Below are 57,671 nucleotides of genomic sequence, written 5' to 3'. Positions count from 1 at the left end.
AAAAAGATGAGATTATCCAACTTCCTATAGCACACGCTGATGGCAACTATTTTATAGATGATGATGGCTTAAAAAAACTCTATGACAAAGAACTGATACTTCTAAAATACTGCGATGAACATGGCAATGAAACAGCACCAAACGGCTCACGCGATGCTATAGCAGGAATTTGTGATGAAAAAAAGAAAATCTTTGGTCTTATGCCGCATCCAGAAAGAGCGGTAGAAGAGATTTTAGGCTATGTTGATGGCATTAGGATGCTTAAAGGGCTAATTTGAGAAAAGCCCTTTTTGCCATTGCCGCGCTTTTTGTTGCTGCATTTGCCACAGATCCTCTGCTAGAGCTTAGACCTCAAAGCAACGATGAGATTATAAATAGCTCCAAATCGCCCAATATAAATGAGCTAATAAACATAACTCCAAGCGATGAAGAGAATTTAAACATCGATGAGTCTAAAATTTATCAAGAGCCAGAGAAAACTAAACTACTTCTCTCACTTTCAAATATCCCAAGAACTCTCTATCTAAATGAGATTTTTAATGTAGTATTAAGTGGCAATATACAGCAAGATATCGACGCTACTCCACTGCTTACTATCAACAAAAACAGCTCACTTATATGGCTAAACAAAGATAATTTTAGCTGGCAAAAAGATGGCAATGTCTATAAAACAACACTTTGGTTTGAGGGATTAGACGAGAGTGCAAAGATAGAGAGCATTAAAATGGAGCTAATAAAAAATGGCGAGCTTTTTCAAGATGCCACCATTAGCTTCAATATGCCAACCTTTAAAAAACTTGATGGTCCCAAAAACTACTCTCATAGTGTTGCAAATAGACTCTGGGTAAAGAGTCATAAGGTTTCTAGGTTTGATGAAAACTCCAACCTCTTAACCGTTGAAATTGGCTCGCTAAATACCAACCTTTCAACCTTTTTTATAGATGATAAACGCATTATAAAACAGGGCGTTGAGTCAATTAGAGGCGGCATAGGAAAAGAGAGCGGATATTATTTTGCAGTCATTCCAAAAGAGATGGATGAGTTTAGCTTTTCCTACTTCAACCAGATAACAACCAAATTTGAGCAGATAAATTTAAAGATAAATTTAGAACTAGAAACTCTAAGCACTCAAAGCGGACTAAACCCAAAAGAGAACTCATTTGTCTTTTATAAATTTATCACTATCTTAACTATCATTGGTATTTTTATCGTTATGGCGATAATTGCAAGAAACACAACGCCACTTATCTTTGCCGTGCTTTTAGCTATCTACCTACTCTACTCTCAAACAAATTATGAAAAAATAGTTGTTTTAAAAGATAGTCAGATTAGAATACTGCCACTTGAAAACTCAACCATTTTTTACCTTACACCAAAAGATGAAAAGGGAGAAATTTTGGCTAAAAATGGGGATTATATCAAGATTTTACTAGACAACAATATAATTGGCTGGATAAAAAAAGAGAGAGCTAAAGAGTAAATTTAAAGACTCTTTTGCGTGTGTTCAAGAGATAAATTTATCTAAATTTCAGCCGTTTGTTTTGTTGGATATAAAGATAGTTGATAGTAACACTATCAATATTTGACAAATATTAATCACTTTGTGCTATACTCTGCTAATTAAATTTAGGAGAATGATATGGAACAAAAAGAAAAAAACAAAATAGAAAATTTTGAGTTTCAAACAGAGGTCAATGAACTTTTGTCACTGATGATTCACTCGCTCTACTCAAACAAGGAAATTTTTTTAAGAGAACTTATCTCAAATGCCTCCGATGCGCTTGATAAGTTGCACTATCTAACGCTTACTGATGAGAGATATAAAAAGCTCACCTACACGCCACGTATCGATATCTCTACCGACAAAGAGGCAAAAACACTAACCATAAGTGATAATGGTATTGGCATGAGCAAAGATGAACTCATCTCAAATTTAGGAACCATTGCAAAAAGTGGCACAAAAAACTTCATAAAAGAGTTAAGTGGTGATGCCAAAAAGGACTCCAATCTCATCGGTCAGTTTGGAGTTGGCTTTTATGCAGCCTTTATGGTAGCTAGCAAAATCAATGTCACTAGCAAAAAGCCTTTGGAAAAAGAGGCATATGAGTGGAGCAGTGACACTACAAACTTTACTATCAAAGAGTGCAAAAAAGAGAGCTTTGGAACAACTATAACACTATTTTTAAAAGATGATGAGTTTTTGGACCAATACAACATAGAGTCAATTATAAAAAAATACTCAAATCACATCCCCTATCCAATCTTTATGGATAAAAGCAACTATATCCCACCAAAAGAGGGAGAGAAAGATGGAAAAACAGAGATAGTAAATAGCCAAATCAACAAAGCCTCAGCCCTTTGGAGAATGCCAAAACAAAATTTAAAAGAGCAGGATTATTTTGACTTTTATAAACAAATTAGTCACGATAGCAACGATCCACTTTTATACATTCACACCAAAGCAGAGGGAATGGTCGAGTATCAAACACTATTTTTCATACCAAGTGTTGAGCCTTTTGACCTCTTTCGTGCCGACTATCAAAGTGGTGTGAAGCTCTATGTAAAAAGAGTCTTTATAACCGATGATGAAAAAGAGCTTTTGCCATCTTACCTTAGATTTGTAAGAGGGATAATTGATGTTGAAGACTTGCCCTTAAATGTAAGTCGTGAGCTACTTCAAGATAACGCCATCATGCGAACTGTAAAAGAGCAAAGCATCAAAAAAATCCTAAGCGAGCTTAAAAAAACTCAAGAAAGCGATATGGATAAGTTTAAGAAATTTTACACTCTCTTTGGCAAGGTCCTAAAAGAGGGACTTTATGGTTTTAGTCCAAACAAAGACGATATCCTAAAACTCTGCCTCTTTAAGTCGAGTTTAAAAGATGAGCCAATCACCCTAGATGAGTATAAGAAAAATATGCAAAAAGAGCAAAAAGAGATCTATTATATCGCAGGAAAGAATGCAAAGATATTGAAAAACTCGCCACTACTGGAGCAGTTTAATCAAAAAAATATTGAAGTTTTGCTCTACGATGATGAGATAGATAGTATCGTTATGCCGATGGTTATGAACTATGATGGCACACCTTTTAAAGCAGTAAAAGAGGTTGAGTTAGAAGAGGAGAAAAAGGAGTATAGCAGTGATGAAAAGGCGCTACTTGCCAAACTAAATGAGAGTTTAAAAGAGAGCGTAAAAGAGGTGCGATATACCACCAAACTAGACTCATCGCCTGCATGCCTTATTTTTGACAAAAATGATCCAGACTTTGCGACACAACAACTTCTAAAGCAAATGGGGCAAGATATTGGCTCAATCAAGCCTATTTTAGAGCTAAATCCAAACCACGAAATAGTAAAAAAGCTCCAAAAAGATGAGCTAGGACTATCCAAAAATGCAAATATCTTGTTAAATATCTGCAAAATTCAAGAGGGCATTGAGCTAGAAGATCCAACTACTCTTGCAAAAGAGTTAAGCGATCTACTTTTAAAATCTCTTTAATAAAGTTTAGGGGCAAAAGCTCCTAAACTCTTAAATTTCAACTTTAAATTTTTAATCTATCTTTTAAATTTCAATTCTTAATCTTAAATTTCAATTCTTAATCTTAAATTTCAATTCTTAATCTTAAATTTCAATTCTTAATCTTAAATTTCAACTTTAAATTTCAACTTTAAATTTCACTCTTAAATTTTAACTTTCAGTTTTCAACTCTAAATTTCAAATTTCACTTTTAAATTTATACCAAAGGTTTTATAAAATTTTCACTTCTAAAAAGCTTGCATTTTTTATCATAAAGCTCAAAAAGTAGCTCTTCACTCATCTCTTGCGGCTTAGTGACAAACAAAACTCTTCCCTCTTTTAGTCCGATTATCTCATCGCCAAACCACAAAGCGTGATTTGGATCATGTGTGCAAACTATGACCGTCTTTGTCTTTGATATCTCTTTTACAATCTTATAAAACAATATTTGATTTTTAAAATCAAGCGCTGAAGTTGGCTCATCCAATATCATTATAGGGGCGTTTTGAACTATTGCTCTTGCTATAAAAACTAGCTGTCTCTGTCCGCCACTTAAATTCATCGCTATCTTATCCTTTAGATGAATTATCCCAACTCTCTCAAGCGCGTTGCAAGCAAGCTCTATATCCTCTTTTTTGTGAAAAAGCCCGCCTCTTAACTCAAGCGCTCTTCCCATAAGAACGATCTCTAAAACCGTAAAAGAGAAAGTTGGATTGCTCTGCTGAGCAACATAAGAGATCTGCCTTGCCATCCATGCGTGAGTTTTGTCTGTAATATCTTCTCTGTTTATCTCAATAGTGCCGCCATTTGGCTTAAGAAAGTTCATAATACATTTAAAAAGAGTGCTTTTTCCACTTCCATTTGCGCCAAGCAGGCAGTAGAGTTGGTTGTTTTTGCAACTAAAACTAACCGAATTTAAGACACTTTTTTTGCCATATGAAAAAGAGAGCTCTTTTACATCTATCATCTTAATAGCTCCTCTTTTTTATCTCTAATAAGCCATATCAAAAATGGTGCTCCAAGTATCGAAGTGATGATACCTACTGGAATTTCAGTTGGGGTTAGAGTTCGTGCGATAGTGTCACAAACTACCAGATAAATGGCACCCAAAAGCCCACTTAGTGGCAAAACCCATCTATTGTCTGCTCCTATTAAAAGCCTTGTAGCATGAGGCATCATAAGTCCAATCCAAGCAATAATCCCTACATTTGCAACAGACAAAGCTGTAATAAGCGTAGCTAAAGCTATAAAAAAGAGCTTGTTTATCTCAGGATTTATCCCCAAAGTCTTTGCCTCAATATCTCCAAGAGAGAGCAAATTTAGGCGATAACTAAAGATAAAAAGTAGGCAAAAGACTATAAAAAGGACTCCAAAAAGTATGGCAACATCTTTTAAATTTGAGTAGTAAAGTCCGCCCATTATCCAAAAAGTTATCTCTCTAAGTCCAGTATCATCGCTTACATACTTCAAAATCGAAACCAAAGCTGAAAAGATAGAGCCAATTATAACTCCACTCAAAATCAAAGCAACAACCGGCGTCCCATCTCTGCCTTTGGCTAAAAAATAGGCCAAAAATACTGCAAAGATAGAGAAAGCAAAGGCAAAAAGTCCCATAAACTTAAGAGCAAATATAATTGCAAATGAGGCGCCAAAAGCAGCGCCAGAAGAGGCTCCCAAGATAAATGGCTCAACTAGTGGATTTCTAAAACAGCCTTGATAGACAGCGCCAGAAAGTGCAAGAGCAAAACCAACTAAGATAGCCATCAAAATTCTAGGGAGTCTTATGTCATAAACTATGACCTTATCCATCTTTTTATACTCGCCCAAATTTAGACCAAAAATCTCATTGGATAAGACATTTTTTATGGTAGTTGCCGATATCTCATAGTTACCAGCAACTAGCCCATAAAGTATCGCAAAGACCAGCAAAGCAACGACAATAGAGAGTATTAAAAACCTTTTTGTCATTAAAAATCTGTCTCAACAGCCCAGTCAAGTATCTGATGGCTTCTTAGAGCAACTGCTGTTTCATCATCTACGCCATAGACATCTTTGTAAAATTTAAGTGCAAACTCATGGACTTTGATATCACTAAAAAGCTTTGGATAGGCAGCTTTTGCGATGATTAGCATATCTAGCGGATACTCAACTCTTCTAGAGCAATTCATCGGCGACCAAGGCATTGCATAGACTCTTTTCTCTTTTACAGCTTTTAGTTCGCTAAGCAAGGTAAAATCAGGTGACTCATAAAGCTCTCTTGGTGGATGATAGCCATTTGAGGTTGGAAGAATGATAACATCAGGATCAAGTGCATAAATTTGCTCTGCATTTAACATAACATTTGTGCCATTGTGCGTAAAGGCGTTTTTGGCATTGGCTATCTTCTCTATGATATAGGACTCTGGCGTATCTATGCCATTTACAAGCCCTACTCCACCCTTTTTTCTAACAGATGGTGAAAGTCCGATATAGAGCATAGTTGCCCTCTCTTTGATATCTTTTGTTCTTGCTTTGATGAGCTCTTCTGTGCTATGCAAATAGTCATAAAGTCGCAAAGCACGCTCTTTTTGCCCAAATATATCGCCAATAACTGCTATCTCATCTCTCATAGTTGAGAGATCTGATCTTTTATAATATGATGGCGAGTAGATAACAGCCAAATTTAGCCCTAAATTTTCTATAGTTTTTATCGCCTGCTCCGTATTTGCCGCATTGCCACCTCTTATGGTACAATCGCCTACTCTAAGAATGACTAAGTCAGGATTGTTTTTGGCAAGCTCTTCATAGTTTATGATATTGCCTTGAGGCGAGTTTATACATGGAAGCTCATCTAACCAAGGGTGAAGATACTTCATAGTATTCCAACCGCTAAGAGTGTATTTTTCGCCACTTACTGTTTCAAAGTTGTATTTATAGTCTCTTTTCATACTCCAAGAGCCGATAACTTTAACTTTGTCAATAACTCCAAGGTGTGTCATCACCCCTTCAACAAAGCCATCATCTATAGTTGCAACACTTTTTAATGGCTCTTTTATCTCAACCTTAACGCCTCTCATATCGACTATCTCAAAGCCAAATAGTATAGTTGCGCTAAAAAATAGAGCTAACAAAATTTTTTTCATCTCAATCCTTTAAATTTATGTAGAGCTTATTGTATAAAATGTTTGCTTAAAAGTTGTAGAAAAATATTATCTCAAAGGATAAATGCTTTAAGTGGGTCAAATTTGGCTATATCTTAGGAATTGCCTCGATGAGAGTTTTTGTAAATTCATGCTGTGGATTTTCAAATATCTCTTCTGTAGTTCCCCTCTCAACTATCTTTCCAAGTTGCATAACCAAAATTCTATCACTTATGTGTCTAACTACGCCAAGATCATGGCTAATAAAAAGATATGTCAGCCCAAACTCCTCTTGCAAATCCAACAAAAGGTTTAAAACTTGCGCTTGAATACTTACATCAAGTGCGCTTACTGGCTCATCACAAATTATAACTTCAGGCTTTAAAATAAGAGCTCTTGCAATACCTATACGCTGCCTTTGACCGCCACTAAACTGATGTGGATAGCGCTCATACCACTCCTGTTTTAAACCCACTTTTTGCATAATGGCCAAAACCTCTTCTTTGATCTCTTTTTTGTTTAAATTTGAGTTTAGCTCCAAAGGCTCGGCTATGATTTTACCCACTTTCCAACGTGGATTTAGACTTGAGTAGGGATCTTGAAAGATGATCTGAACGCTTTTTCTAAACTCTTTTAGCTCTGAGCCTCTAAATTTGGTTCTATCTTTTTGCTTAAACAATATCTTGCCATCAGTTGGATTGTCTATACCAATAAGAAGCTTTGCAGTGGTGCTTTTGCCACAACCACTCTCACCAACTATACTTAAAATCTCGCCCTTTTTTAGCTCAAAACTAATGTCATCAACCGCCTTAATTGGGGCTTTTTTAAAAAATCCATCTTTAACAATAAAATATCTCTTAAGGTTTTCTATCTCAAATAAATTCATCTTATCTCTTTTTTAAAGCTCAAATAATCTACATTTTCATCAACAAAATCAAGTCGTTGCTTTGGCTTTTTTGCCTCTGGAATAGCGCCAATTAGGGCTTTTGTGTAGGGATGTCTAGGGTCATATAAAACATCTTTTGCACTTCCAGTCTCAACTACAACGCCTTTATACATAACAGCAATATTATCAGCAATGCCGCTAACTACGCCAAGATCGTGAGTTATCAACAAAATTGACATATTATGCTCATTTTGTAGCTCTTTCATAAGCCTAATAACCTCTGCTTGTATAGTTACATCAAGCGCTGTTGTTGGCTCATCGGCAATGAGTAGCTTTGGCTTGCAAACCATCGCTTGAGCGATCATAACTCTTTGTCTTTGTCCACCACTTAGCTTAAATGGATACTCTTTTGCCCTTTGCTCAGGATTTTTAATCTTGACCATCTCAAGACTCTCAATTATCTTTTTTTTATGCTCTTTTTTGCTTAAATGTGGCTCATGTATCTTTAATACTTCGCCTATTTGATAGCCGATAGTTAAGCTTGGATTAAGACTAGTCATTGGCTCTTGAAAAATCATAGAAATTTGCGATCCTACTATCTTTTTTAACTCCTTTTTACTTAGAGTCAAAAGATCTCTATCATTAAAATAAATTTCACCACTATTTATAATAGCATTTTCGTCCAAAAGTCCCATTATAGAAAGGCTAGTGACACTTTTGCCACTTCCACTCTCGCCAACAATACAAAGAGTTTTATTCTCCTCTAAAGTAAAATCAATAGCTTTTACTGCGTCAATTAAGCCATAATCACTTCTAAAAGAGACACTTAAATTTCTAACATCTAAAAGCACTATCTACTCCTTAACTTCGGATCTAGGGCATCGGTTAGTGCATCTCCGATGAGATTAAAGCCTAGCACTGTCAAAAAGATAGCAAGTCCAGGATAGAGTATCATCCAGTAGGCTGTGGTGATGTATTGAAGCGAATTTGAAAGCATTGAGCCCCACTCTGCCAATGGCGGTTGTGCTCCAAGTCCCAAAAAGCTAAGCCCAGCGGCCTCCAAAACTGCACTTGCAAAACCCATTGTTGATTGGACTATTATTGGGCTTAAGCAGTTTGGAAGTATGATAAAAAGCATAAGTCTAAGGTCGCTACTTCCATTTATCCTAGAGGCTGTAACATACTCTTTTTCTTTTTCTGCCATGACACTTGCTCTAATAACTCTAGCATAAGTTGGAATTCCAACAATTCCTATGGCAATCATCGCATTATAGAGGCTAGGTCCCAAAATGGCAACTATAACAATAGCTAGCAAAATAGCTGGAATTGCTAGCATAATATCAACAATTCTCATCACCACCAAATCAACTTTGCCACCATAATAGCCAGAACTAAGACCTAAAATAAGTCCAAAAAAGAGTGAGATAACTACAGAGATGACGCCAATTAAGATAGAAACTCTAGTTCCATAGACAATTCTACTAAAAAGATCCCTTCCAAAATCATCCGTCCCAAGGATATGCTTAAAACTTCCATTTTCTCCATAAAATGGCTCAATTAAACGTTGTGAAAGATCTTGCACATATGGATCATAAGGGGCTAAAAATGGTGCAAAGATAGCTGAGATAATAAGACCAAGTGCTATAAAAAGTCCAAAAAGTGCAAAGTAATTTTTCTTAAATTGTAATACCAACTGACCAAACATTAGCTAAGCCTTATTTTTGGATTGATAACTGCATAGAGCAGATCTGTGAGTAAATTTATAACTACAAAAAGAGTTGCTATAATAAGCGTTGCTGACTGAATGATAGGAAAATCTCTTTGATAGACTGCATTTACAAGCCACTTTCCAACACCTGGCCAAGAAAATGTTGTCTCAGTCAAAATCGCACCAGCAAACAAAGAGCCAAACATAAGTCCGATAATGGTGACAATTGGTATCATAGCGTTTTTTAAAGCATGTATCATTATAACTCTAAAGTTACTACACCCCTTTGCCTTAGCAGTTTTTATGTAGTCTTCTTTTAACACATCGCTCATGCTAGAGCGGCTCATTCTTGCAATGATTGCCATAGGGATAGTTCCAAGTGCAATAGCTGGAAGTATGAGATGTTTAAGCGCATCAACAAATGCCTCTTTATCGCCTGCCAAAAGTGTATCTATAAGATAAAATCCAGTTACTTGATCTACATAAAACTCATATCCAAGTCGTCCCGAAACAGGAAGCCAACCAAGTTTAATACTAAAAAAGTAGATAAGCATCAGACCAAGCCAAAAAACAGGCATAGAAACTCCCGCCAAAGCTACAAACATAGAGCTATAATCAAACAGACTATATCGCTTCACAGCCGATATTATGCCCGCGCCAATTCCTATGATGATAGCAAAAAACATAGCAACCAAACTAAGCTCAACTGTAGCAATAAAGCGCTCTTTAAACTCAGCCAAAACTGGCTCTTTGGTTTTTATGGAGTTGCCAAAATCGCCTTTTGATATGTTTTTGATGTAGGTTGCATATTGCTCATATAGAGGTTTATCAAGTCCTAAATGTGCTCTTAACTCCTTAACACTCTTTTCTGTAGCATGTTCACCAAGGAGAGCGAGTGCTGGATCGCCCGGTATTAGGTGAATCATAGAAAAAACTAGCACCGTAATACCAAAAAGCGATGGCACCGCCCACAAAATTCTTTTTAAAATGTATTTAAACATTATTTGTCTAACCAAACCTTATGAAATCTCTTTTTACCAACAGGGTCGATTTTGAAGCCATTTACAAATTTTTGCATAGGCTGAATTAGAACTGAGTTGGCCAAAGTAACCCACGGAACTTCATTTGCAAAGATAACTTGAGCCTCTTTGTAAAGTTCATCTCTCTTGTTATGATCGCTTGTCTCTTTTGCCTCGGTTATAAGTCTATTAAACTCATCATTATCCCAATAAGCATAGTTTTGTGCAGGCGCTCTAAGAGCGGCTTTGCTTAGTAAAACATATAAGAAGTTATCTGGATCGCCATTGTCTCCTGTCCAACCCATAAGGCACATATCATGCTCTAAATTTTTTATCTTTTCTAGATATGTTGTCCAGTCATAGCTAACTATTGTTGCATTGATACCAACTTTAGCAAGATCTGCTTGCATAGCCTCTGCAACCTTTCTTCCATCTGGCATATATGGTCTAGGAACTGGCATAGCATAGAGTGTTACATTAAAGCCATTTTCATATCCTGCCTCTTTTAGTAGCTCTTTTGCTCTGTTTGGATCATAGTCATATGTTTTTAAATTTGGATTGTATCCCCACATGCTAGGTGGCAATGGAGCATTTGTAACTTTACCAAAGCCCTCATAAACAGCATCAACTATAGCTTTTTTGTTTATAGCATAGTTGATAGCTTGTCTAACTCTAAGATCTTGAAACTCTTTTTTCTTATTGTTTAGCGCAAGATAGCCAACATTCATTCCTTCTTGCTCTACTAGCTTGATGTTTGGATTTTCTTTTAATTCTTTTACCTCTGCTGGATTTGGAAAGTCCATAATATGAATTTGTCCTGTTTTTAGCTCAGCAGCCCTAACTGAGTTGTTTGGTATAACTCTCATGATAAGTCTATCTACATAAGGTCTGCCATTCCAATACTCTTTGTTGGCAGTAAATATCATCCTATCATCTTTAATCCACTTTTGAAAGATAAATGGTCCAGTTCCTACAGGATAGCGGTTTATGTTGTCGGCTTTGTTATTTTTCAAAAGCTCATCTGCATAATCTTTTGAAAGTATTGAGGCAAAGTCCATAGCGATATTGGCTAAAAATGGAGCCTCTTTTTTCTTAAGGGTAAATTTAACTGTATATTTGTCAATCTTTACAACATCTTTTATGATGTTATCCATATCCATAGCTAGCCAATACTCAAACGCACCGCCAACTTTGTTGTAAGGATTGCTCTTGTCATACTGTCTTTTTATAGAAAAAACTACATCATCTGCTGTAAATTCTACCTTTTTCTTAAAATAGCTAGTTGGTGCAAAATATACGCCCTCACGTAGATAAAATGTATATTCAAGACCATCATCACTTATATCCCAACTCTTTGCTAAAGCAGGTTCAATCTCTGTTGAGCCATATTTAAACTGAACTAAGTTGTCATAAACTTGTGTTGAGCCATACAAACTCTCGCCATCAGTTGCGTGAGATGGATCAAGAGTTGAGCTATCGCCGCCTCTTCCAAAGACCAGTGTTCCGCCATATTTTGGCTCACTGGCTTCAAGACCAAGGCTTAAAACCAAAGCAAAAAATGCCAAAGCGACTTTTTTCATAAAACCTCCTTAAAATTTGATTGACTATTTTATCTAAAAGGATAAAAAACAATCCTTAATTTAGCACTTTCAAGCACAATAGTTAAATTTATCTCTCTATTTTATTTAAAATATCATCAACTATCTCTTTAGCGCCACCCAAATTTATACTCCCTTTAAGCCCACTACTCATCTTTTCAAGCGGAAGCTCTTTGATAGTTTTTAAGATGAGTTCTTTGGTAACATCTTGCTGTTCTATCACCTCTCCAAGCCCTTGCTCTTTTAGAAATTTAGCGTTGAAGTATTGATGATTGTTAGCAGCCAATGGATATGGTATAAAAATAGTTGGCAACAAAGCAGCACAAAGCTCCCAAACAGTGCTAGCTCCTGCTCTTGATATGGCGATATCTGCCTTTTGCAACTCATCTTTGATGTTCTTACTAAAAGCAAAAAGATTGACCTTTATGCCAAGTTTTTTATACTCATTTACCATCTCCTCATATTGTGCCTTGCCACACTGATGAGTTATAGAGATACCCATATTGGTCAAATTTGGCGCAAGTTGCAACGCCAAAGAGTTTATAAAAGAGGCCCCCTGAGATCCGCCTAAAAAGATGATATTTTTTAACTTGGTTCTTACTCTAGCTATCTTAAAAAAGGACTCTTGCACAGGATAGTTAAATGTAGCCTTGCCATAAGAGCTATAAAAGCCATCTGAGATATTTTTTAGAAGTCTGTTTAATCTTCCAACTACAAAGTTTTGCTCATGGACAAAGAGCTTGGCTCTAGCAAATTTAGCAGCAAAAGAGGCAGGTGCAGCACTATATCCACCCACACTTATGACGCAATCTACTCTTTCTTTTTTCAAAATCCTAAAGGCGCTAAAGGATAGTTTTATGATATTTAAGAGAGAAAAAACTTTGCCAAGCCCTTTTTTGTCCATTACTCCGCTACTTTCCAAAAAGTAACTTTTCACAAAAAGAGGGCTGTTTGCAAACCACTCTCTATCTTGCCCCTTAGTAGAGCCAATAAACAGACACTCAATATCTCTATTGTCTAGCTCACTTGCTAAGGATTTGGCGACCATTAGATGACCGCCAGTTCCACCACCTGTAATTGCTATTTTAAGTTTTTTCATGGTTCACTCTTTTTTTGTTTTGACATAGATAATATTAGCCCCACTGCGAAGCAAGATGCCAAGATATGAGTTCCGCCATAGCTCAAAAATGGCACTGCGATACCTTTTATCGGTATTATAGATGTTACTCCAAAACCATTCATCAAAAATGAAAACAAAAACATAAGTCCAATCCCCGCGCTAAATAGATAATAGACCCTATTTTTCTCTTTTAACATATCTGCGATAGAAAAAATTTGATACAAAAACAGAAAGAAAATAAACAAAACAGCGCCTATCCCAACAATGCCAATCTCCTCTATCATTCCAGATAAAACAAAGTCCGTATGAACCTCAGATAAAAATCCAAGCTTAAACATTCCCTCGCCAAGTCCTTGACCAAAAAAGCCGCCGTTATTTATGGCGTTGATTGAGTGACCTACTTGATAGGGCGCTTCAACATCATCAACTCTAAGCTTGTCAGCTACATTTGATGGAAAAAATGAGAGAATTACATCTTGACTTCCACTCCACCAAGACTCAACTCTTCTTATGCGGTGCGGACTTGTGACGATAAAGCCACCTAAAATAGTCGATGCAAAAAGCATGCCCAAAACTATAAATTTAAATGTAGTGCCAGCAAGTAACAGCATAAGCATAAAGACAATGACTAAAATCATCACCTGCCCTATGTCATTTTGTAACATTGCAACAATAAAAGAAGCAAAAAACAAAAGCAATAGATATGGCACCAATGTCTTAAACTCATCGCTCATAGTTGGCTTTTGATAGGTTATCTTGCGTGTAAAGCTCCATGCAAAAAAATAGATAAAACCTATTTTAAAAAACTCAACTGGCGATAGCGAAAATCCAGATATTCTTATCCATCTATAGGCGCCATTTACCTTTGTTACCATAGATTGTGGCATAAATGGCATAGTTACTATAAGTAGCGCTGTAATTATCAAAGCAGTAAAACAGATCCTAGAGATCCACTTTTGATTGCCCACAAAAGAGAGTAACCAAGCAAAAAAGAGTCCTCCAGCTCCAGCAATGAGTTGTTTTTTAAAAAAGTAAATTGAGCTATATCCATACTTTAGAGTTTCAAATATCGGAAGAGAGAGTGTAAAAACAATACCTATAGCAATAAGAGTGCTCATAAGAAAAAAGAGTCTTTTATTCATAGGGCGCTATCTAAATTTAGCCTGTTAAATTTATCCCAATATGGGTAAATTTGACCCATAAGTGGTGACAATTTGCCAATCACAAAATCTCCCTTTGTCCTTTGGCATTAATCTCTGACAAAACGCCCATCTCTTCTAACTGCTCCATGATGCTAGCAGCCCTATTGTAGCCAATTTTGAGTCTTCGTTGAAGATAGCTTATGGAGGTTTTATTTTCACTTAGCACAATGTTTTTTGCCTCTTCATAAAGCTCATCAAGCTCTGAGACATCACTACTTTCGCCATCTTTTGTCTCTTTTTGCGACTCCAAAAAGAGCTCATCATAGCAAGCGCCACCTTGAGCCTTAATAAACTCAACTATCTTAATAATCTCTTCCTCGCTTACAAAAGGCGCATGAAGCCTAACTGACTCATAGCCAGGAAGCTTTAAAAGCATATCGCCCCTACCCAAAAGTCCATCTGCACCCATCTCATCTAAAATAACCTTAGAATCAATCTTTTGGCTCACTCTAAAACTTATTCTAGATGGTAAATTTGCCTTTACAAAGCCAGTTACAACATCAACACTTGGACGTTGTGTTGCAACTATGAGATGAATCCCGCTAGCTCTTGCCATCTGTGCCAAACGCCCGATATAAAACTCAACATCCTTGCCACTTGTCATCATCAAATCAGCAAGCTCATCAATGATAACTACGATATAGGGCAATTTTTCAGCATCAGAGCCAAATTTAGCTATCTTTTCATTGTAATTTTCAATGTTTTTTGTCTTTGTTTTTGACATCAACTTATATCTTCGCTCCATCTCCAAAACCAAATTTGAAAGAGCACCAATCGCCTTTTTTGGCTCAGTTATAACAGGTGTTAAGAGATGGGGGATTTCATTATACATACTAAACTCAAGCATCTTTGGATCTATCATAAGAAGCCTTAGACTTTTTGGAGAGTTTCTATAAAGCAAGCTTAGAAGCATTGCATTTATCCCAACGCTCTTTCCACTTCCAGTAGTTCCTGCTATCAAGAGATGTGGAAGAGTTTTTAGATCTGTTACAAAAGGCTGCCCAACTATATCTTTGCCAAGAGCAACAGTTAGCGAACTTTTGGCTGACTTGAAAATATCACTATCTAAAATCTCTTTTAGATAGATAGTCTCTATCTGCTTATTTGGAATCTCAATACCAACAGCATTTTTTCCAGGAATTGGCGCTTGTATGCGAATAATCTTTGCCTTTAGCGCCATTGCAAGATCATCTTCAAGAGTTAAGATTTTTGATATTTTTATATGTGCGGCGGGTCTAAACTCAAAGGTAGTAACAACTGGGCCACTATAGGTCCTAACAACATCGCCATCTATTTTAAAGCGTTTCAACTTCTCAAGAAGATCGTAAATTTTTTTATCAATCTCCTTTTCATCAACTGCAATGGTCTGTTTTGGCGGATCTTTTAGAAATTTAAGCGGTGGAAGTTCAAAATCTTTTGGCTTTTCAACAGCCCCTTTTTCCAATGTATCTAAAATCTTTTTATTTTGCTCAACCTCTTTTAAATGTTGCACGCCGCCAAGTTTTAGAGGCTCTTTTGTTACAACTTCTACCTTTTTTTCATCTTTTGACTCACTTTTTGGCTCGCTATTGGTTGTTACAAATTTAGCACTTCCATCCTCTTTGTTAATAATAAGCTCTTCCTTTTCGCCATTTAGTGGTTTTATAGTTTTTATAACGCTCTCATCTGGCATATTTTCATTTTTTTGCTCCACAACTAAACTATCAGCTTTACTATCTTTTTTTTGTAAGAGTCTAAATTTCATAAATTTCAAAGAGCTGTTTTGGTCATAAAAAAGAACAAATGAAAGAGTTAGTAACATAAGCATAAAAACTATTATGCCAACTCTTCCTATAAAGTCCAAAAGTCCTAAAACTATCAACTCTCCAATGACACCTTTGCCGCCAACAAAGGCTTGAAGTATCAAAAGTGTGAAAAATAGTATCAATCCACCAAACAGAAGCTCCAAAGCTCTTAAGTTAAATTTGGTGATTTTTTTGTAGATAAAATAGAGTATAAAAACGGATAAAAAAGGATAGATATAGGCAATACTTCCAAAGAGCTTTAGGTTGTATCTGCCTATCGTTTTGCCAATTAGCCCCACCATATCGTAGTTTAGTGAGATAGTAGATATACCTAAAAATATAAAAAGTGCCGATATTATTATAAAAATAAATAGTCTAAAAATCATCAATCCTTTAACAAAAGTACAACTATAGTAAAAATAAAAGATAAATAGACCTAAATTTAGGTCTATTTTGACAATCTATGATTTTGCCGCGCTTCCAAGATCCCACATAGGCATAAAAATACCAAGAGCTAGAAGTATAACCATCGCTGCCATAACTACAAGAAGGATAGGCTCAACATAGGTTGAGATGTTGTCAATAATCTCATCAAATTTAAGCTTAAAATAGTTACTAACATTGGCAAGCATAGTCTCCAAACTACCACTTTGCTCGCCAGCACTAATCATCTGTATAAGCATGCTTTCATAATAACCAGTATTTCTTAGGGCATCGGTTAAGCTTACACCTTGCTCAACTGATGGCTTAACAGTTGAGAGTTTAAATTTCATATCTGTATTATCAACCATCAAAATTGCAGTATCTAGCGCATCGGCTATTGGAACTCCAGCTTTTACTAGCTCAGTAAAAATAAGGTTAAATCTAGCCATTGTAGATAAAAATGTAATTTTTCCAAGCAAATAGACCTTTAGAATATATTTATCCCAAAGTTTTTTAAACTCATCGCTCCTTTTATAGGCATTGATAAGTGCAAATATTGAAGCTACAAAAATCGCAAGCACCCAAATTCCATAGTTGCTAAGGACATACTCTATATTTAGAAGTATCCTTGTTGGAAGTGGCAAATTTGCACCAAGCTCTTCAAATATCTCCCTAAACTGCGGAACAACAAAGAGCATAAGTATCAAAAATGCGATAGCCAAAACAATCAATATAGTAATAGGATATCTCATCGCCTTTTTAAATTTCTGTTTATTCTCCCAAACCTCTTCAAGCATTTGAGAGAGCTTTGAAAGTGACTCTGCCATGTTACCTGTATTTTCACCCAAATTTATCATAGCTATCGTTATATCGCCAAGCTGTTCTTTAAATTTCTCAGTAGATTCAGTCAAGCTAAGACCAGAGTTCAAATCATCATTTAAGACAGAAAAAATATGCTTTAGCACCTTATCTTCGGAGGTATTTGCAACCTCTTTTATACTATCGTGTATAGAGATACCCGCATTTACCATAACAGAAAGCTGTCTTACAGAGGCAACCAAATTTGGTGTTTTAACCTTTCCACCAACTCCAAGAAGCCTTGTAACCTTTATAGAAAGGTCAGCAAATTGCTCATTTAGCGTAACTGGTTTTGTCTCTGCAATCTTGCTAAAAGAGCCTCGTCTTGAGAGATTTCTACCACCATAACGGCTCCTTGTTCCAAGCTGAACTCTCTGCCTTTGTTTATCTTTACCTTTTACATCAAATTCTATTTTTTTCATTCTCTTGCCACCCTATAGATCTCTTCTACACTAGTTGAGCCTTTTGCCGCTCTAATGATTCCATCATGAAACATATCAATAAAGCCCTCTTCGTATGCAACTTTTTTCATATCATCCTTTGACGCACCAGTTGCTATTAGACTTTGTAGTTTATCAGATACTGTAAGTATCTCACTTATCATTTCACGTCCCGAATAGCCAGTACCCGCACACTTCTCACATCCAACTGCTCGGTAAAAAGTGTAGTTTTGTGGAAGATATTGCTTGATGTGTGACATCATATTGTCAGGCAAAACAGTTCTAACCTTGCAGTGAGGACACAATCTTCTTATAAGTCTTTGCGCCTCTATAGCGATAACTGCGCCACTTATAAGGTAGTTTTCTATACCCATATCAGCCATTCTTGGAATTGCGCTAATGGCATCGTTTGTGTGAAGTGTTGAGAAAACTAAGTGTCCAGTAAGTGCTGCTTGTATTGCTATACGAAGTGTCTCTTGATCTCTAATCTCACCAATCATTATAACATCAGGATCTTGTCTAAGTATAGATCTAAGAGCTGCTGCAAAGGTAAGTCCCGCTTTTTCATTGACGTGAACTTGCTGAATCATATTGAGCTGATACTCAACCGGGTCTTCAACAGTGATGATTTTAGTCTCAATGCTCTTCATATCATTAAGTGCTGCATAAAGTGTTGTAGTCTTACCTGAACCAGTAGGTCCTGTAACTAGAATAATTCCATATGGAGCTTTCATAGCCGCTTGAAAACGCTTAAAACTATCAGGGTGCATACCAAGTTTTTCAAGACTAATCAAAACTTTAGATTTATCCAAAATTCTTAGAACTATTGACTCACCTGTCAATATAGGCAAAGTTGAGATACGAAAGTCATACTCTTTATCTACAACTTTTAGTGAAAATCTACCATCTTGAGGTTTTCTTCTTTCGGATATATCCATGTTTGAAAGAAGTTTTAGTCTTGAAACAAGTGGTGGATAGATATCTCTATCAAATAAAAATAGCTCAGTTAGCATACCATCAATTCTTGTTCTAACTATACAGCTATTCTCTGTTGGCTCAATATGAATATCGCTACCTCTTGAGATGACTGACTGATGGACAATAACTTCAATAAGCTTTAAAATACCTGAGCTCTCTGTCTGTTCTCCAGCAGTTCCTGCATTGCTTAACTCATTTCTAATCTCTGAAACAATACCCTTGATGCTGTCCTTTAGCTCAAGCTTATCAAGATATTTATCTATCTGCTCAGGCTCAGACATAACAACTTTAAGAAGCTTTCTGTTAAACATATGTTGGATTTTATCCTGTGCATCAAGGTCAAAAGGATTTTTAAAAGCTACATAGATAGAGATATCATCGCTCTTTACTGGAAATGCCTCTAATCTTCTTAATTGACTAGCTGATAGTTTTTCGGAAAGTCTATAATCAACAGAGATACTATCAAGATCCATATAGGTCATGTTGTTGGCTTTGGCATAGGCTGCTAAAAAAGTTCTTTTATCTAAATAGAACTTATCGCTAATCTCTTGCAATGTTAGTTGTCTTCTTCTGTATTTTTGGAAAAACAGCTCGGCAAACTGCTCTTGTGATATATAGTTATCACCAATCAAAACTTCAGGAAGAGTAAGCCCAATCTCCATCTTTTCGGTAATCTCAGCTATTGAGTTTATATCAAGCTTACCGCTACTTACCAACTCATGTATAATCTGCTTATCCAAATCAGTCATATTTCCCCCTACCAATAGACCTTAGTTGAAACTAGCCTATCATTGTCATAAATTTCTAATTTTAATTTTTTGATACCGCTGTCATCTTCTATAAATAGCTCACATCTTAGATCGTCATTTAAGATAAAGTGATATCTGTTCTCTTTAAGCTCATACTCTTTTGCAACAAATTTATCAAAAATATAAGAGAGTATATACTCTATTTTTGGAGTTTGTATATAGCTTATATCATAATTGTCGATTATAGCAAAATAGAGCAATTTTTTTTGATATAAAATCGTTGCATAGATTGCAGCATTTTCTCTTGATGCCCTATCTTCATAGAGCATTGTTATTGGAATGATTAGTTCATTGATTTTGTCGAGTTTTAGACAAGCTTTTGCATAGATGTTTGCTACGGTGCTATTTTTTTGCTCTACAAAAAGCTTTCTAACGTTATCTTTGCAAATTCTACTATATTGACCAGCCGCTATCCAGTCTTTTACATCATCAATATTCACATCATTTCCAAAGCAAAAAAGAGGGGTAAAAAGCAGGATGACTAACTTTTTCATTTGAAAGTCCCATCTTCCATCTTAGCGATAAGAGCGATGATATTTTCACTCTTAACCCTTGAGCTAAGGGCTTTTAGTGCAGTTATCGCGTCGTTTTTTCTACCAATTTTATAGTTTGATTTGGCAAATATAACCCAGCTATCAATGCTATTTTTGTCAATATCATTTGCAATAAGTGCCCATTTTATTGCTTTGCCATACTCATTACTATCGTAACTTTTTTGTGCAATTTCAATGGCATATTCTATACTTCTAGTTGCTTCAAATCGCTGTTCTAGAGTTAAATTTGACTGCTTTATAGAGGTGCTTTCTATCTTTATAATTGGCTTTTTCTTGGCAGTAGATGATCTGTTAATTGCAGAGTTTTTGCTTGGTGGATTTGGTGGGTTACCAAAGTCAATAAACTCTTCGCTCATTACTGCTGATTCACTCTGCGAAGAGAGGTTTTGTTTGGCATTGCTATCTTGAAAACTAAAGCCTCCAGAATCAATGCTTGATTTTATTCCGATATCATTTAAGCTAAGATACTCTCTTGTATCGCTTTTTTTAACTCTTTTTTCACTCTCAAATTTAAGATCTTTAGTCTCATTTTTTGACTCATTTGTGGTATTTTGCTCTATCTTTGTTGCTACTAAATTCGACTCTTTTATAGTGGAGTTTCCACCATAAAGTAGCCAAAATATAGATCCAAGTCCAACTCCAATAATAGCTATTAAAACAAAGGTAAATTTATCAATTCGTATAGAAGAAAAAGAGTCTTTTAGCAAACTCTTTTTTTGCCTACTCTTATCAAACTCTTGCCATTTTTTCTCTAGCTCTATTACTTCAAAATGATCAAGCATCTATCAACCCCGCACTTATTGCAGCCATCTCAATGGTTTTGTGATTTATGCCAACAGGATTTATAAATGTTGGCTCATACTCTTCATAATACTCAAAAAGCTCATAAAGCTTATATAAAAGTTTGTTTAAATTTCTTAAATTTCCCTCTGTTAGAGTATAGATGAGATTGAAATTATCTTCATCATACATTGCATAATAGCCGTGAAAGCTATGTATGAGAAGCTTTTTTTCGATGTAAAGTTTTAGCTCATTAAGAGTTGATGTTGGAAGCTCAATACTCTCCCAAATTCTAGTTTTAAAATAATCCTTTGCCAAGAGATCTTCTTGGGCAGTTTTATGAACCGTAAATAGAAATTTAAAAAGTCTAGTGTCTGCCATAAGACGGATTTTTTCTATCAAATTTGGCGGATAGAGTTGTGCTTCGTCAAGTAGTATCACAACCTTATCAACTCCTAAAAAGCTATTTTCTTTTAGCTCTAGCATCTCTTTATAGACCCTTATAAAAGTAGCATAGTCGCTCAATCTCTCTTTTGGCTTTATCTCAAAAATTTGATAAAAGATCTCTGTAAAAAACTCCTCTTCATCAAAAAAGGGCTGTGGAAAAAAGACAATTTTTAGTTTTTTGTCTAAGTCTGCCTTTATTTTATGAAGCAAGAAAGTCTTCCCACTTCCAGGTTTGCCATAAAAAAGTATGAGTTTGAGAGGCTTTTGCAAGGCATTTAGGATTTTGTGATATGCAAGCCTTGATTTGTCGAGATTGACGAAATCGCCAATCTCGTTGTTTTCAATAAAAATCTCTTTTATAAGTGTATAGCTATTTTTATTCATATAGTGATTTAGAAAAACCTAACTCTCTTAAAGATTCACTTATAGGCATTGAGTTATGAACTATTTTTGGAGTTATAACAAAAACAAGCTCAGTTACGCTATTTGCATCTTTTGTAGATTTGAAAAGGTTACCAACAAGAGGAATTGAGCTTAATATTGGAACATTTGTGTTATCTTTACCTTTTGATTCTTCTATCAATCCACCTAAAATCACAGTATCACCATCATTTACATATGCTACTGTAGAAAGTTTGCTCTCTCTTGTATCTGGAGCAATAGTTCTTTGTCCTACTAGCTTATCATCTTGATTTAAAAAGTCACTAAGTGATGGATTGATTCTTAGCATTATTCTGTTGTCATCTGAAATCTCAGGCAAGATATTTAGCAAAATACCAACAAATGTGGTGTATTGCTCGCTACTTGTCTCTGTCTCTGTAGTAGAGCCTGTTGTCTTAGAAGAGGTAGTTAAAAGATAGTTTATATTGGCTCCAACAGAGATGAGTGCTGGTTGGTTGTGAAGTGTCAAAACCTTTGGACTAGAAATCATCTTTGAATTGCCTGCCTCTTCAAGGAAATTCATCATACCATTAATGTTAAATTTCAAATTGGAGTCTATTGTCCAATATCCACCACCAGAATCAACTGCTTTTTTCTTGCTATCTTTATATCCAGCATTTAATACAGAGTCAAAACCAAGCTCAAATTTAGACCAGTCAATTCCTGTTTTATACTCATTTTTAAGGTTAACAGAGATGATTGAAACATCAAGCATAACCTGTCTTTTGAGTCTTTTTTGAAGATCTGCTATGTATTTTTCTACTCTGTCCATTTGAGACTTAGTAGCAGTTACAGTTACCAATCCTGCGTTTGGATTGACTATTGGCTCTGGAGCTTTATAGTCTTCTGCACCGCTATTTAAAACTGAACCAATTTGCTGACCAATTGTCTCCCAAAAGTCAAAGCTCTCAACAGAGGTTATCTCGTTGTCACTACTACTTGAGCCACTACCCTCACCGCCTGTGCTTTGAGTGCTTTCAACGCTTGATCTTACTGTAGCAGTTGCATCTCTTTTGGAGGTGATGTAATCAATCTTAAAGCTTTTAGTAAAGATAGATGAAAGTTGTAAAATCTCATCTTTGTAGCTGTAGTTTATGTTGTTTTGCAAAAGAATAATATCAAAAACACCTCGCAATGTTCGTTGCTTGATACTTATTCCACTAAGTGGTTTTTGCAAGTCTTTGGCAGCCATTACATCTTTTGTAACTATACTAAATTGACATTTGTCAGAAAATTGAAGTAATATGTCGTTTATTGTAGTACCTTCAGAAATCTGCATATCAAAAAGCTTTTTTGAACAATCCATCTCATCATCACTATATGCTAGTGAACCAACTAGCAACATGGCAAGGAGAACTCCTTTGAGGTATTTAGTTATGAGTGATTTTAACATTTTTACTTCCTTGATTTAATTTCAATATTTTTTCTTCGATTCCGTTTGTTATAATAGCAAAATTTCTACCAATTTTTTCTATTTTGTAGCCATTAATCTTATCGCCTTTTTCATACCAACGCTCATTTATCTTGACTCTTTCACCAAATATAGCATAAAGTATAAAGGTTCTCTCCTCTTGATCGCTCTCATCAATAGCAAGTGCTTTTGCTGGGAATGGATCTATCATCTCATCAATCTTTTTAGGATCTAACCCAACACGCTTTTGACTTAGATCTTTAAATTTTTGATCGTAAATTTCTTTTTCAACCTCATCATTGGCAAAAAGAAAGGCTGAATTAAAAAGTATTAAAAACAGTAAAGCTAATTTTTTCATTGTGCACCACCCTTTTGGCTCTGCTCATATTTTATGCCCCATAAGGAGATATTAAGCTCTCCGTTAAGTATCCCATTTTCTTCAACAATATCTATACCATTTATATCGACAACCATTTGCGACTCTTCGATGGCATTGATATATTTTAAAAGACTCTTAAAATCAGCTGTCAAATTTACATTTACATTTAATATCTGCTCAACTTTTCCTGGCTCTGGCTCTCTTTCATCAGAGAGAATTGAGTGAATTTTGACACCATATTTTTTCGCATCTGCAGAGAGATCATTTAGAAATTTAGCCCAATTTTGCTCATTGTATGTTACAGTAGAAACCTCTTTTAGTCTATCATCAAAATAGATATTGCCATCTATCAAAGTAGTAAGTCTCTCTTGCTGTGCTGCAAGCGCCTCTTTCTTTTTGTTTATGGCAAAATTTCTATCATTTCTTCCAGGTCCACTTATATCAGTGCTTGTCAAAAAGCTATTGACCTTTTCAAGATTGGCAGTTACTGTGGTAAGCTCAGAAAGTCTGTCATCATAATAACTCTCTGCATCTGCCCAAGCAAGAAGATAGATAAGTCCTGTTGCAAGAAGAGCGGCCATACCAAAATAGAGCTTTACTTCACTCTCTTTTTTAAATTCAAAATAGTTGTCTATTTTGTCTAATACTGACATATTTTTCATTTTGCTCGCTCCACTATCTGTAATGTGATGTTACTCTCATATTGTTGTGATGTGATATTGTTATCATCTTGAGAGATAAGTTTTGTAGTGACATAATACTTAGATGACTTGCTTATACTCTTTAAAAGTTCTGTCATCTTTTCATCTGTGTCTGTTTTGACATAGAAACTAAGTGAGTTTGAATTTACATTTATGCCGCTGAGTTGTCCATAATGGCTTGTTACAAAGTTGGACATATCATAAAGAGCGCTTGCTTTCATAGGATAGTTCATCTTCTTGCCATGTATCTCTGTAAGCCTTAGTTTTTTGTCATCCAAAATAGCCTTTTGACCATCGGATTTTTTCATAACAGCTTTAATTTCGTTATCTAAATTTGAAAGAGCTCTTTCAATTCTATTTTTTTCATTTGTTGCAGCTGACAACTCAACCTCTTTTTTCTCTGTTTGAAGAAGGTTGAAATAGCCAAATCCATACCAATATATAGGCATTGAAACACCAATCAAAATTCCCGCTCCAACAGCCGCAAAAAGCTTACCACTGTCTCTTTTCATAAAAGGAGGTGGTCTTAAAAATGTAGAGAAGTTAAACTCATCATCTGGCTCTGCAAGGTAGCTTTGGGCCGCAAGCATCATAAGCATATCTAGCTGAGTTATCTCAAAGTCTTTAGTATTGACTGCTATATCAAAATCAAACGACTTATAAGTAAGTGCAAGCCTATCTTCTACAAATATCTCAACACCATTTATACTACCAATATCGCTACCTATAAAGACATTTTTAATCTGAGTTTTATAGACCTTTGAGATACTGTTTATAATATCTCCTATGTAGATAAATATATCATTGAATATATCTATAAGAGAGTCTCTTTCCATTGGATTTTCAAAGTTGATACCATCTTTTTTAAGCATGGCGTAAAAATCATTTTCATCAACACGATTGCCTGTTAATTCAGAAAACTTATCGCAGATGTATTTTAGGTTGAACCTAACATTTCTTGTTTGAAAATACTCTCCATTTTTATATACAACCAAAAAAGCATCATTTTTTTGGAAGTAGATAAAGCAGTCGCACTCATTGGCTTGCAAAACTCCTCTTTTATAAAGAGCGCCTACCAAAAATGGTGCATATGCAAGATAGTCGATATATCCTGTGTTTGAAACAACCGGATACAGGTCATTGACCAAAATATCATTATTTACAACAAATACGTTGAAGTATTGATTGTCAGGAGATTGGCTGTCTGATTGAGTATAGACTATCTTATAATCAGCTTCAGGATCTAGTGAAAGCTCTTTATAAGTCTCAACAATAATCATATTGTCTATCTCTTCTGCAGGTGTTGTTTTTGGTATCTCAACATGAGCAGTTGTGACATTGTTGTTGCTGATATAGGAGATATAAAATTCTTTCGAGCTATTTGCCTTTGTGATGTTAAAGGAGCTTAGCTTATTGCCGTCAAGTTTAAAGGAATCGCCACTTACTCTATTTATAGAGACAATTGCCATATTTTTTAACTTTTTTGCCATTATTCATACTACTTTCTAAGACTAATTTAAAAATTGTCATAGATTAATTAAATATCGATAAAAAGTCAATAAACAAACTCTTTTTTTATCAAATTTTCATCAATATTCCACATTTTTTTTACCTTAACAGTCAAATTTAGATAAATTTTTCTCTCTTCAAATTTACAAATGAGTTTTTTGGCTCTTATTCCAACACGTTTTATGGTGCCTCCATCTTTGCCAATCACCATTTTTTTATGATTTTCATTTGATGTGATGATGGTTGCATAGATAACTACTATCTCATCTTTATCCTCTACTTTATCCACCATAACATCGACCGCATAGGGAATCTCACTACTCAAAGAGTCAAAAACTGCCTCAAGGATAAGATCTCTATAAATCTCTTTTGTCGTTTTTGTGCTAATAAACTCAGGCGGATAGAAGTATGGATTTTCATCGATATGTTTTACTATCTCATCTAATAAAATCTTTCTATAGGCCTGTTTTTTTATACTTACTGGAACTAAAGCCAAAAATTTATCATCAAATTTAGAATACTCGCCTATCTTTTGAAAGAGTTTTTTCTCATCCATCTCATCAATTTTGGTTAGGACTAAGATATGTTTTTGAGTTGGAAATTTGGCTAAAAACTTCTCATAATTTTTAACATCATCGTGACAAACTGCCAAAAATAGCACTAAATCAGCATCTATCACTGAGCCCAAAGCAAGCTCAACCATCGCTTTATTGAGAGTTTTGTTACTCTCATGAAGACCTGGCGTATCACTAAAGATGATTTGAGCCTCATCATGCATCACAATAGCTGTAATTTTTCTTCTAGTTGCATTCTGTTTGTGCGAAACCATGCAAATTTTTTGCCCTAAAAGATAGTTAATAAGCGAACTCTTGCCCGCATTTGTTCGCCCTATTAGTGAGACAAAACCACTTTTACTCATCTTTTTGCCCTAAAGAATATATTTTGCAATATCGACATCCTCTACAACATCTTCTAGCTTACTTTTAACAAAATCTGCGTCTATTGTTACCTTTTTGTTTTGATAGCTCTCTACGTCAAAACTTATATCTTCAAGAAGTTTTTCCATGATAGTGTGAAGTCTTCTAGCGCCGATATCTTCGATCTTTTGGTTGGCTTTTGCTGCAAGCTCTGCAATGACCTCTATACCATCTTTACTAAACTCTATATCTATATTTTCAGTTTTTAAAAGTGCGATATATTGCTTTAGAAGTGAGTTTTTTGGCTTTGATAAAATAAGCGCCAATGCTTTAGAATCAAGACTCTTTAACTCCACTCTTAAAGGAAATCTACCTTGAAGTTCAGGTATCAAATCGCTTGGCTTGCTCATATGAAACGCCCCTGCAGCGATAAATAAAATGTGATCTGTTGGAATAACTCCTAATTTTGTATTTACGTTGCTGCCCTCAACTATCGGAAGCAGATCTCTTTGAACTCCCTCTTTGCTAGGATCTTGCCTACTTTGAACAGAGTTAGAAACTGCAATTTTATCAATCTCATCTATAAAAATAATGCCGTTTTCTCTCGCTCTTTTAAGTGCCTCCTCTTTTAAAAGCTCCATATCAAGGATATTTTCACTTGCTTCGCTTCTAAGAAGCTTTTTTGCCTCAGCTATCTTTACCTCTTTTTCTACCTTTTTATTGCTAATGCCAATAACTTTGATGAAGCTCTCCTGCATATTTGCCATCTCTGGCGGTAAATTTGGATTTTGTTCGAAGATATTTTGACTTACCTCTATCTTGATATCTAACAGATCAAGCTCTCCATTTTGCAACTTTTCAACCATCTTTTGATAGCTTTTTTCATAGTCTTGCAACTTCTCATCACTTGCACCTTTTGGAAGCGGAGGAAGAAGTTTTTTGAGTATCTCTTTTTGGACATATTCATCGATCTTATCTCTGTTTTTCTCCATCTCTTCATCTTTTACCAAATTTAAAGCCTCTTTTGCAAGATCTCTTACCATGCTTTCAACATCGCGCCCTACAAAGCCAACTTCAGTATATTTACTAGCTTCAACTTTTATAAAAGGAAGACCAAAAAGCTTTGAAAGTCGTCTAGCAATCTCTGTTTTTCCAACGCCAGTTGAGCCTATCATCAGGATATTTTTAGGGATGATCTCATTTCTCATCTCATCTTCTAGCTGCATTCTTCTATATCTATTTCTAAGCGCTACAGCGATGACTCTTTTTGCCTCATCTTGCCCTATGATATACTCATCAAGTTTTTCTACTATCTGCTTTGGCAATAACATTTTAGTCCTTTATCGCAAGTATTTTTATGTTGGTGTTGGTGTAGATACAGATATTTCCTGCTATTTTTAAACTCTCCTCTACAAGCTTTTTTTCATCTAAATTTGAAAACTCATCCAAAGCTCTAGCAGCTGAAAGTGCATAATTGCCACCACTTCCAATAGCGGCAATCTTACCATCATCTGGCTCAACCACATCACCCATTCCACTTAGTAAAAAAAGATGTTTCCTATCCAAAACCAACATCATTGCTTCAAGTTTTCTTAAGTATTTATCTTTTCTCCACTCTTTGCTAAACTCAACAGCTGCTCTTAAAAGATCGCCTTTTACGGCATCAAGGCACTTTTCAAACATATCAAAAAGATTGAAAGCATCAGCTGTACTTCCTGCAAAACCAGCCAATACTGAACCATCTTTTCCAACTTTGCGAATCTTTACAGCACCACCTTTTAAAACTGTATTTCCAAAGGTAACTTGTCCATCGCCACCAATTACAGAGGCATTTTTGCCCTTATAAGCTAGTATAGTAGTTGCTTCAAACATCACTCCCCTTTAACTTCTACCTTAAAAAGCGCACTTATACCATATTTAAATTTCGCCTCAACATTAAAAAGTCCTACATTTCTTATAGTATCAATCTCTATAGCTTTTTTATCTATATCAAAGTTTTTCTGCTCTTTTAGAGCATTTGCTATCTCATCTTTTGTAACAGAACCAAACAGAGCTCCGCCCTCGCCAACAGGCTTTTTGACAACTACAACAACATCTTTTAGCTCTTTTTTCAATTTTTCCAAATTTGAAATTTCATCTTTTAGCTCTTGCGCCTCTCTTTTCTTAGCTGCCTCATACTGTCTTAAGACCTCGTTTGTTGCGGCTTTGGCAAAACCTCTAGCTATAAGAAAGTTGTTGCCATATCCATCTTTTACCTCTTTTATCTCGCCAGCTCTTCCAAGCCCTTTTACATCTTTTATAAGTAATACTTTCATCTCTATCCTTTATTATATTTTTCTTCCATTTTTACCTGCAATTATAAACCTTAACGCATTTAGTTTTATAAAGCCCTCAGCATCTTTTTGGTTATAGACATTATCGGCTTCAAATGTGCTAAAACTAGCGTTAAATAGACTATCTTTTTTGCTACTTCTTCCAAGCACGGTAACATTTCCTTTATAAAGCTCAAGTCTAACCTTGCCATTTACATGCTTTTGACTCTCATCAATCAAAGCTTGAAGCATAACTCTTTCTGGGCTAAACCAAAAACCATTATAAATTAGCTCTGCATATTTTGGCATAATCTCATCTTTTAGATGAGCCGCACCTCTATCAAGCGTTAAGCTCTCAATAGCTCTGTGAGCTTTAAGCATAATTGTTCCACCTGGAGTTTCATAACAACCTCTACTTTTCATACCAACATAGCGATTTTCAACCAAATCAAGTCGTCCAATGCCGTGTTTTGCACCAAGTTTGTTTAACTCACTTAACATATTTGCAGGAGTTAGACTCTTGCCATTTAGTGCAACTGGATCGCCATGCTTATACTCTATTTCTATGACTTCACTCTCATTTGGAGCATCTTTTGGATCTGTTGTCCATCGCCACATATCAGGTTCTGGTGCGTGGTTTGGGTCTTCTAAGATAAGTCCTTCATAAGAGATATGAAGTAAATTTGCATCCATAGAATAAGGTGATTTTCCCTTTTTTTGTTCTATTTTTATGCCATTTTTATGTGCAAAATCAAGCAGTTTTTCACGGCTATTTAAATCCCACTCTCTCCAAGGTGCAATTACTTTAATATCAGGATTAAGCGCGTATGCTCCAAGCTCAAATCTAACCTGATCATTTCCTTTGCCTGTAGCTCCATGGCTTATAGCATCTGCTCCTGTTTTTGCTGCAATTTCAACAAGATGTTTTGCTATCAAAGGCCTAGCAATTGATGTTCCAAGCAGATATTCACCCTCATAAACAGCATTTGCTCTAAACATAGGAAAAACAAACTCTTTTACAAATTCCTCTTTTAAATCAAGCGTAAAAATGTTTTCTTCCTTAATGCCAAGTTTTAGTGCTTTTTCTTTGATTGGCTTTAAATCCTCATTTTGACCGATGTCTGCGGTAAAAGTCACCACTTCACACTTATACTCATCTTCGAGCCATTTTAAAATAACACTTGTATCAAGACCGCCTGAATAGGCTAAAACTACCTTTTTAACATCTTTTTTCATAGAGCTTTCCTTAGATTAAAATTTGCTTAAAATGGTAGCGAAATTTAGATAAAATAAAGATAAAATAGAACTTTTGTAGCAACATCTAGTCTTAATATAAATTTATTTTTTATTAACTAATCGGCTCTATAATTTGATATTAATTATCTTAATAAACTCAAAGGGAATAACAATGAACAAAGTTACCATAGAAGAAAAAGAGAAAGATAGCGTCATAAAACAGGAACTAGATAAATTTATCAACTCTTTTAAAAGCGTCATAATATCATCAGTTTCAAAAGATGGCTACGGACTTGCTAGCTACTCAACCATTACTAAAGTAGATGAGAGCTTTTACATCTACATAAGCAAAGTTAGTGACCACTATGAAAATATCATTAGCAATCCAGATAAAATATCGATTTTATTTTTAGAAGATGAGCACTCTGCCAAAACAATACTTGCTAGAAAAAGAGCCACTTTTAGAGCCGAGGCTATAAAAATAGAGCGAGATAGCAAAGAATTTGCCAAATTTGCAACTGAGTTTGTGGCTAAATTTAAAGAGCAAAGCGGTGCCGAGCAGGTCATAACTATGAGAGATTTTGATCTATTTAGACTTAAATTTGGAAAGTGCAGATATGTAAAAGGATTTGGCGGTGCATATGATATAGAAAACAGTGATGTTACTATGCCACAGACAAAAAATCCTCATAAGTACTAATAAATTTCAAATTACATTTAGCAAAAAGTGCTTTTTGGAGTGAAATTTAAACAAATTTAGATAAAATCAACCTCATGAGAGTTGATAAATTTTTAAATGTGGTAAATATTACAAAAAGACGTGCTGTTAGCGAAGATATGTGCAAAAGTGGCGTTGTATCCATAAACAACGTCACAGCAAAAGCAGCCAAAGAGATCAAAGTTGGTGACATTATCACCATAAAAATGCTTGATCGTGAGCTTAAATTTGAGGTTTTAGCAATTCCAACAGGCAAAAATACACCCAAATCACAGCAGGATAGATATGTCAAGGAGCTTTGAGTTAGGAGTTGATGAGCTTGATATTTTGGTAGATAGCCTACCAAAAGAGGGGCTTTTGATTTTGCAAGGGACACTTGCTAGCGGAAAGACAACTTTAGCTAAAAAAATAGCTCTTAAAAATGGAATCAAACAAGAGCTTACCTCTCCAACATTTTCGATAATGCAAAGTTATAAAAACAATGATTTTACTCTTTTTCACTATGATCTTTATCAAAATGATTTCGAAGCAATTGTCAAAAATGGATTGTATGAAAACTTTTTTGAAGATGGGCTTCATATCGTTGAGTGGGGAGATGAGAGAGTCATTGAGTTTGCAAAAAAATATGAACTACCAACTCTAATAGTAAAAATCAAATCAAAACAAAACAAAAGAGAGTATTTAGTCTATGAGCCATAAACTTGAAGTAAAAAATATCAAAAAAAAGATTAAAAAAACAGAGATTATAAAGGGAATAAATTTAGAGATAGGAAGCAGTGAGATTGTTGGTTTGCTTGGTGCAAATGGCGCTGGCAAGACTACTACTTTTTATATGATTTGTGGCCTACTAGCGCTAAGTAGTGGCAAGATATTGCTAGATGGCAAGGATATAACATCAATGCCACTTCACAAAAGAGCAAAGCTTGGGATTGGCTATCTTCCGCAAGAAAGTAGCATTTTTAAAGACTTGAGTGTTGAAGAAAACTTAACTATAGCAGCGCAAATTTTTTACAAAGACAAAGAGATGGTAAATGAAAAGATTGATGAGATGCTCTCTCTTTTAAACATCGATCCCATAAGAAAAAGAGCTGGAGTTAGCCTAAGTGGCGGTGAAAGGCGTAGATGTGAGATAGCTAGAGCTTTGATAGCTATGCCAAATTTCTTACTTCTTGATGAACCATTTGCGGGGGTTGATCCTATAGCTGTGGCCGATATTCAAAATATTGTAAAAGATCTTAAAAATCTTGGAATTGGAGTTTTGATAACCGATCACAATGTTAGAGAAACTTTGGCGATTTGTGATAGAGCCTATGTTATGAAAGATGGGCAGATACTATTTAGTGGAAGCTCTAGCGAAGTAGCAAGCAATGCCGATGTCAAAAAATACTATCTTGGCGAGAGCTTTAACTTTTAGTAGTCAAATTTAGCCACTTTTTAAGTTAAATTTAACTCTATTTGCCCTTTGGTCTAAAAATCTTTATCTTACTCTCATCTGCTCTTATATATCCGCCGCCTATTAGGTCTATGCAGTAAGGAATAGCTGGAAAAACAGGCTCCAAACACTCTCTTATCGCTTTTGGGTTGCCAGGAAGATTGATTATGAGTGAGTTTTTTCTAACTCCAGCAGTTTGACGTGAAAGTATCGCTGTTGGGACAAATTTAAGGCTCTCTTGTCTCATAAGCTCACCAAATCCGGGCATCATCTTATCACACACTGCAGTTGTTGCCTCAGGTGTAACATCTCGTAAAGCAGGTCCAGTTCCGCCTGTTGTAACGATGAGATCGCACTTTTTCTCATCACTTAGCCACTTTAGCTTTTCAACTATCTCATCAAACTCATCACTTACAACATCATAAAAATAGCTCTTTTCATTGACAATCCACTCATCAAGTAGCTCTTTTATCGCCATTCCTGACCTATCTTCATAAATACCCTTGCTAGCTCTATCGCTTAGCGTTAAAATGCCTATCTTTATCACTCATGCTCCTTTACAACTCTGCTAACCTCATCAAAACTAATTTTTTCATCTCTAAAAATTATCTCAGAAACTTCAAAAATAATCTCTTTGGACTTTTGCAATCTCTCAAAGAGCGCTTTCTCGCACTCTTTTAACAAGTTTTCAACATCTTTATCACTTGGAACAATTTGCACCATTCCATACTCAAATACCATTTTTTGTGCAATCTCTTTGGCCTTTTTTAAGTCGCTACTTGCATTGGAAAAGAGATCATCTTTAAAAATTCTCATTGCCACACTGCCACTTAACAAAACCTCTATCTTTTTTTCAAGCCACTCACGTGACTCGATTTGGCGATCTTGTAGCAAAAAATCATCTTCAAAAAGACTAATTTTGTTAAATGGAACTTTGTAGATGTAGGCGGTAGCTGCTTTTGCCCCTTGATATATCGATTGGATCTTCTTCTCATCTTCGCTTAAATTTATACTTTTTTTCTTGCCAAAAGAGACTCTGTTTTTAACAGCTTCAAAATCGCTATCTACAACTTCGTTCCCACCTCTTCTAAAGGCATGAATTGCTGCTTCATTGACAAATGTAGCGATAGCCGCACCGCTAAAACCAACACTCATCTTAGCAAGATAGTCAAGATCTACCTTTGCATTTATAGCCCTTAAATGGACTTGTAAAATCTCCTTTCTATCGCTAAAATCAGGAAGTAAAAGATAGAGATGTCTATCAAATCTACCCGCTCTTAAAAGCGCCTCATCAATCATCTCTATTTTATTGGTTGCTGCAACTACTAACACGCCGCTGTTTTCATCAAAGCCATCCATCTGAGTCAAAAGTTCGTTTAAGGTCGCCTCTCTCTCATCATTTCTATCGCCGCCCCTACTCTTGCCAACAGAGTCAATCTCATCTATAAAGATAATTGATGGTGCCTCGCTCTTTGCTCTTGCAAAAAGTTCTCTTACTCTTTTTGCGCCAACTCCTACATATGTCTGTGAAAAAGAGGCTCCACTTTGATAAAAAAACGGCACTCCAGCTTCGCCAGCAAGTGCTTTTGCAATGAGAGTTTTACCAACTCCAGGCGGTCCAAAGAGAAGTACTCCCTTTGGTAAATTTATCCCTAGTTTGCTATATTTTTTTCTATTTTTTATAAAATCAACTATCTCAAAAAGCTCATCTTTAAGCTCTTTTATCCCTGCAACATCGCTAAATTTCACGCTACTCATCGCATAATTTATGATGTAGTGCTCATCACCAGAGCTGCTATTTGGTATAAATTTATCCACTCTTTGCGGTCTTTTTTTATATAAAAGAATGAACAACAGAATAAAACCAGCCACTACAAAAAATGGTACAAAACTCATCGGCTCTTTAGAAACCACTGCTACCTCTTTGCAAAGACGCTCAATATCAATGGCCTCTTTTAGTATGATAAACTGCCCGTTGCTAGTAGAAAGATAGACTCTATCCTTAATGATAAGCGCCTTTTTGATAGTGCCACTTTCCAAAAGTTTTTCATATTGATCATATTTGATATAACTAGCTGTCTGTCTAAAATAGACAAAACCAACAAGCAACATAAGTATAAAAAACAAAATTGCCACTATCTTTAGGCGACTTTGCCTAAATTTTTGCAAAATTTCCTTCAAATTTAATCTCATAGTTTTCTATCCTTTGCCAACCTTTAAGCTCACTTTGCGACTCTATAAAAACTCTATTGTAAAACTGATCATAACCGCTATAATAGCCCTCTTTTTTAGACTCTATCAAAACCTCCAATTGAAATTTATGCTCTTTTCTAAAGTTATAATTATTGACTTTTACTATATTTTTAAGCAAATTTAGCCGCTTTTTTGCCTCTTTTTTATCGACATCTTGCTTTAGAGTTGCTGAATGTGTGCCATCTTTGCGTGAAAAAACAAAGGCGTGAAGATGAGTTAGTGGAAATTTTTTAAAGTTTTCAACCGCCCTGCTCCAAATTTGCTCACTCTCGCCTGGATGTCCAACAATAAAGTCCGTCCCAAGCCCAAAACCATATGAGGCAATTTTATTAAAAAGCTCTAAATCTCTCTTTACATTGTTTCTTCGTCTCATTATCTTAAGCATCTCTTCATCGGTGTGCTGAAGTGCAATGTGAAGATGTTTTTCAAGCCACGACTCACTCAAAATCTCCATAAACTCATCATCTATTTGAGAGGGCTCTAAACTACCAAGCCTAATCCTCTTAATCCCTTTTATAAGTGAAAGTTCTTTTAATAGTTTGGCAAGTGTAGTTGCTCTATCTTTGCCATAACTACCGATATTTGTCCCTGTTAAGACTAGCTCGCTAAAGCCATTTTGTGCAAGTGCATTTGCCTGCAATAAGATATTTTCCAAACTACTGCTTCTAGCTTTGCCTCTAGCGGCTGGAATTATGCAATATGAGCAGTTAAAATTGCACCCCTCTTGAATTTTGATAAATCCCTTTGAGTGAGTGCTATAGTTAAAGACCTCTTCGCTATCTATGGTATTTGAGCTATCAATCTCTATAAACTTACTCTCTCTTTGCAAAAACTCATCGATATTGCTCTTTTTTGATGGGCTAAATAGACCAAAAACAGCGCTATTTTTGAAAAATTGCTCTCTTTCAACAACAGCTCCACATCCAGTTACTAAAACTTTTTTGCCAACCCTTTTTACTCTGTTGATGTAGTTTCTAACATCACTATTGGCGCCATTTGTAACAGTGCAAGAGTTAACTACAACAATATCGGCCTCTGTTTCATCTTCTACAACTTCATAGCTCTTTACTTTACTTTTCATAAACTCGCTATCGTAGATGTTTGTTCTACAACCAAAGGTTTTAAAATAGACTTTCAAGCCTCACTCTCCATCTTAAGCTCGCCATTGTAGTGAAAACTCTTCTTATCGCCTCTATATAAAGTTTGCGATGGATAGGCTATCTCTATATCTTTTTCAGCTCTTAAAGCCTCTAAAATATCGCCTGATATGTTGCTTCTAAGAGCCAAAGTTGCATAAGAGTTTGTCATATACCAAACACTTATCTTTATGCCATATGGTTCAAAAAAGGTAAAGATACGCGGCTCTATATTGGAGTTTTTTATGCTATATCTGTTGCGAAGCTTTGCCATCTGTTTTTTGGCAATATCGGTGTGGCCTTTGGAGTATTTGCGCGCTATATTTTTGATGATATAGGCAGCTTTTGTGTGATTGCTCTCAAATGTAAGAAGTATATCTATACCATCCCAAACTGTCTTCATGCCGCTGTGAGTGTAGTTTGCAATTATCTGCGTAAAGACATAGTTATTTGGTATAAAGACAATTCGACCAGCTCTTCTGCTCTCAGTGTAAGTTGCAAGTGTAATATCTTCATAGAGAGTTATGCGAAGTAGCGAGATGTCTATTATATCTCCAACTAAGTTTTCAGTTGGGCCATTTCTTACCTTTATCCTATCGCCAACATGCAAAGTGCCGCCAAATGTTATGGCAAACCAACCAAGTATAGACATAAACATATCTTTCATAGCGATAGCCAAACCTGCCGATGCAAAGCCAAGCACGGTTATTAGGTAGGTTACATTTTCGATATAGGCAAAGATAACAATGGTAATGATGAGAAAAACTTGAGTGAAATTTATAAATTTGTTTATGGTATAGAGCCGCTCATCATCTCTAAAATACTTTTTGCAGGTATATTTAAACAAAAACGCAAAGAGCAAAACAAGTGCGATAACAATGGCTAAATTTATAGCTCTTTTTATCTGTTTTCTTATCTCTACTTTTATATCTTCAACATTTTCATCTATTCTTTTTTCAAAAACATTAAGCGCACTACTTGCAAACTCTTGCGATCTGGCAAAATCAGTTATCTGCTCTTTGATAATCAAAAGCTCGCTTTCTAGCTTTACTGGATTGCCTACCATTTTATAGCTCAAAAGCTCTTCTAAAAGCAACTCTTGCTCTTTTAACTCATCAAGCAATGCACTTAGCGATAGAACTTTATTTTTATAATCATCTCTTTGATTTAAGAGATATTTTATATGGTTGTAGCCTGAAACTATGTCGAATGGATTTTTAATCTTTGGCGCAATGGCAATCTCTGGCGGTTGCAAGAGCGAAACAGTAGGCGAAATTTCAAAATCTTTCAAAACTTCAAGTTGCTCTGAGATGGTAGTTATCTTTTTGTTTAACATCTCTACTTTTTTTACATTGCTTTTATAAGTTTTGCTAAGCTCCTCTTTTAAGCTATTTCGCTCTGAAGTTAGAGTTTGAAAATTTTTATAGTTGTTATAGCGAACATACCAAATATTTTTTATGATATCTCTTCTGCCAATCTCTATCTTTTTTTCCAAACTTGAGACTCTTTTTTCAATCTCTAAATTGGTAACTTGATCATCTCTAATGGTCAAATTTAGATCGCTACTCAAACTTACATCTGAGTGCAAAAATACAAATATAGATAAAACAGCTAAAAATACTCTCATAAAAACCTTCTTAAGACCTCTAAAACTAGCTCTTTTTTTAGATTGTCAACCATTCTAAAAGCGCCAATGCCCTCTGGTAATATAAATTTAATCTTGCTATTTTTACTCTTTTTATCTAGAAAAAATGCCTCATAAAAGCTCTCTTCATCTTCTATTTTAAACTGAGTTGGTAATTCAAATTTAGCCAAAAGCTCCCTAATTTGCTCTTTTTCATACCTGTTAATAAGTCCAAGCGACTCTGCAAGCTCATTTGCCATAACAATGCCAATAGCAACTGCCTCGCCGTGAAGATATTTCTTATAATTTGTTTTGTTTTCTATGACATGCGCAAAGGTGTGGCCATAGTTTAGAACCGCTCTTATGCCGTTTTCTTTCTCATCAAGTCTTACTATTTCTGCTTTTATAGAAACGCACCTTTGAACCAAAAAGGCAATCTCATCTTCACTTTTAAGCTCATGCTCTTGCATAAAAGCAAAAAGCTCTCTATCAAACATCACAGCAACCTTTATGGCCTCTGCAACTCCTGCATTAAACTCTCTTTTAGAGAGAGTTTTGAGATATTTGTAGTCACAATAAACTGCCTTTGGTTGATAAAAAGAGCCTATTAAGTTTTTGCCAAATTTATTGTTTATTCCCGTTTTTCCGCCAACACTTGCATCGATTTGAGAGAGTAAAGTTGTAGGAACTGTTATAAAGTCTATCCCTCTTTGATAGATACTTGCTGCAAAACCTGCCATATCGCTTACTACTCCGCCACCAAATGCAACTACAGCGCTTGCTCTATCAAGCCTTGCATCAAACATCTTCTCCAATATGAAATTTAAGGTCTCTAAATTTTTATACTCTTCGCCATCTTCTACCTCGATAACTACTACAGAGCCACACTCTACTCTTTGTTTGATATCATCTAGCCAAAGTTTAGAGATAGTTTTATTAGTTACAATGGCACACTTTCCTTTTAAAATAATCTCTTTGTTGGTGTTGATAAAAACACTATATTTTTTGGCTCTGTTTTCTATCTTGATTGCAATTTCCATATATATCCTTAAATTTCATAAGATGAAGGTATAAAGAGCTGATAGTTTGATCTAAGAGCATAATAAAGCAGATCAAAATCTCTCATAAATGGAGCTGCAAGCCCTCTATTTAATATCTTTTTGGTAAACGGAATAAACTGTAAAAAATCCTTTTTCTTCTCAAGTATTTTTATAGGATTTTCCTCTTTATCGACTATGATTAGCTCCTTTTTAAAAAGCTCCGAAAGCTCTTTGTAGTGCTTGATAATCTCCTTTGTGCTTATTATGTTTTGGTCATAATAGTAAAGATAGATATCCATACCAAACTGCTCACAAACATCATAAACAACACTCGACTCAGGAGCGTCTTTTCTATCATTTGTTACAATTATGCCTTTTTTTATCGCTTTTATATTACCATCGCCAAGAGTTAGCACAGGGATATTTTCCCTATATAAGCTCTCTTTATACTCTTCAAAAAAATCATTCTCAACCACAACAAAGCCAATATTAAATCTCTTTATATCACTCCCCATAAAATTGGCAGTTGTGTTTTTATAATCAACTAGCACTTCACAGCTATTTTTAAAAGAGAGGCTCTTTATCTCATCAAAATACTCATTTAACGTAGGATTGATAACTCTTATGTAAAGAAGATGGTTTTTAAGCACTTCATTTAGATACTGCGCTGTTTGAATAAGCTTTGAAAAGCGGCTTCTTGTCATCTCTTTTAGATCTATCAAAAGATAGATATTGATACCATATGGCGATGGAAACTGCCCTTTTTCCTTTTTTATAGCGTTAAATATATTTTTAAGAGCGGCTGGCTCGCCTGTTAAAAGAAGTGAGTCATTTGGCATGATAGTTGTCTGACTTTTGGTGATGATGTAGCGATTTTGACGGTAAATAAGTGGAATTTGAAATTTATTTTGATTAAAAAGTCCAACTTTTCTGTAGGCAAAAGAGCTTCCTACAGGAACCTTAACCTCCATAATCTCGCCAATACCAAGTCCAATATTGTCAGCAAATATCGGATTGTCGGGCAAAAAGCCAGTAAGTCTTTGGCAAATAATTGATGTCATATCTATAAATTTAACAAACTCATCATTTGCTCTAAGTTTTAAAGCCCCATTCCACATATCAACTATAAAAATATCTCTATGCGCCTGTATATCTCGTAAGTTTTCATAGACAACTTGAGCTTCAAATTTATCATCTAAAATGATCATAAAACGGCTAAAATCGCCATTGATAACTGATCTGAGTCGCTCCTTGCTTGTAGGATCAAACTGATAAAACTCCATATTGTCTGGGAAAAAAACTTCTGGCAGGGTCTTATCGCTTTTATAAACTATAACGTAGTTGTGATGAACATTTTTAAGTTTTACAATAGTTTCTATAAATTTTTTAGCCAAAATTCCATCACAAACTATCAATATATTTTTCATAAAACTGCTCCAAATTTAAAAGTTTTATTATAACTAAATTTGATTTAATATATGATTTTTGGTAGCTTTTAAATTTCAGCTCGCTAACAAATGGATAAATTTGGATAAAATAGAGCTTTTATAAGGAAATAGATGAAATTTAATATTGATAAAGTTGATGGAAACGCAAGAGCTTGCACTATACAAACAGCGCACTCTACGATAAAAACACCAGTTTTTATGCCAGTTGGCACAGTTGGCGCTATAAAAAGCCTTGATGCAATAGACCTAAATGGGATACTCTCTCCAAAAATTATCCTAGCAAACAGCTACCATATGTATCTAAGACCAGGTAGCAAAATAGTCAAAAAGTGCGGTGGGCTTCATGGTTTTACGGGATTTGATAAAAGTTTTCTAACTGATAGTGGTGGTTTTCAAGCCTTCTCACTAAACAAAATGGCAAAACCTGACGATGGTGGCATAAAGTTTCAAAGCCACATCGATGGTAGCAGACACTACTTTACGCCAAAAAGTGTGCTTGATATGCAGTATGACTTTGGAAGTGACATTATGATGATACTTGACGATTTAATAGCGCTTCCAACAACCAAAGCTAGACTAGAGCTTAGTGTCAAAAGGACGATAAAATGGGCAAAAGAGGCTATAGATTATCACAAAGAGTCACAAAGCAAGGGAGTTGGTCTTGGTCAAAATATCTTTGGCATAGTTCAGGGCGGAACAGATTTTGATGCAAGAAAAGAGTGTGCGCTTACACTTTCTAGTATGGATTTTGATGGACTTGCTATTGGCGGACTTAGTGTTGGAGAGAGTAACGAGCTTATGTATGATACAGTTGAGGCAATGATGCCATTTATGCATAGCAATCGCCCAAGATATCTTATGGGAGTTGGCACGCCTCAAGATCTTGTAGAAAATGTCGAGCGCGGAGTTGATATGTTTGACTGTGTAATGCCAAGTCGCAATGCAAGAAATGGCACACTTTTTACAACTTTTGGCAAAATCAACATAAAATCAGCCAAATTTATAGATGATCTCTCGCCGATAGATAGCGCTTGTGAGTGCTATACTTGCAAAAACTTCCATAGAGCCTATCTAAATCATCTCTACAGAGCAAAAGAGCTTACCTTTTTTAGGCTTGCCACCATTCACAATCTACACTACTATCTAACTCTTATGAAAGAGATGAGAGAGGCGATTTTAAATGGCAAATTTAGCCAGTTTAAGAGAGATTTTTATAGCAAAATGAGTTAAGCTTATCTATAGTTTTGTCTATAAAACTCAACCGCTCTTTCGTAGTCCTCTTTTGTATCTATGCCAAAACTACTGGTCTTTATTGCAAGCATTGCTATCTTTTTGCCACTCTCAAGCGCTCTTAATTGCTCTAGCTTTTCACTATTTTCTAAAAAACTATCCTTTAGATGACAAAACTCCATAAGAGTTTTTTTACTATATGCATAGATCCCAATATGAGCCTTAAAGCTCTTTACGCTCTCTCTTGGATATGGTATGAGTGATCTTGAAAAGTAAAGCGCATTGCCAAACTCATCTGTTACAACCTTGACCAAATTTGGATCTTTTGCCAAGCCCTCATCCACCACTTTATAGCAACTCGCCATAAAAGCGCCTTTTTTTAAGATAGCCTCTTTGGCAAATTCTTTAAACAAAACAAGATTGCTGCTTTCAAAAAATGGCTCATCAGCCTGCACATTAATGACAATCTCATCATCATCTAATTCTACTTTGCCAATAGCCTCATTTATCCTATCACTGCCGCTTTTATGAGAGCTATCTGTCATAACTGCCTCAAATCCATAGCTCTTAGCTATCTTTAAAACACTCTCATCATCAACCGCTATCAAAACTCTTCCAGCTGCCTTAGCATTGATGGCGCTCTGTATGAAAAGCGGCTTATCACCAAGCTTTGCCAATATTTTTTGGTTAAATCTAGTAGAACCTAGTCTTGCAGGTATAACTATCATTTTCTCACCCACTTTAAAATCATCTCTTTTAATTCATCTGTAGTTGCAATATCTTTATGAATTTCACTTCTGTCAAAAAGAGCAGCGATTCCACTTGGAACAGCGTCGCCAAACTCTTTTTCCAACTTAAACATCTCTTTTTTCTCATCTAGGCACTTTTTGTTTTTGATAGCCATCACCATAGATGGTGTAAATTTGGACCAATGAGCTGTAGATGTGATGATGGTTGGTCGCTTTTTTGCTTGAAATTTAAAGCAAGTTGCTGTGTGAGGATCAATAAGAATCTTTTTTTCGGAGAGTTTTTTTATAAACTTTGCCGCCTCTTTATCGCTGCAATATTTTGCTCTAAAACCCTTTAAGACCTTTTTTGGCACATTATAAAACTTCTTATCTTTTAGACTTTTCATAAGTTCTTTGCACTTTTTATCGCCAAGCCTATCAAACAAAAGTCGCTCAATGTTTGATGAGATGAGGATATCCATCGCTGGACTTATGGTTTTTAGAAGCTTTCTCTCTCTTATATCATAAATGCCCTCATTAAAAAACTGCGTTAAGACATCATTTTGGTTGGAGGCTATTTTGATTTTTGCTATTTTTGCTCCCATTTTTTTGGCATAGTAAGCGCCAAGTGCATTGCCAAAGTTGCCACTTGGAACTACGATGTCAAATTTCTCTCCCTCCTTTAAAACTCCACTTTTCAAAAGCCACGCATAGGCATAAAAGTGATAGATGATTTGAAATAAAATTCGCCCAAAATTGACTGAGTTGGCAGCTGTCAAGTAGTACCCCGCCTCTTTAAGCTGGGTTCTAAACTCCTCATTTGCAAGTAGAGCTTTAAGTGCGCTTTGTGCATCGTCAAAGTTTCCTTCAATGGCAATTGAGTTTAAATTTGGTGCATCAATAGTTGTCATTTGCAATCTTTGAACCAAACTTGTACCATCTTTTGGATAGAGGCAAGCAACCTTTACATTTGATGAGTTTGCAAATGCGCTAAGAGTTGCAGGACCTGTATCGCCACTTGTTGCACAGATGATGAGATATTTTTTATCCTCTTTTTTTGCAAGATCATCAACAATAGAGCTAAATGGCTGCAACGCCATATCCTTAAAGGCCTTTGTTGGGCCGTGATAAAGCTCATTTATGTAGAGATTTTTGCCTATTTTTTTCAAATTTAGCGGTGGTTGTTCTGTCTCAAAGTTGTCATATCTAAGAAGTGCTTTTTGAAAAATCTCATCTTCAATATCAAATTTAAAAGCCCTGATAATCTCCATTGCAAGCTCTTTATAACTATAGTTTGGAAGATTGGCAAAAAAACTATCCTTTAGTTTTGGCAACTTTTTAGGAGTAAAAAGCCCCCCAAAATTTGCACTTGGGTTTAAAATCGCCTCTTTAAAACCTACCTTTTGGCTGGCGTCTCTTGAACTAACTAGTTTCATCTGCTCTCCTTTTTTAGCCATTTTTTGTATCTTTTTTCTATCTTATCTAGCTTTATAGCAACAATTTGCGGAGTTTTGTAAGAGTGCTGTTTTTTTAGAAATTTCTCTACTTTTTTATAGTTTTTATCGCTCGTTTTTATCTCTACAAGGTACTCGCTCTCATCTTTTATCTTGCCATTCCATCTATAAAGACTCTCTATCTCAAAGAGAGAAACACAGGCACAAAGCTCCTTTTTAAGAAGTCCTTTTGCAATCTTTTTTGCCTCTTTTTTATCTTTTGTAGTAGTTATGATTAGCATACTCTCACCTCTTATTTTGTTGCAGCTTTGGCTAAATTTCAACTATTTTTAATTAAAAATCTGATTATAGTAACATTTTTTATTAAATTTAAACTTTAAATTTCAGTAGAAAAGTGAGTAAAGATAGAATAAAATAGCTCTTTATTTACTATAAATTTATCTAAATTTAACTACACTACAGAAAAAGGAGGCTTGATGAAATATCTAAAACAAGTAACCATTATATTTGCTATCTCTTTTGTTGCAGAACTTTTGAGTGCCCTACTTCCTGGTAAGTTACCAGCTAGCGTTTTTGGGCTAATACTTATGTTCTTACTTCTCTATTTTAAGGTTTTGAAGGTTTCGCAAATAAAAGAGAGTGTTTTGTTTTTTATCGAAATTATGCCAGTTATCTTTATACCAGCCGGCGTTGGACTTATGGCAGCTTGGGCGCAAGTTGAGCAAAATATCGTTGCAATTGTTACAATAACAGTGCTTTCAACCATATCAGTTATCGTAGTAACCGGACTAATAACTCAAAAAATATATGAGATAAATATGAAAAAAATCAAAAAGCAGATGTTGGAAGAGAGGGTCGAAGAGTGAAAGAGCTTTTACTTCATTCATCATTTTTTGCAGTTTTTCTCTCCCTTTTTTGCTATCAAATTGGACTAATCATCAAAAAAAGAGTTAAATTTGCCATTTTCAATCCACTTTTAATATCTATAGTTTTGGTTATTGTTGTTTTGATTGTGCTTAAAATTCCGTATGAGAACTACAAACAAAACTCAACCTACATAAGCTATTTTCTAACGCCAGTAACAGTCTGTCTAGCTGTGCCACTTTATGAGCAATTAGATCTTTTAAAACACAACTATCAAGCGATTTTTGCAGGGCTAATTGGCGGAGTAATAGCCGGTCTTGGCTCAGTTTTATTGCTCTCACTACTCTTTGGACTAAACCACGAACTATATGTCACACTTCTTCCAAAGTCCGTTACTACCGCTATTGGTATAGGCATCAGCGAGCAACTTGGCGGAGTTGTCACAATAAGTGTTGCTGTAATTGTCGCCACTGGAATACTTGGTGGAATTATGGCTGAGAGTCTGTTTAAGATATTTAGGATAAATAAGCCTATAGCCAAAGGAATAGCCATAGGTTGTGCATCTCACGCCATCGGAACGGCAAAGGCTATCGAACTTGGCGATGTTGAAGGTGCTATGAGCTCACTTGCAATTGCAGTTACAGGACTATTTACTGTAGTTGGCGCATCTATTTTTGCAAACTTTTTATAAGGAGAAGTTATGATAATCTCAATAGGACGAGAGGCTGGAAGCGGCGGTAGAGAGATGGCTTTAAAGCTTTCAAAAAGATTAAATCTTGAGTATGTTACACAACAAAAACTTATAATTACAGCCGATGAGATGGGCTTTTTTGAAGAGGTCTATAGCTTTTGCAACGAAAAACCTGCAAATACACTGCTACAAGCGATTGCCAAAAATGAAGTGGTTTCAAAAAATCAGCAAATTGTAGCTATGGTATTTGAAGAGTTGGCAAGAAGAGGTAGTTTTGTCATACTTGGAAGAGCTGCAAACTACTTTTTAAGGCAAAGAGCCGACTTTGTCTCTGTTTTTTTGCATGCTAACTTTGACTTTAAGCTACAAAGATTGGAGGCTCAAGGCTACTCAAAAGAGGAAGCCATAGAGTATATGAATAGAAAAGATAGCCAAAGAGCCTCATTCAATCGCTACTACACAGGAGAAGAGTGGGGAAAAGCTAAATTTTATAACCTAAGCATCGATACTTCAAAGTGCGGTATAGATAGTAGCTTGGAGTTTATCATCTCTTTTGTAAATTGTGCAATAAAATCTTAGCTTGATTGGCGATGCAAGAAAATAGCAGCTATTTAACAGAGCAAATCATCACCTATCTTGGCAACAAAAGGGCTTTGCTTGACTTTTTAAATGAGGGTTTTTTTTATGCAAAAAATGAGCTTGGTAGGGATAAATTTAGCTTTTGCGATCTTTTCAGTGGCTCTGGAATTGTCTCACGGTTTGCAAAAGCACACTCAAATTTTATAGTTGCAAATGACCTAGAGGAGTATTCATCCGTTATCAATCGCTGCTATCTTAGCAACCAGACAAAAGAGCTTTTAGAAAATATAGAGCTCTGTTTTGAAAAATTAAGAGCCAAAGATGAGATAAAAGAGGGCTTCATCTCAAAGCTCTATGCCCCAAAAAACGATAGCGATATCAAAAAGGATGAGAGAGTTTTTTATACTCGCCAGAATGCCCTTGCTATCGATACTATTAGACAAAATATAGAGAAATTTATACCAAATGATCTAAAGGTCTATTTTATAGCGCCACTTCTCTATCTTGCAAGCGTGCATACCAATACTAGCGGAGTTTTCAAAGGTTTTTACAAAAACAAAGATGGAGTTGGCGAGTTTGGTGGCAGAGGAAAAAATGCTCTCTCAAGGATAATGAAGCCAATAGAGCTTCAAAAGCCTATTTTTAGCAATTTCTCTTTGCCATTTGAGGTGCTAAAGAAAGACGCCATCTCTTTATCAAAGCAGATAGATACCGATGTTTGTTATCTAGATCCGCCCTACAATCAGCACCCTTATGGCTCAAACTACTTTATGTTAAATATCATTGCAAACTACAAAGAGCCAAAGGAAATTTCAAAAGTTTCTGGTATCACAAAGGATTGGAACCGCTCTTTATTTAACAAAGAGGCAAAGGCAAAGGACTCTCTTTTGGAAATTGTCTCAAATTTAAGGTCCAAAATCATCCTCATCTCATACAACTGCGAAGGCTTTATCAAAAAAGAGGAGTTTTTAAAGGAGTTAGTTAAATTTGGAGAGGTTAAGTTTATAGAAAAACGCTACAACACCTTTAGAGGCTCAAGAAATCTAAACAGCCAACCGCTACACATAAAAGAGCAGCTCTACATAGTCAAAAAATCATGAGACAAAACAGAGACAAAGTCACGCTTTTTGGGCTTTTTATGCCAACCTATATAGATATGATGCTTCGGCTTCTTACTATATTTATCAATATCTATATGATTAGCAAAATAGATGTAAATTTAGTAGGTGCAATGGGCGCTGGCAATCAAGTCTTTTCGCTCTTTACGACTATTTGCAACTTTTTAGCCATAGGCTGTTCTGTGGTAGTTGCTCAAGCAATTGGTGCAAAAAAAGAACTTCTTGCCATTAGAGCAACTCATACAAGTATCACACTAAATGCCATTGTAGGGCTTATTTGTGGCTCTTTGGTCTTTTTCTTTACGAATAGGATTTTGGAGCTTTTGCAAGTTCCAAATGAGGCACTAAATGATAGCTATGACTATCTACACATCATCTCAATAACATTTATAATAGACGCCATCGCCATTGTAACAGCAACTATAATACGAGTTTATAACCACGCAACTAGCATGATGACGATTGCAATATCTATGAACGTAGTTACACTTATCATAAACTATCTAGTGCTTTTTGAGCCATTTGGGCTGCCCTATCTTGGGCTTAAAGGTGTGGCTTACTCTACCATTATAGGTCGCATTTTTGGTATTGTGCTAATCTTTTTTGTGCTTATAAAGATAGTAAAAATCCCGCTCTATCTTAAACTTTTCTTTCGCTGTAGATTGACAACAATTCAAAAAATTCTCTCTATCGGTGTGCCAAGTGCAGCAGAAAATCTGCTATGGATGGGGCAATATATGGTAGCTTTTAGCTTTGTTGCAAGTATGGGTAAAGAGAGTCTTACAGTGCAGACCATCTACTTTTACATCTCATCAGCGATATTTTTTCTATCAACCTCTTTAAGTATTGCAAATGAGGTGATAGTGGCAAGGCTAGTTGGCAAGGGCAAGCTTCAAGCTGCATATTTAAGAGGACTTAAGAGCCTAAAAATAGGCGTTATCGCAACTATCTTTTTAGTTTTTTTAGTCTTTCTTGCCAAAGACTTTATCATGCAAGAGTTAAGTCTTGATGAGAACTTAAAAAGTATCATGCTGCCGCTTTTTGTCATCTCACTTTTTTTGGAACCATCAAGAGCACTTAACATCATCATGGTAAACTCACTACGTGCAAGCGGTGATGCTAAGTTTCCATTTACGATGGGAATTATTTTTATGTGGGGAGTCTCCATTCCGCTTGGCTGGTTTTTGGGTATCTATCTTGGATATGGCATAGTTGGAGTTTGGCTTGGTTTTTGTGCTGATGAGTTTTTAAGAGGGCTAGCAAATACAGTTAGATGGCGAAACAAAAAGTGGCAGAGCAAACGTCTTTTATAGCTATTTTGAAATTTAACATCTCATTTGACTAGGTTAAAAAGTAAGTTAATTACCCTAGCTCATTTGAATAGACATTTACAAAATGAGATATTAAGGTGCTTTTTAGTTGATAGATAAAAGAGTTATGAGTTAGAAAAAGTTTTATATAGGCTTTGTTAGTTTTTAAAAAGGTTGTTTTGTGAGATATGGTTTTTGGACTCTTATTTTTAATATTTTTATCATTTTATACTCTATTATTGCCATAAAATTTGGAAATAGTCCCTTAAAAGCTAGATTGGTTTTAGTTTTATGTGCCTATTCTTACATAATTATTTTTGAGCCGCACTATTTTATCTCTCAAAACAGAAACTATTGCCTTTTATTGGGTGTAGTTTGTATTATAATTGTTGTTAAAGTCCTTATTATGGGGCTTTAATTTTATTGGTAGATAAAAGCTCTTTGACTTCTATCTTATTGACAGGACTGTAAAAAAATCCCTTTTAAACACTACATTTTCATCTTTTTTGTAATGTAGATTTTAAATTTGTATTAAAATTAGAAAAAGTTTTAAAAGCTAGGTGGATTAAGTGGTAGTGAAAAATTAATTGTTAAAATCATTAGCTTGTAAGGCTATTAAAATAGAGATGCAAATAGCACCAATAAAAAGCTTCATTTCTGAATAAAAAGTTTCGATATTGCTACTAGGTATGGTTAAATATACGATTATAACTGAAATAATTAGTAATATTATTCTGAATGTTATATTTTTCAATTTGTATCCTTAAAGTATTTAATAAGGTAACTCGTCTATTATACCATAGAGCAAAAGCCCCATTTGGCTTATACTTTCATTAAAGTATTTTTAGTAATATTCATAAATTTCAACATCTCTAACTCTAAATCGCCTAAATTTCATATCTTTTAATTTAACAAAAGGAGCTAAATTTAAGCATGAAAAATGATAGTTTTAAAAGCCAAAGAGCGATAAACAGCTGATATATCAAAGCTCCAAATTTCCAAATTTAGAGCTAATCTACATATCTTTTCAAGAGATTTTGATAGGCATCAACTCTCCTATCTCTTAAAAACGGCCACCATCTCCTAACCTCTTCACATCTTTTTAGGTCAATCTCCACAACGCTGCTTAGCTCATCTGTAGAGTTTGAGCGAAACAGCTCTTCACCTTGCGGCCCAAAAACAAAGCTATTACCCCAAAACCTAATCCCACCATCTCTAGCAGGCGCCTTTTCAAAACCAACTCTATTGACTGTAACAACAGGAACGCAGTTGGCAACCGCATGACCTCTTTGCACAGCAACCCAAGCCTCTAGTTGGCGAGATTTCTCATCGTCGCTATCACTATCAAACCAACCAATAGCAGTTGGATAGATGAGAATTTCTGCTCCATTTAAAGCTATAAGTCTTGCTGCCTCTGGATACCATTGATCCCAACAAACAAGCACGCCAAGCCTACCAACACTAGTATCAATAGCACCAAAGCCCAAGTCCCCCGGCGTAAAATAAAACTTCTCATAAAAATTTGGATCATCAGGTATGTGCATTTTGCGATATTTGCCAGCCATTGAGCCATCTTTTTCAAAGACATAGGCAGTGTTGTGATAGAGCCCAGCAGCTCTTTTCTCAAAAAGTGAAGTTACCAAAACTACACCATTTTTCTTTGCAACACCGCTCCAAAAAGCGATATCTTTTTCAATCTCATTTGCAAGCTCAAAAAGCTCAACATCTTCGCTTTGACAAAAATAGGCACTTTGATGAAGCTCTTGAAGCACAATAAGCTTAGCACCCTCTTTTGCTGCATTTTCTATAAGAGAGAGTGTTTTTTCAATGGTACTTTTTTTATCCTTTAAAAAAGCGTGAGAGATTAGCCCAACCTTTAATCTATCTTTCATATCAACTCCTTTTTTAAAGAGATTATATCAAATTTAAAGGTCCTCTCTAGGGTCAAAATGTATCTCAAAAAACCATTTTTTATCGCTAAATTTATCCCTTATAAGTCCCTCAAGCTTATCGCCAATATCGTGAGCATCTTGAAGTCTGATATCGGGCGAAAAGACAAGATGGAGGCTTAAAAAATAGTCATTTACAACTTTTCTGCTTTTTAGATCGTGAAAGCTCTTTATGGGGCTAATTTCGCCTATCATCTGCTTTATTTTGTCTATAACTTCATCCTCTATAGCCCTATCAAGAAGTGTTGAGATACCGCTATTTGCAAGTTCATAAGCGCTATAAATAATATAAAAACCAATCAAAATTCCAACTCCAGAGTCAATCATCTCATATCCAGTTATTTTAATGGCAACAAGAGCAAAGATAATGCCAGCATTTGCGATAAAATCGCTTTTGTAGTGAAGCAGGTCTGACTTGATGATGAGCGAGTTGGTACGCTTTGCCTCTTTTGACAGATACCAAATGAGAAAAATAGTGGTAAAAATCGAGACAAGCATAACAGCAATAGCAATATCAAAATTTAAGTAACTCTCCACAATAAAGAGCTTTTCAATACTTTTGTAGATGAGAAAAACTCCAACACTTGCAATAAACAGTCCCTCAAAAAGCGCCACCAAGCCCTCAATCTTCCCAAAACCATAGTTAAACTCTCTATTTGGACTATCGTTTGATTTTTTAAGGGCAAAAAAATTAATGACCGAGATAAAAGAGTCAAGCAGTGAGTCGATTGCAGAGGCCAAAATAGAGATAGAGCCACTCAAAAAACCAACGCTAAACTTAAACATTGCAAGCAAACTTGCAGCAACAGCTGCTACTATAGGAGCCCTACTTTTTATCATCTATCAACTCCTTATGATTATCAATTAATATTTATAATGATACCACACAAACTTAAATAAGAGCCAAATTTAAAGATATTTCTGCTTTAAATTTCAAAACCACTCAATTAAATTTAAGCAAAATTATAAGGCAAATTAAGTGGCTAAATTTAATTTTTTTTAATGAAAGTAGCTGTAATATTGATATTGATTTTTAAAAAGGAGCTATTATGCAAAAAGTTGATTTTTCAAACTCAGTAAGTGAAACTTTGCTTATAAATTTATATTTTCGAAGCCTTGAAAACAAAATGCCAGAGCCGATTTTAAAAGATAATTTTTCGCAAGATATTATAAAAAATATCGATTATGACTTTTCGAAATTTGACAAAAGCAAGCTAAGCCGCGTTGGTTGCGTCATAAGAAGCCGGTTTTTTGACGATGAGATTTTAAAAATAGCTAGTAAAAATAAAAATCTAGTCGTAGTTCAAGTTGGCGCAGGGCTTGACACGAGGCCTCTAAGACTTTGTGAAAAGTTAAAAGGTGCATATTTTTATGATATAGATCTAAGTGATGTTATAAATTTGCGTGAAAAACTTGTCAAAAAGGTGGAAAATAACTTTTATATAGCCGCTTCCATGCTAGAGTGTGCGTGGATGGATGAGCTTTTGCAAAAGCATAAAGGGGCAAAATTTATCTTTGTGCTTGAGGGCATTAGTATGTATTTTAGCCAAGATGAGCTAAAAGGCTTTTTCATAAATCTGCTTGATAGGTTTGATGGCGTTATTATGCTTGATTGTCTAAATAAATTCACATCCAAAATGAATACAAAACGGCACGATACAATGAAATTTATGAAAAAGGTTGAAGTTAAATTTGGAATCGATAGCGAAGATGAGATTTTGGCATGGGATAAGAGGATAAGTTTTATAAAAAAGGGAGTGATGATTGATATGTATAAGAACCGATGGGGCTTTTTGGGCTTTATTTTTAGAAACTTTATACCGGTTTTAAGAAACACATGCAATATGTATCTTTTCAAGCTAAATTGATAGTTAAATTTAACTTTTATCCAATCTAACATGCAAAGGTTATACAGATTATCAAAGTAGAAACTAACAACAGAAAAGCAAGGTTAAGGGCTGTAGGTAAGGAGTAAAAGCTATTTTTTTCTCTTAGATTTTCTATACAGATAGGGATTAACAGGGTTATCATCTTGCCAAAGCCCCATCTTATTAGACTTTGCAAACTCTAGACTATCCACCAACTAAACAGAGTTTTGGAGTTTTATTTTGGTGATGAGAGAAGTTAGTCGTATTATCCATTGCTTTTTTAGCATTTTATTGCACTAAAATTTGCAAATTGCTCTCTATCTCAATCTATATTTTTTTATAATCCTATCTCTCTCATCTACTAGAATCTTTTCACACTCAGCATAGGTTTTTTCTTTTGAGTATTCTTGCCAAATTTTATCTGTTAAATCCCAAAAATTATGCAAGTCATCGTTTTTATAAGTTTTATCTATAATATTTTTTTCTCTCATAAGTCGAGTTATCAGATCTGCACAATAACTGCATTTGGCTCTTAAATTCTCAAACTCATCACCGCTCATTGCCCTATCCCAATCTAAGTCTAAATTTATATTCATTTTAGATCCTTTCTAGTAATCTTTAACTCTAATTCAAATTTAAAGTTTTATAGCGGTTAAAAGTCGTGTAAATAGAATAGAAAGACTTTTAACCCATTTAATTTAAAAGCTCAAATTTAGACTATTTAAAACTTTAGAGCCAAGCTATTTTATGAAGGCTATTTCCCCTCCACCTTTATATCATCTTTTATAGCTTCAAATTTCTTATCACCTATGCCTTTTACATTTTTGAGATCTTCTATCTTTTTAAATTTATTCTCTTTTCTATATTCGATGATATTGTTAGCTGTTGTCTCTCCAATGCCCTTTAGACTCATAAGCTCCTCTTTAGAGGCAGTGTTTATATTTACAGCACCAAACAACAAACTAAAACTAAAAACAAACAATAACAATAGTTTTTTCATAAATAAATCCTTTAAATAATAATATTTATTCAGTATATAAAATAGTTATTAATATATTCTAAACTGGTATATATTATTTAACATGTTCATTAATATTACAAAGTGAAAAGAATATGATTAAATCAAATTTAATAAATTTACTTTTATAAATTTGATTAATTTAAAATATAGAAGATCTGCTATGATAAATATTTATTTTTTATATCCTTGTTTGTTAAAAAAATGATTTTTATGATAGTTGTCGTCAAACTGATTATTATTAGTTTTGCTGTGATATTGAACACCAGCACTAATACAAGCATATTATCAGCCTATTTGCAATATAATATATTTTAGCAATTAGGCAAATAAAACGTAAGATAATTTGTTTGACTCTGTGGGCTAGAAAATTGAAAATATAATTTAAAACTTACAATAGGATAAAATAACATGGGAAAATCTGAACAGATGATACAAAACGAAATATATAGCAATAATACAACCATTTTAGACAAATATGAGTGTTTAAGCTTAGGTGCAACTACAATTAATAATTTAATGAAATCATCAATTATAAAAGAATACTCATTAAATAAAAACGTTGGCACAAAAAAGCCTGACGTATTAATAATTGATAGTGAAAAAAATGTAATTATCTATGTTGAGCAAAAAAGACCAAGTAGGTTAAAAAGTAAAAAAGATATAAAAGACGCTATAAATCAAGAGCTTTATGTTGCAAAGGCAATAAATGCAAAAATATATGTAGTTAGTGACGGAAATTCATATATTTGGATTAATCCTAAAACCGGCAATCCAATTATTGATGAAAATAATAATCTAATCAATTTAGAAATCAAACCAAAAGAAAATGGAAAAGAAGTTGCTAAATTAATAAATGATATATTGATATCAATTAATGATGAGTCTGATCAAATACTAAAAAAAGAATTTTTAGATCCAACAGATTTAGCAGTAAAAATAAATAGAAAATTAGTAAATTTGACTTTTGCTTCAGCAAAAATGTCTTTATATACTTTTGTAGAATTGTTTTTATTCAAATATCTATCAGATATTGGAGTATTAAGTGGAGATAGTTCATTTTCTTATATCGCAAATATGTACAAGGAAGAATATAAAAAAATAGACCCAAGTATCAATGACGCAAAAATATTAGGTAAATACTTAGATGGTCCAAGAGAAACTATGAGGACTCTATTTCCAGAGGGAGAAGATGGTACAAGCATTATAAATGGTCAAGTTTTTCATGTTAAAAAAGATGAATATAATCAATATGTAAGCCTTGATAATACAGATAAAATATTTAAAGAAGTGGTTTTAGAGTTTGAAAACTACGAAAAAGAAAATGGAAAATTCATTCATATAAGTACAGATTTCAAATCAAAACTATTTGAAACATTCATGAAACATAGTGATGAAAAATCAAATATGGGACAGTTTTTCACACCATTAAAGATAGTAAATGAAATGATTGAAATGGTTGATATATATGAGGGAATGTCAATATGCGACCCAGCTTGTGGAGTTGGAAAATTTATTTTGGAAGCAATAGAAGATAAAATTCCTGAATACTTTACCTATAAAAAGAAAAAATTAGAAAAACGAATTGAAATAATTGGCTACGATAAGATGATGTCTGAAAGAGATGACTTAACAATAATACTTGCTAAGGCCAATATGCTTATTTATTTCTCTGAACTTTTTAAGAAAAATAACTCTTTACAAGATGTTAAAACCATATCTCAAAGTCTACTGAATGAGTCTTATTACCTATATCAAACAATGCTTGGAACTTTAGGAGAGTTAGAAGAAAATAAATATGATTTAATACTCGCAAATCCTCCTTACTATCAAAGCAAGGTAATGATGGAAGCAGCAAGAGATACTGGATATTACGATTTAAACGGTGCAGGAGTCGAAAGCCTGTTTTTAGAATGGATATTAAAATCTTTAAAGCCAGGTGGAACTGCAAATGTCGTATTGCCTGATGGTATATTTTCAAACTATGCTAACTCTAAATTAAAAGAATATATGCTAAATAATTTCTTTATAGAAGCAATAATTTCCTTGCCGGTAGGAGCATTTTTCAACACACCTAAAAAGACTTATATATTGACAGTTAGAAAAGCGACAGAAAGAGAAAAAGAAGACAATAAAAAACAAGATTATCCAGTGTTTTCTTACATTGCAACATCTATAGGTGAAAGTCTTGATGTATATAGGTTTGATATAGAAGATAACGATCTAAAAGAAGCTGTTGCCAAATACAACTTCTATAGAAAAGAAGACAAAAACAATTTAAGAGGTTTGATAAAAACTCATATTGAATCAGACCCTAAGTTAAAACTAATTGATATAAAAGAATTTGATAAGGATAAATCCTGGATAATAGAAAATTTTTGGTCAGAAGAAGAAAAGATAGAAATAGGTCTTAAGAAAGCTAAAAAGATAGTTACTGTAGATGAATTTCAAATGTTACTTGATGATATGATTTCTCTAATGAATGAATTCAAGGAGGAGTTAGAATGGCTGAAGTAAGATATAAGGAAGTTATGATTGGAAGTTTATATAAATTTGTAAAAGGAACTAATAAAATCAATAAAAAAATAATCGATGAGAATAAAGGAGAATATCCTGTTTATTCCGGCTCTAAATTAAATGATGGACTTATGGGTTATATTAATTTTTATGACTTTAACGGGGAATTTATAAGAATAATTACAGTTGGCAAAGTAGGAGAAATTAGCATAATTAATGGAAAATTTTCTTTAGCACAAAATAATGGCGTTTTAGCATCTAAGAATATAGAAAAAACTAAATTTATATTAAATGAATATTTGAAAATAATATTGTTAAGTAAATTAAAAAATAAAGCTAAGGGAGCTGATACGGGAAATAAGCAACAGAGTTTGACTAATAAACAGATATTAGAAGCTACAATCAGTTTGCCAATTGATTGCGATGGTAATTACGATATAGAAAAACAAAAAGAAATTGTGAAAAAGTATGAAATAGTTGAGGAAAAGAAAAAAGAATTAAAAGAAAAGTTAGACTACTTTAAAGATGCTCAAGTAGATTTTATGAACTCAGAAATTGGGAGAAGCAAAAAAGTAAAAATCAAAGATGTTTTCGATTTATCTGTGAGCTCTAATGGCTCAAATTTCACAAAAGCTTTTATAAAAAATAATAGTGGAGATATTCCAGTATATGGAGCAAGTAAAGAAGATGAAAATCCATCCTATGGATATGTAATAGATAATGCAATAATAAAAGAAAAAAGAAATAATAAAACCCAAGAAACAAAAGTTAAATATTTTAACGACTGTATAACTTATAATATAGACGGCTTTGCTGGTTATGTTTTTTATAGAAGAGGTAAATTTAGTTTAAGTGAAAAAGTTCGTCCACTAATAATAAAAGATGAATACAGAGATTTTTTAAATCCAGAGTTTTTGAAATTTGCTATAGAGCCAATATTCAGAAATAATAGAAAAGGTCGCTTAGGAGAAAATGAAAAAAATGAATATACTAAGCTTCATATAAATATGATTGAAGATATAGAAATTAATATTCCTATAAATGAAGATGGAACTTTCGATTTAGAAAAACAAAAGCAAATTGTAAGCAAGTATAAAGCTATTGAAGAAATGAAGAATTCAATTTTAGAAAAAGGGCTTCCGTTCACTCTTTCAAGTGTGCAGTTTGATAGCGAGACTCCATATATATATATATAAGGGTTAGGGATTTATTTGATATACAAAGAGGCAAGTCGATTTATACAAAAACTTATTGCAAAAACAATAAGGGAGAATATCCGGTATATTCAGCAGATAACAATAATCCTTTGGCGTACAGAAATAACTACGATTATGATGGTAAATATCTTAGCTCATCAATAAATGGTATTGCTGGAGTTTTGACAATTTTAGATGGAAAATTTTCTACAAATGCAGATCGAGTTGTTTTTATCCCAAAAGTAGAAAATATTAATCTTGATTATGTAAAAAATATTTTAGAGCCAATTCTTAGAAATAAAAACAAAGGAAGAAAGGGTCTAAAAGGGAAAAATGAATTTACAAAACTTACACCAAGTATGATAGGAAATGAGATGATTCCAATACCATATAACATCAAAGGTGAACCATCTTTAGATAAGCAAAAAAAATTGGCTGATAAATATAAAACAATAAACATGATAAAAAACAAAATAGAAAAAAACTTCAATGAATTATTAAGAAATGAGATAGTTTTTTAGGCAAAAGTAACGATTATAAATTAAAATCTAGTCGCTTTTTATTGCAAAAACAGAGGAGATAAATTGGTAAATAAGCCAAAAGAATTGAAATTTGCTATAAACTATCATTCGCAAGAGTTCAAATGGTTATCTATATTTTTAGAAAAGTTATCATATCCGTAGCCTAAATATTTACTAGGCTCTAAATCATCAGCTAATTTTTAGATTGTTTGATTTGATGTAGCGATGTTTTTTATAGCATTTACATCAGCTTTTGTAGTTTGGAAATGAGCATTATGATTTGGCTCTGTGTTTACCTTGTCTTTTATGCTCCCAGTCACTGCGTCCTTGATTATCTACTATTTTAGATGGTTCAGTTTGCCTGTTGTTGTATCTTATATCTTTTGCTAATTTGGAGTTATAAAACCTTTTTCCATTTTATTTTTGTTTAAACCGTTTTGAGGTACAGCACATTTAAGTTAGAAATTAAAAGTGGATTAAAAGAAGTCAGTTCTCCATTAAATTTTTTGCGGTATCGCCCTTAATTTTATCTAAGATAGCTCTTTTTTATATAAGTTATTACCCATTTATTTTCTCCAGCATTATTGCATCCTTTTTCAGGACACGCCAAATAAAAATTATTAACTTTTTATATCAAATAGTTTAAATAAATAAAATTCTTCAAAGTTGTTATAAAAATTAAAATTTGACTATAGTTTAAAAAGTATCTTAGATTTATTATTTTAAAAAATAAACCACTATTTAAAAATTTAGAGATAAGCTATTTTGTAAAGGTTACTTCCCCTCTACCTTTATATCATCTTTTATAGCTTCAAACTTCTTAGCACCT

At 34.5% G+C, this 57,671-nt stretch carries 55 protein-coding genes (1 of these 55 running past the window's edge); 17 read left to right on the top strand and 38 right to left on the bottom strand.

Annotated features, from left to right (window positions below):
- The 3 genes from purQ to htpG all read left to right on the top strand — a co-directional run.
- Positions 1 to 278: the end of a phosphoribosylformylglycinamidine synthase I gene (purQ, locus tag Q0X52_RS04710; protein WP_297575484.1), read on the top strand. The gene continues 388 nt to the left of window position 1, outside the view; 278 of the gene's 666 nt are visible here — the last part of the coding sequence; its start codon lies off the left edge, out of view; the stop codon is at positions 276 to 278.
- Positions 275 to 1,480, top strand: a complete 1,206-nt coding sequence (locus Q0X52_RS04705) for a hypothetical protein (protein ID WP_297575482.1) — start codon at positions 275 to 277, stop codon at positions 1,478 to 1,480. Before purQ ends, Q0X52_RS04705 begins: the two co-directional genes overlap by 4 nt.
- Positions 1,481 to 1,639: 159 nt before the next feature.
- Positions 1,640 to 3,499 (top strand): molecular chaperone HtpG, encoded by a 1,860-nt coding sequence (gene htpG / locus Q0X52_RS04700; protein WP_297575480.1) that lies wholly within the window; start codon positions 1,640 to 1,642, stop codon positions 3,497 to 3,499.
- 235 nt (positions 3,500 to 3,734) lie between these two features.
- On the opposite strand, the gene Q0X52_RS04695 is transcribed toward htpG, so the two are convergent.
- From Q0X52_RS04695 to Q0X52_RS04575, 25 genes are all read right to left on the bottom strand, one after another.
- Positions 3,735 to 4,484, bottom strand: a complete 750-nt coding sequence (locus Q0X52_RS04695; RefSeq protein WP_297575478.1) for an ABC transporter ATP-binding protein — start codon at positions 4,482 to 4,484, stop codon at positions 3,735 to 3,737.
- Positions 4,481 to 5,485, bottom strand: coding sequence for an iron ABC transporter permease (locus Q0X52_RS04690; protein WP_297575476.1), 1,005 nt, complete (start codon positions 5,483 to 5,485; stop codon positions 4,481 to 4,483). Before Q0X52_RS04690 ends, Q0X52_RS04695 begins: the two co-directional genes overlap by 4 nt.
- On the bottom strand, positions 5,485 to 6,639 hold the full coding sequence (locus Q0X52_RS04685) for an ABC transporter substrate-binding protein (RefSeq protein WP_297575474.1): 1,155 nt from the start codon (positions 6,637 to 6,639) through the stop codon (positions 5,485 to 5,487). The genes Q0X52_RS04690 and Q0X52_RS04685 overlap by 1 nt, the downstream gene beginning before the upstream one ends.
- 106 nt (positions 6,640 to 6,745) lie before the next feature.
- Positions 6,746 to 7,522, bottom strand: coding sequence for an ABC transporter ATP-binding protein (locus Q0X52_RS04680; protein WP_297575472.1), 777 nt, complete (start codon positions 7,520 to 7,522; stop codon positions 6,746 to 6,748).
- Entirely contained in the window at positions 7,519 to 8,373 is an 855-nt protein-coding gene (locus tag Q0X52_RS04675) for an ABC transporter ATP-binding protein (protein WP_297575470.1), read from the bottom strand. Before Q0X52_RS04675 ends, Q0X52_RS04680 begins: the two co-directional genes overlap by 4 nt.
- Positions 8,373 to 9,227 (bottom strand): ABC transporter permease, encoded by an 855-nt coding sequence (locus tag Q0X52_RS04670; RefSeq protein ID WP_297575468.1) that lies wholly within the window; start codon positions 9,225 to 9,227, stop codon positions 8,373 to 8,375. The genes Q0X52_RS04675 and Q0X52_RS04670 overlap by 1 nt, the downstream gene beginning before the upstream one ends.
- A complete protein-coding gene (locus tag Q0X52_RS04665; RefSeq protein WP_297575466.1) occupies positions 9,227 to 10,231 on the bottom strand; it encodes an ABC transporter permease in 1,005 nt (334 codons plus the stop codon). The genes Q0X52_RS04670 and Q0X52_RS04665 overlap by 1 nt, the downstream gene beginning before the upstream one ends.
- Positions 10,231 to 11,829 carry an ABC transporter substrate-binding protein gene (locus Q0X52_RS04660; protein ID WP_297575464.1) on the bottom strand — a complete coding sequence of 533 codons (1,599 nt, stop codon included), beginning with the start codon at positions 11,827 to 11,829 and terminating at the stop codon, positions 10,231 to 10,233. The genes Q0X52_RS04665 and Q0X52_RS04660 overlap by 1 nt, the downstream gene beginning before the upstream one ends.
- A gap of 88 nt (positions 11,830 to 11,917) precedes the next feature.
- Positions 11,918 to 12,946 (bottom strand): undecaprenyldiphospho-muramoylpentapeptide beta-N-acetylglucosaminyltransferase, encoded by a 1,029-nt coding sequence (gene murG, locus Q0X52_RS04655; protein WP_297575462.1) that lies wholly within the window; start codon positions 12,944 to 12,946, stop codon positions 11,918 to 11,920.
- Positions 12,943 to 14,109, bottom strand: coding sequence for an FtsW/RodA/SpoVE family cell cycle protein (locus Q0X52_RS04650; protein WP_297575460.1), 1,167 nt, complete (start codon positions 14,107 to 14,109; stop codon positions 12,943 to 12,945). The genes murG and Q0X52_RS04650 overlap by 4 nt, the downstream gene beginning before the upstream one ends.
- A 79-nt stretch (positions 14,110 to 14,188) precedes the next feature.
- Positions 14,189 to 16,339 carry a DNA translocase FtsK gene (locus Q0X52_RS04645; RefSeq protein WP_297575458.1) on the bottom strand — a complete coding sequence of 717 codons (2,151 nt, stop codon included), beginning with the start codon at positions 16,337 to 16,339 and terminating at the stop codon, positions 14,189 to 14,191.
- Positions 16,340 to 16,414: 75 nt separating this feature from the next.
- Positions 16,415 to 17,656: a type II secretion system F family protein gene (locus tag Q0X52_RS04640; RefSeq protein WP_297575457.1), complete on the bottom strand. Its 1,242-nt coding sequence runs from the start codon at positions 17,654 to 17,656 to the stop codon at positions 16,415 to 16,417.
- Positions 17,653 to 19,401 carry a GspE/PulE family protein gene (locus Q0X52_RS04635; RefSeq protein ID WP_297575455.1) on the bottom strand — a complete coding sequence of 583 codons (1,749 nt, stop codon included), beginning with the start codon at positions 19,399 to 19,401 and terminating at the stop codon, positions 17,653 to 17,655. The genes Q0X52_RS04640 and Q0X52_RS04635 overlap by 4 nt, the downstream gene beginning before the upstream one ends.
- 8 nt (positions 19,402 to 19,409) lie before the next feature.
- Entirely contained in the window at positions 19,410 to 19,955 is a 546-nt protein-coding gene (locus Q0X52_RS04630) for a hypothetical protein (protein ID WP_297575453.1), read from the bottom strand.
- Positions 19,952 to 20,797, bottom strand: a complete 846-nt coding sequence (locus Q0X52_RS04625) for a CDC27 family protein (protein ID WP_297575451.1) — start codon at positions 20,795 to 20,797, stop codon at positions 19,952 to 19,954. Before Q0X52_RS04625 ends, Q0X52_RS04630 begins: the two co-directional genes overlap by 4 nt.
- Positions 20,790 to 21,626: an ATP-binding protein gene (locus tag Q0X52_RS04620; protein WP_297575449.1), complete on the bottom strand. Its 837-nt coding sequence runs from the start codon at positions 21,624 to 21,626 to the stop codon at positions 20,790 to 20,792. The genes Q0X52_RS04625 and Q0X52_RS04620 overlap by 8 nt, the downstream gene beginning before the upstream one ends.
- Positions 21,619 to 23,028, bottom strand: a complete 1,410-nt coding sequence (mshL, locus tag Q0X52_RS04615; protein ID WP_297575447.1) for a pilus (MSHA type) biogenesis protein MshL — start codon at positions 23,026 to 23,028, stop codon at positions 21,619 to 21,621. The genes Q0X52_RS04620 and mshL overlap by 8 nt, the downstream gene beginning before the upstream one ends.
- Before the next feature lie 25 nt (positions 23,029 to 23,053).
- Positions 23,054 to 23,452 carry a hypothetical protein gene (locus Q0X52_RS04610; RefSeq protein WP_297575446.1) on the bottom strand — a complete coding sequence of 133 codons (399 nt, stop codon included), beginning with the start codon at positions 23,450 to 23,452 and terminating at the stop codon, positions 23,054 to 23,056.
- On the bottom strand, positions 23,449 to 24,135 hold the full coding sequence (locus Q0X52_RS04605; protein ID WP_297575444.1) for a hypothetical protein: 687 nt from the start codon (positions 24,133 to 24,135) through the stop codon (positions 23,449 to 23,451). The genes Q0X52_RS04610 and Q0X52_RS04605 overlap by 4 nt, the downstream gene beginning before the upstream one ends.
- On the bottom strand, positions 24,132 to 25,664 hold the full coding sequence (locus Q0X52_RS04600) for a hypothetical protein (RefSeq protein WP_297575441.1): 1,533 nt from the start codon (positions 25,662 to 25,664) through the stop codon (positions 24,132 to 24,134). The genes Q0X52_RS04605 and Q0X52_RS04600 overlap by 4 nt, the downstream gene beginning before the upstream one ends.
- Positions 25,665 to 25,729: 65 nt before the next feature.
- The gene (gene era, locus Q0X52_RS04595; RefSeq protein ID WP_297575439.1) at positions 25,730 to 26,602 is read right to left on the bottom strand and encodes a GTPase Era; all 873 of its coding nucleotides are present in this window, start codon (positions 26,600 to 26,602) and stop codon (positions 25,730 to 25,732) included.
- 9 nt (positions 26,603 to 26,611) lie between these two features.
- Positions 26,612 to 27,931: an HslU--HslV peptidase ATPase subunit gene (gene hslU / locus Q0X52_RS04590; RefSeq protein ID WP_297575437.1), complete on the bottom strand. Its 1,320-nt coding sequence runs from the start codon at positions 27,929 to 27,931 to the stop codon at positions 26,612 to 26,614.
- Position 27,932: 1 nt separating this feature from the next.
- Entirely contained in the window at positions 27,933 to 28,472 is a 540-nt protein-coding gene (hslV, locus tag Q0X52_RS04585; RefSeq protein WP_297575436.1) for an ATP-dependent protease subunit HslV, read from the bottom strand.
- Positions 28,472 to 28,915 (bottom strand): 50S ribosomal protein L9, encoded by a 444-nt coding sequence (rplI, locus tag Q0X52_RS04580; RefSeq protein WP_297575434.1) that lies wholly within the window; start codon positions 28,913 to 28,915, stop codon positions 28,472 to 28,474. Before rplI ends, hslV begins: the two co-directional genes overlap by 1 nt.
- 12 nt (positions 28,916 to 28,927) lie before the next feature.
- Positions 28,928 to 30,148: an argininosuccinate synthase gene (locus tag Q0X52_RS04575; RefSeq protein WP_297575433.1), complete on the bottom strand. Its 1,221-nt coding sequence runs from the start codon at positions 30,146 to 30,148 to the stop codon at positions 28,928 to 28,930.
- 172 nt (positions 30,149 to 30,320) lie between these two features.
- Here Q0X52_RS04575 and Q0X52_RS04570 point away from each other — a divergent pair, with 172 nt between their 5' ends.
- The 4 genes from Q0X52_RS04570 to lptB all read left to right on the top strand — a co-directional run bounded on the left by Q0X52_RS04570 (position 30,321) and on the right by lptB (position 32,280).
- Positions 30,321 to 30,848: a pyridoxamine 5'-phosphate oxidase family protein gene (locus tag Q0X52_RS04570; RefSeq protein WP_297575431.1), complete on the top strand. Its 528-nt coding sequence runs from the start codon at positions 30,321 to 30,323 to the stop codon at positions 30,846 to 30,848.
- 74 nt (positions 30,849 to 30,922) lie between these two features.
- A complete protein-coding gene (locus tag Q0X52_RS04565) occupies positions 30,923 to 31,168 on the top strand; it encodes an RNA-binding S4 domain-containing protein (protein ID WP_297575429.1) in 246 nt (81 codons plus the stop codon).
- Positions 31,152 to 31,565: a tRNA (adenosine(37)-N6)-threonylcarbamoyltransferase complex ATPase subunit type 1 TsaE gene (gene tsaE, locus Q0X52_RS04560; protein ID WP_297575427.1), complete on the top strand. Its 414-nt coding sequence runs from the start codon at positions 31,152 to 31,154 to the stop codon at positions 31,563 to 31,565. The genes Q0X52_RS04565 and tsaE overlap by 17 nt, the downstream gene beginning before the upstream one ends.
- Positions 31,555 to 32,280, top strand: coding sequence for an LPS export ABC transporter ATP-binding protein (lptB, locus tag Q0X52_RS04555; protein WP_297575425.1), 726 nt, complete (start codon positions 31,555 to 31,557; stop codon positions 32,278 to 32,280). Before tsaE ends, lptB begins: the two co-directional genes overlap by 11 nt.
- A gap of 37 nt (positions 32,281 to 32,317) precedes the next feature.
- Here the strand turns inward: lptB and mog are convergent, their stop codons facing one another.
- The 6 genes from mog to Q0X52_RS04525 are packed head-to-tail and all read right to left on the bottom strand — an operon-like array spanning position 32,318 to position 39,778.
- Positions 32,318 to 32,845 carry a molybdopterin adenylyltransferase gene (mog, locus tag Q0X52_RS04550; RefSeq protein WP_297575423.1) on the bottom strand — a complete coding sequence of 176 codons (528 nt, stop codon included), beginning with the start codon at positions 32,843 to 32,845 and terminating at the stop codon, positions 32,318 to 32,320.
- Positions 32,842 to 34,491: an AAA family ATPase gene (locus Q0X52_RS04545; protein ID WP_297575421.1), complete on the bottom strand. Its 1,650-nt coding sequence runs from the start codon at positions 34,489 to 34,491 to the stop codon at positions 32,842 to 32,844. The genes mog and Q0X52_RS04545 overlap by 4 nt, the downstream gene beginning before the upstream one ends.
- Positions 34,454 to 35,689, bottom strand: a complete 1,236-nt coding sequence (mtaB, locus tag Q0X52_RS04540) for a tRNA (N(6)-L-threonylcarbamoyladenosine(37)-C(2))-methylthiotransferase MtaB (RefSeq protein ID WP_297575419.1) — start codon at positions 35,687 to 35,689, stop codon at positions 34,454 to 34,456. The genes Q0X52_RS04545 and mtaB overlap by 38 nt, the downstream gene beginning before the upstream one ends.
- Positions 35,686 to 37,314: a mechanosensitive ion channel domain-containing protein gene (locus Q0X52_RS04535; RefSeq protein ID WP_297575417.1), complete on the bottom strand. Its 1,629-nt coding sequence runs from the start codon at positions 37,312 to 37,314 to the stop codon at positions 35,686 to 35,688. Before Q0X52_RS04535 ends, mtaB begins: the two co-directional genes overlap by 4 nt.
- Positions 37,311 to 38,351 (bottom strand): 3-dehydroquinate synthase, encoded by a 1,041-nt coding sequence (gene aroB / locus Q0X52_RS04530; RefSeq protein WP_297575416.1) that lies wholly within the window; start codon positions 38,349 to 38,351, stop codon positions 37,311 to 37,313. Before aroB ends, Q0X52_RS04535 begins: the two co-directional genes overlap by 4 nt.
- Before the next feature lie 8 nt (positions 38,352 to 38,359).
- Positions 38,360 to 39,778, bottom strand: coding sequence for a TrkA C-terminal domain-containing protein (locus Q0X52_RS04525; RefSeq protein WP_297575413.1), 1,419 nt, complete (start codon positions 39,776 to 39,778; stop codon positions 38,360 to 38,362).
- A 132-nt stretch (positions 39,779 to 39,910) separates the two neighbouring features.
- On the opposite strand from Q0X52_RS04525, the gene tgt reads away from it, so the two are divergent.
- A complete protein-coding gene (gene tgt, locus Q0X52_RS04520; RefSeq protein ID WP_297575412.1) occupies positions 39,911 to 41,029 on the top strand; it encodes a tRNA guanosine(34) transglycosylase Tgt in 1,119 nt (372 codons plus the stop codon).
- Positions 41,030 to 41,031: 2 nt separating this feature from the next.
- Here the strand turns inward: tgt and kdsB are convergent, their stop codons facing one another.
- Genes kdsB through cutA form a run of 3 tightly spaced genes read right to left on the bottom strand, consistent with a single transcriptional unit; the run spans position 41,032 to position 43,492 of the window.
- Complete coding sequence (kdsB, locus tag Q0X52_RS04515; protein WP_297575410.1) at positions 41,032 to 41,757, bottom strand: 3-deoxy-manno-octulosonate cytidylyltransferase; 726 nt, start codon at positions 41,755 to 41,757, stop codon at positions 41,032 to 41,034.
- Positions 41,754 to 43,193 (bottom strand): threonine synthase, encoded by a 1,440-nt coding sequence (gene thrC, locus Q0X52_RS04510; RefSeq protein WP_297575408.1) that lies wholly within the window; start codon positions 43,191 to 43,193, stop codon positions 41,754 to 41,756. Before thrC ends, kdsB begins: the two co-directional genes overlap by 4 nt.
- Positions 43,190 to 43,492 carry a divalent-cation tolerance protein CutA gene (gene cutA, locus Q0X52_RS04505; protein ID WP_297575406.1) on the bottom strand — a complete coding sequence of 101 codons (303 nt, stop codon included), beginning with the start codon at positions 43,490 to 43,492 and terminating at the stop codon, positions 43,190 to 43,192. The genes thrC and cutA overlap by 4 nt, the downstream gene beginning before the upstream one ends.
- 195 nt (positions 43,493 to 43,687) lie before the next feature.
- Here cutA and Q0X52_RS04500 point away from each other — a divergent pair, with 195 nt between their 5' ends.
- Genes Q0X52_RS04500 through Q0X52_RS04480 form a run of 5 tightly spaced genes read left to right on the top strand, consistent with a single transcriptional unit; the run spans position 43,688 to position 47,776 of the window.
- Positions 43,688 to 44,077 carry a CidA/LrgA family protein gene (locus Q0X52_RS04500; protein WP_297575404.1) on the top strand — a complete coding sequence of 130 codons (390 nt, stop codon included), beginning with the start codon at positions 43,688 to 43,690 and terminating at the stop codon, positions 44,075 to 44,077.
- On the top strand, positions 44,074 to 44,766 hold the full coding sequence (locus tag Q0X52_RS04495) for an LrgB family protein (RefSeq protein WP_297575402.1): 693 nt from the start codon (positions 44,074 to 44,076) through the stop codon (positions 44,764 to 44,766). The genes Q0X52_RS04500 and Q0X52_RS04495 overlap by 4 nt, the downstream gene beginning before the upstream one ends.
- A 9-nt stretch (positions 44,767 to 44,775) precedes the next feature.
- Positions 44,776 to 45,345: an AAA family ATPase gene (locus Q0X52_RS04490; protein WP_297575400.1), complete on the top strand. Its 570-nt coding sequence runs from the start codon at positions 44,776 to 44,778 to the stop codon at positions 45,343 to 45,345.
- An 11-nt stretch (positions 45,346 to 45,356) separates the two neighbouring features.
- Positions 45,357 to 46,445 carry a DNA adenine methylase gene (locus tag Q0X52_RS04485; protein ID WP_297575398.1) on the top strand — a complete coding sequence of 363 codons (1,089 nt, stop codon included), beginning with the start codon at positions 45,357 to 45,359 and terminating at the stop codon, positions 46,443 to 46,445.
- Positions 46,442 to 47,776 (top strand): MATE family efflux transporter, encoded by a 1,335-nt coding sequence (locus Q0X52_RS04480; RefSeq protein ID WP_297575396.1) that lies wholly within the window; start codon positions 46,442 to 46,444, stop codon positions 47,774 to 47,776. The genes Q0X52_RS04485 and Q0X52_RS04480 overlap by 4 nt, the downstream gene beginning before the upstream one ends.
- Positions 47,777 to 48,783: 1,007 nt before the next feature.
- Here Q0X52_RS04480 and Q0X52_RS04475 read toward each other — a convergent pair.
- Together Q0X52_RS04475 and Q0X52_RS04470 are read right to left on the bottom strand one after the other, a co-directional pair.
- Positions 48,784 to 49,665, bottom strand: a complete 882-nt coding sequence (locus Q0X52_RS04475) for a carbon-nitrogen hydrolase (RefSeq protein WP_297575394.1) — start codon at positions 49,663 to 49,665, stop codon at positions 48,784 to 48,786.
- Between the two features lie 33 nt (positions 49,666 to 49,698).
- On the bottom strand, positions 49,699 to 50,562 hold the full coding sequence (locus Q0X52_RS04470) for a cation diffusion facilitator family transporter (RefSeq protein ID WP_297575392.1): 864 nt from the start codon (positions 50,560 to 50,562) through the stop codon (positions 49,699 to 49,701).
- A gap of 209 nt (positions 50,563 to 50,771) precedes the next feature.
- Between Q0X52_RS04470 and Q0X52_RS04465 the strand changes: the two genes are divergently transcribed.
- Complete coding sequence (locus tag Q0X52_RS04465) at positions 50,772 to 51,590, top strand: class I SAM-dependent methyltransferase (protein ID WP_297575390.1); 819 nt, start codon at positions 50,772 to 50,774, stop codon at positions 51,588 to 51,590.
- A gap of 317 nt (positions 51,591 to 51,907) precedes the next feature.
- Here the strand turns inward: Q0X52_RS04465 and Q0X52_RS04460 are convergent, their stop codons facing one another.
- Together Q0X52_RS04460 and Q0X52_RS04455 are read right to left on the bottom strand one after the other, a co-directional pair.
- Positions 51,908 to 52,186: a hypothetical protein gene (locus Q0X52_RS04460; protein WP_297575388.1), complete on the bottom strand. Its 279-nt coding sequence runs from the start codon at positions 52,184 to 52,186 to the stop codon at positions 51,908 to 51,910.
- A 158-nt stretch (positions 52,187 to 52,344) separates the two neighbouring features.
- A complete protein-coding gene (locus tag Q0X52_RS04455; protein ID WP_297575386.1) occupies positions 52,345 to 52,590 on the bottom strand; it encodes a helix-hairpin-helix domain-containing protein in 246 nt (81 codons plus the stop codon).
- A 429-nt stretch (positions 52,591 to 53,019) separates the two neighbouring features.
- Here Q0X52_RS04455 and Q0X52_RS04450 point away from each other — a divergent pair, with 429 nt between their 5' ends.
- From Q0X52_RS04450 to Q0X52_RS04440, 3 genes are read left to right on the top strand one after another with little or no spacing between them, the layout of a single operon-like run.
- Complete coding sequence (locus tag Q0X52_RS04450; RefSeq protein WP_297575384.1) at positions 53,020 to 55,125, top strand: N-6 DNA methylase; 2,106 nt, start codon at positions 53,020 to 53,022, stop codon at positions 55,123 to 55,125.
- A complete protein-coding gene (locus tag Q0X52_RS04445; RefSeq protein WP_297575382.1) occupies positions 55,113 to 56,321 on the top strand; it encodes a restriction endonuclease subunit S in 1,209 nt (402 codons plus the stop codon). Before Q0X52_RS04450 ends, Q0X52_RS04445 begins: the two co-directional genes overlap by 13 nt.
- A complete protein-coding gene (locus tag Q0X52_RS04440; protein WP_367173574.1) occupies positions 56,306 to 56,842 on the top strand; it encodes a restriction endonuclease subunit S in 537 nt (178 codons plus the stop codon). The genes Q0X52_RS04445 and Q0X52_RS04440 overlap by 16 nt, the downstream gene beginning before the upstream one ends.
- The last annotated feature ends 829 nt before the right edge of the window (positions 56,843 to 57,671 follow it).

The organism is uncultured Campylobacter sp., from assembly GCF_947255105.1.
GTDB lineage: Bacteria > Campylobacterota > Campylobacteria > Campylobacterales > Campylobacteraceae > Campylobacter_B.
The sequence above is the reverse complement of the archived record's forward strand: the minus strand, read 5'-3'. Positions and strand labels throughout refer to the sequence as shown.

Bases quoted from the DNA above. Each gene is read 5' to 3' on its own strand.
- htpG (WP_297575480.1), top strand. From the start codon at position 1,640: ATGGAACAAAAAGAAAAAAACAAAATAGAAAATTTTGAGTTTCAAACA.
- Q0X52_RS04695 (WP_297575478.1), bottom strand. From the start codon at position 4,484: ATGATAGATGTAAAAGAGCTCTCTTTTTCATATGGCAAAAAAAGTGTC.
- Q0X52_RS04690 (WP_297575476.1), bottom strand. From the start codon at position 5,485: ATGACAAAAAGGTTTTTAATACTCTCTATTGTCGTTGCTTTGCTGGTC.
- Q0X52_RS04685 (WP_297575474.1), bottom strand. From the start codon at position 6,639: ATGAAAAAAATTTTGTTAGCTCTATTTTTTAGCGCAACTATACTATTT.
- Q0X52_RS04680 (WP_297575472.1), bottom strand. From the start codon at position 7,522: ATGAATTTATTTGAGATAGAAAACCTTAAGAGATATTTTATTGTTAAA.
- Q0X52_RS04670 (WP_297575468.1), bottom strand. From the start codon at position 9,227: ATGTTTGGTCAGTTGGTATTACAATTTAAGAAAAATTACTTTGCACTT.
- Q0X52_RS04665 (WP_297575466.1), bottom strand. From the start codon at position 10,231: ATGTTTAAATACATTTTAAAAAGAATTTTGTGGGCGGTGCCATCGCTT.
- Q0X52_RS04660 (WP_297575464.1), bottom strand. From the start codon at position 11,829: ATGAAAAAAGTCGCTTTGGCATTTTTTGCTTTGGTTTTAAGCCTTGGT.
- murG (WP_297575462.1), bottom strand. From the start codon at position 12,946: ATGAAAAAACTTAAAATAGCAATTACAGGTGGTGGAACTGGCGGTCAT.
- Q0X52_RS04650 (WP_297575460.1), bottom strand. From the start codon at position 14,109: ATGAATAAAAGACTCTTTTTTCTTATGAGCACTCTTATTGCTATAGGT.
- Q0X52_RS04645 (WP_297575458.1), bottom strand. From the start codon at position 16,339: ATGATTTTTAGACTATTTATTTTTATAATAATATCGGCACTTTTTATA.
- Q0X52_RS04640 (WP_297575457.1), bottom strand. From the start codon at position 17,656: ATGAAAAAAATAGAATTTGATGTAAAAGGTAAAGATAAACAAAGGCAG.
- Q0X52_RS04635 (WP_297575455.1), bottom strand. From the start codon at position 19,401: ATGACTGATTTGGATAAGCAGATTATACATGAGTTGGTAAGTAGCGGT.
- Q0X52_RS04630 (WP_297575453.1), bottom strand. From the start codon at position 19,955: ATGAAAAAGTTAGTCATCCTGCTTTTTACCCCTCTTTTTTGCTTTGGA.
- Q0X52_RS04625 (WP_297575451.1), bottom strand. From the start codon at position 20,797: ATGCTTGATCATTTTGAAGTAATAGAGCTAGAGAAAAAATGGCAAGAG.
- Q0X52_RS04620 (WP_297575449.1), bottom strand. From the start codon at position 21,626: ATGAATAAAAATAGCTATACACTTATAAAAGAGATTTTTATTGAAAAC.
- mshL (WP_297575447.1), bottom strand. From the start codon at position 23,028: ATGTTGCTAGTTGGTTCACTAGCATATAGTGATGATGAGATGGATTGT.
- Q0X52_RS04610 (WP_297575446.1), bottom strand. From the start codon at position 23,452: ATGAAAAAATTAGCTTTACTGTTTTTAATACTTTTTAATTCAGCCTTT.
- Q0X52_RS04605 (WP_297575444.1), bottom strand. From the start codon at position 24,135: ATGAAAAATATGTCAGTATTAGACAAAATAGACAACTATTTTGAATTT.
- Q0X52_RS04600 (WP_297575441.1), bottom strand. From the start codon at position 25,664: ATGGCAAAAAAGTTAAAAAATATGGCAATTGTCTCTATAAATAGAGTA.
- era (WP_297575439.1), bottom strand. From the start codon at position 26,602: ATGAGTAAAAGTGGTTTTGTCTCACTAATAGGGCGAACAAATGCGGGC.
- hslU (WP_297575437.1), bottom strand. From the start codon at position 27,931: ATGTTATTGCCAAAGCAGATAGTAGAAAAACTTGATGAGTATATCATA.
- hslV (WP_297575436.1), bottom strand. From the start codon at position 28,472: ATGTTTGAAGCAACTACTATACTAGCTTATAAGGGCAAAAATGCCTCT.
- rplI (WP_297575434.1), bottom strand. From the start codon at position 28,915: ATGAAAGTATTACTTATAAAAGATGTAAAAGGGCTTGGAAGAGCTGGC.
- Q0X52_RS04575 (WP_297575433.1), bottom strand. From the start codon at position 30,148: ATGAAAAAAGATGTTAAAAAGGTAGTTTTAGCCTATTCAGGCGGTCTT.
- Q0X52_RS04570 (WP_297575431.1), top strand. From the start codon at position 30,321: ATGAACAAAGTTACCATAGAAGAAAAAGAGAAAGATAGCGTCATAAAA.
- Q0X52_RS04565 (WP_297575429.1), top strand. From the start codon at position 30,923: ATGAGAGTTGATAAATTTTTAAATGTGGTAAATATTACAAAAAGACGT.
- tsaE (WP_297575427.1), top strand. From the start codon at position 31,152: ATGTCAAGGAGCTTTGAGTTAGGAGTTGATGAGCTTGATATTTTGGTA.
- lptB (WP_297575425.1), top strand. From the start codon at position 31,555: ATGAGCCATAAACTTGAAGTAAAAAATATCAAAAAAAAGATTAAAAAA.
- Q0X52_RS04545 (WP_297575421.1), bottom strand. From the start codon at position 34,491: ATGAGATTAAATTTGAAGGAAATTTTGCAAAAATTTAGGCAAAGTCGC.
- Q0X52_RS04535 (WP_297575417.1), bottom strand. From the start codon at position 37,314: ATGAGAGTATTTTTAGCTGTTTTATCTATATTTGTATTTTTGCACTCA.
- aroB (WP_297575416.1), bottom strand. From the start codon at position 38,351: ATGGAAATTGCAATCAAGATAGAAAACAGAGCCAAAAAATATAGTGTT.
- Q0X52_RS04525 (WP_297575413.1), bottom strand. From the start codon at position 39,778: ATGAAAAATATATTGATAGTTTGTGATGGAATTTTGGCTAAAAAATTT.
- tgt (WP_297575412.1), top strand. From the start codon at position 39,911: ATGAAATTTAATATTGATAAAGTTGATGGAAACGCAAGAGCTTGCACT.
- kdsB (WP_297575410.1), bottom strand. From the start codon at position 41,757: ATGATAGTTATACCTGCAAGACTAGGTTCTACTAGATTTAACCAAAAA.
- thrC (WP_297575408.1), bottom strand. From the start codon at position 43,193: ATGAAACTAGTTAGTTCAAGAGACGCCAGCCAAAAGGTAGGTTTTAAA.
- cutA (WP_297575406.1), bottom strand. From the start codon at position 43,492: ATGCTAATCATAACTACTACAAAAGATAAAAAAGAGGCAAAAAAGATT.
- Q0X52_RS04500 (WP_297575404.1), top strand. From the start codon at position 43,688: ATGAAATATCTAAAACAAGTAACCATTATATTTGCTATCTCTTTTGTT.
- Q0X52_RS04490 (WP_297575400.1), top strand. From the start codon at position 44,776: ATGATAATCTCAATAGGACGAGAGGCTGGAAGCGGCGGTAGAGAGATG.
- Q0X52_RS04485 (WP_297575398.1), top strand. From the start codon at position 45,357: ATGCAAGAAAATAGCAGCTATTTAACAGAGCAAATCATCACCTATCTT.
- Q0X52_RS04480 (WP_297575396.1), top strand. From the start codon at position 46,442: ATGAGACAAAACAGAGACAAAGTCACGCTTTTTGGGCTTTTTATGCCA.
- Q0X52_RS04475 (WP_297575394.1), bottom strand. From the start codon at position 49,665: ATGAAAGATAGATTAAAGGTTGGGCTAATCTCTCACGCTTTTTTAAAG.
- Q0X52_RS04470 (WP_297575392.1), bottom strand. From the start codon at position 50,562: ATGATAAAAAGTAGGGCTCCTATAGTAGCAGCTGTTGCTGCAAGTTTG.
- Q0X52_RS04465 (WP_297575390.1), top strand. From the start codon at position 50,772: ATGCAAAAAGTTGATTTTTCAAACTCAGTAAGTGAAACTTTGCTTATA.
- Q0X52_RS04460 (WP_297575388.1), bottom strand. From the start codon at position 52,186: ATGAATATAAATTTAGACTTAGATTGGGATAGGGCAATGAGCGGTGAT.
- Q0X52_RS04455 (WP_297575386.1), bottom strand. From the start codon at position 52,590: ATGAAAAAACTATTGTTATTGTTTGTTTTTAGTTTTAGTTTGTTGTTT.
- Q0X52_RS04450 (WP_297575384.1), top strand. From the start codon at position 53,020: ATGGGAAAATCTGAACAGATGATACAAAACGAAATATATAGCAATAAT.
- Q0X52_RS04445 (WP_297575382.1), top strand. From the start codon at position 55,113: ATGGCTGAAGTAAGATATAAGGAAGTTATGATTGGAAGTTTATATAAA.